Source organism: Citrobacter sp. Ce119 (assembly GCF_030334525.1).
Lineage (GTDB): Bacteria > Pseudomonadota > Gammaproteobacteria > Enterobacterales > Enterobacteriaceae > Citrobacter > Citrobacter europaeus.
Genome location: NZ_JAOWDR010000047.1, coordinates 575437 through 629963, shown reverse-complemented (window position 1 = coordinate 629963; position 54527 = coordinate 575437). Strand labels below are relative to the sequence as shown.

The following is a 54527-nucleotide window of genomic DNA, read 5'->3' as shown; positions in this document are numbered from 1 at the left end:
CCGGTAATGCCGCAGATCTCAGCGCCCGCGTGACCGGCACTGGCGATCTGGCGTTTGACAGCGCCAGAGGGCAGACGGTATCGCTGTCGAATATGGATAACGATTACACTGGTATCACCGATGTACGCAGCGGCAACCTGCTGATGAAAAACGATAATGTTCTGGGACAGACCAGCGAACTGCGTCTGGCCGCTGATACCGGTTTTGACATGAACGGTTATAGCCAGACTGTCGGTAAGCTGACGGCGGCGGCTGACTCACTGCTGAACATCAATGGCGGTAGCCTGACCCTGCAGCAGGGTGGCACAGCCGACGGGATATTGACCGGAAGCGGCGCGTTAAACATCAATGGCGACACGCTGACCATCACCGGTGAAAACAGCACGCTGACGGCAAAAACGACCATTGCAGAAGGCGCGCGCGTGCTGATGAACACGACGCTGGGCCTTGGCACCGGCGATATTGTGGCGGCGGGAACGCTGACGATGAGCAAGGCCGCAGGCGCGCTTTACAACAGCATCAGCGATGCCGGACGGGTTGAACTCAGCGAAAGCGATGTCGCGCTGGTGGGCAACAACAGCGCCTTTACGGGGCAATTTGCTGTGGATGCGGATTCCCGGCTCACCGTGTTTACTGCAGAAAATCTGGGCAGCGCAGAGGTGAGCAACGGCGGTTCACTGGTGCTGAACAGTAATACCGACTGGCAGCTTAATAACGAGGTTTATGGTAGCGGCGATGTGACCAAGCTGGGAGCCGGCTCCATTACCGTCGGCAATAACGCCGCCTGGACGGGCAAAACGGAGATTGAGCAGGGCGGCCTGGTACTGGGGGACGGCACATCTCCGGTCACGCTGGCCAGTAGCGAAGTCAACATTGCGGCTGCGGGGATGCTCTCGGGCACGGGGGGCGTTGCAGGTCATGTGAATAACGCCGGTGTGCTGCAGGTGGGAACCGGGACCGGCGACAACCTCCTGTTCACGGTGGGGGGCGACCTGGTTAACAGCGGTACCCTCGCAACCGGTGTGAATGGTCAGCAGGCCGGTAACCAGCTGGTGGTCAATGGCAATTATACGGGGAATGGTGGGCATCTTTCCCTGAACACCGCGCTGGGGGATGACAATTCCGTTACGGATAAGCTGGTGGTGAAAGGCGATACCAGTGGCACCACCTCCGTCAGCGTCACCAACGCCGGTGGGAAAGGGGCCGCCACGATTGATGGGATCGAAGTTATTCATGTTGATGGCGCATCGGACGGTGAGTTCACCCAGGCTGGCCGTATTGTGGCAGGGGCATATGACTACAGCCTTGGGCGCGGTCAGGATGAGAACAGCGGCAACTGGTATCTGACCAGCGGCAAAACCAATCCGGATCCCGAACCAAATCCGGATCCGGATCCCGATAAAGATCTGCGCCCGGAAGGCGGCAGCTACACGGCTAACCTGGCGGCAGCCAACAACATGTTCGTCACCCGTTTGTACGATCGCCTGGGCGAAACGCAGTATACCGATGCCCTGACCGGCGAGCAGAAAGTCACCAGTATGTGGATGCGCCACGTTGGCGGGCACAACAACTGGCGTGACGGCAGCGGCCAGCTGAAAACCCAGAGCAACCGTTATGTATTGCAGCTGGGAGGCGACATTGCGCAATGGAGCCAGAACGGACTTGACCGCTGGCACCTGGGCGTGATGGCGGGCTACGGGAACGACCACAGTAACACCCGGTCATCACGCACGGGTTATCGTTCCCGGGGTTCAGTCAATGGCTACAGCACCGGCGTGTATGCCACATGGTATGCCAATGACGCGTCGCATAACGGCGCCTGGCTGGACAGCTGGGCTCAGTACAGCTGGTTTGATAACAATGTTAAAGGCGATGACCTGCAGGGCGAGTCATATAAATCGAAAGGGGTGACCGCTTCGCTGGAAATGGGATATGCCCAGAAAATGGGCGAATTTTCCGGCAGTCAGGGCACGCTGAATGAATGGTACATCCAGCCTCAGGCGCAGGCGGTCTGGATGGGCGTGAAGGCGGACGATCATCAGGAAAGCAACGGCACCCGTATCACCAGCAACGGTAGCGGCAATGTACAGACCCGGCTGGGCCTGAAAACCTGGATTAAGAGCCATCATCAGATGGATAACGGTAAAGAGCGTGAATTCCAGCCGTTTGCCGAACTGAACTGGCTGCACAATTCACGTGATTTCAGTACGACCATGGACGGCGTGAATGTTCGTCAGGATGGGGCGAAAAATATCGCCGAGGTAAAAGTGGGTGTGGAAGGACAGGTGAGTCCGCGTCTTAATCTGTGGGGCAACATCGGGGTCCAGGCTGGCGACAAAGGCTATAACGACAGCGCTGCGATGGTCGGTGTGAAATGGAACTTCTAAGCTGATTCTGCCGGGCAAGTTCAGCCAGACTGGCGTATGTCAGTCTGGTTATTTTAAACCCAATAATGAGTGCAATTATTCTTTTGATGAAAGTTTGTACGGGAATACATGCAGAGCGTTGGCTGCGATGGGATAAACGCCAAGGCCTTCAGTTCTGGCTTTGATTTCCTCGAATGAGAGTGAAGGGGAGGGTTCTCGTCCGCCCCACAAATTAATACCTTCAGGAACATCGTCCCGGCTATACTCCTCGGCGATCTCGATAGTGCCGCCGCTATTCAATTCGATGACAACGCTTTTTCCGTCAACAGGAATCAGGTTCCCGTCACTGTCAGTGATAAAGATTTTCATTGGCTCACCTCTTATTCGTATATTTCTATGATAGCAAAATTGGATGAGGTACTACGCCGGTTATGTAATGCTATTTTTAGTGATTTTTTTATATACAAATTATACGGTTACGTTTTTATTGGGGAAGTGTGACTGGGCTTATGGCGGTTTCTGATTCTGTCTACCATGCTCTGTAGAGATAAATTTGAACACGTAAATGTTCATCATCATGAGTTTTTAATTTTCGCCACAGGACACGAGAATGCGCAAAGCATTGTTACCGGTAATTGCTGCGGTGTGCCTTTTATTCATCGGTGTTTTTATTCTCAATATGCAGCTCTGGTATTCCTCCTCGTTGGAAACTCTTGGAGGAGCCAGATATGCCGCGAAAAATATGGATAACATACTCGATGAGGCTTTCCAGGCAACCGGTACAGCCATGCGTATCGCTGAAAAAAAATGCGACCAGGATGCTCAGTACCAACTTGGAACCGAGGCAGCGCTTCGGCCTCATTTGCGAACGCTGATCATTATCCGGCAGGGGAAAGTTTGGTGTACGTCTTTGCCGGGGAACAGGATCTTACTTAAGCGAATTCCTGTAATAACTGATTCAAATTTGCTGCTGACTCCCGCAGGCAATACGGAAAACGAGATACCCGTTCTGCTGTATCAAACTCGTTTTCAAACCAGTCGTATTATTGTCACGATCAGTGGGGTGCATATTCGTGGCGCTCTAAAAGTTCCATTAAAGGGTGCGGCATACTCACTGCTCGTGGGCGATAACGTACTCGGTTTAGTGGGCGATGTGAAAACCGTCACAGCAAGTACTCGTACGTCTGGACAGGTGAATTCCGCAAAGTATCCGTTCAGTATTATTTATAATAAACCACCATTATTTAGTGCAAAAAGGCTGGTTACACAAGGCTCAGGAATTTTGGTTTTTGTCCTGTTAATTTCTGTTGCAGCCGCTTATGCCATTGATAAATATCTGAACAAGAATGATACCCCCGAAGAAACGTTGCGTAGGGCGATAGCAAAAGGAGAGATCGTGCCTTTTTATCAACCTATCGTAAATGGTCGAGAGGGGACGTTACGTGGCGTTGAAGTGCTGGCCCGATGGAAACATCCGAAGGTCGGGTATATCTCTCCCGCTTCCTTTATTCCCATCGCCGAAAAGTCAGGTCTGATCGTGCCGCTAACACAAAGCCTGATGAGGCAGGTCGCTGCGAATATGAACTCTATTTCCAGCAAATTGCCACCCGGCTTCCATGTCGGTATTAACTACAGTGCATCTCATATCATATCCCCTACATTCGTGCATGAGTGCCTGCAATACAGGGACAGTTTTAACCGCGATGATCTCAATCTGGTCATCGAAGTCACTGAGCGCGAACCGCTGGATGTGGACGAGGATCTTGTGCAGAGACTCAATACGCTCCATGAAAATGGCTTTGTGATCGCCTTGGATGATTTTGGTACCGGTTATTCTGGCCTTTCTTATTTGCATGATTTGCATATTGATTACATCAAGATCGATCAGAGCTTTGTGGGAAGGGTAAATGAGCATCCCGATTCAACCCGGATTTTAGATTGTGTACTTGAACTGGCACGTAAACTGTCTTTAAGCATCGTTGCAGAAGGGGTTGAAACAAAGGCGCAGCTTGATTACCTGAATAAAAACAACATCGTTTTCCTGCAAGGATACTATTTCTATAAGCCCGTAACTTTCACTGAGTTCGTCATTATTCTGCTGTCAAAACCTAAAGTGAATGTTTTTGTCGAATAAAACTGGATTAACTCGGTACCAGAAGAATATCTGTTGCCTTATAGATCTTGAGCTCCTGCTGACTGAGATACATGTGATAGCTCGGCCAGCAGGATTTGTAAAAATTAGAACTGATAGTTTAGAGAAACCCAGTAGTTACGACCCGGGTTTACGTATCCGGTTGTAGATTGCGCAGTCTGATAATAATCACCTGCGTAGGTGCTATTACGGCCCACCTGGTACAGTTTGACTTCACTAAAGTCTTTATCCAGCACGTTATTAATCGCTGTATTAAGCGTCAGGTCTTTGGTCAGCTTATAAGACATCCCCATGTCGAGAACGGTCCAGGCTTTTAAATCAGCGCCTTTGTCGTCATATACGGCCTTTTGTACCGCGCTGAGGTTGTCGTAATTTTCGGTAAAGCGTGGAGCTTTACCGCGATAACGTGCGCTCAGCCAGGCGTTCATATCTTCCGTTGCCTGCCAGTTCAGGCGGGCGTTAGCCATATGTTTTGGCGTGTAACTTAATGGCGCGCCTTTATTGTCACCATCTTTTTGCTTGCTCTGGGTGTAGGTATAGTTGAGGGATAAGGTCAGCACATCTGACCACAGCGGGAAGGTGCTGGCAAATTCAACGCCATCGGTCCTTGCCTTGCCGCTGTTGGTATAGCTGTTGGTATTATCATCGATAGAATATGAGACAATTTTGTTTTTATATTCGGTATAGAAGCCAGTAACGTTGGCGTTAAGCCCTGCATCGTTCTCGTAATACAGCCCGGTTTCGTAGCTGAGACTTTCCTCCGGTTTGAGGTCCGGGTTACCGACCGTATTCACCGTTCCTTGCGCAGTTACGCCGCTGATCCCGTTATGCAACTGGCTCAGCGAGGGGGCTTTATAACCTGTCGTTACGCCACCTTTGAGCGTCCATTCGTCGGAAACATCCCAGACCATATACGCTCGTGGGCTGAGATGACCGCCAAAGACATCGTTATGCTCATAGCGTGTTCCTGCGGTTAAGGCCAGCGAATCGAGAATATGCCATTCATCTTCCGCATAGGCTGCCCACGTTTTTTGGTGGAACGTCTCACCGGTATTGGCCAGCACCACACCATCTTTCATTCGTGCATCCCAATATTCCCCACCGAGGGTTAAGAGGTGCGAATCACCCAATGGCGTCAGCAGCACTGAGTCCAGGATGACGTTGGTGTTCTTCAGTTCACGTGCATCACCGGCCCGGCCTGCGTTCTCTGGCGTGAGTGCCGAGGAGACCAGTTGTCGGCCTTTGTTCTCGGTTTCATTCCAGCCGAGGGAGGATTTCCAGGTGCCGAACGTTAAGGCGGTATCGTGACCGAGGGTAACTTTGTTACGCTCGTAGCGCAGCGTTTTGTCGTAACCCCCCGTCAGGTTTCCTAATTGACCGTCGTCGTTGTCATAACGCTGTCTGGCAGAATCGAGATCTAACCACAGCGTATTGTTTTCATTCGTTTTCCAGTCGAGGCGCGTACCGATGTTATAGTTTTCCGATTCGGTCGGATAAGGTACGCGGGTGGAGGCGGTATCGCTCAGGGAGGTGACGCTGGAACCCTGACGCTGGGTTGTGCTCCCCCGAACCTGCATATCCAGTACGCCCGCGATTAACGGGCCGCTTGACCAGAAGTTGGCGACCGTACTGTTACCCCATTTATTACTCTCTTGCAGGTTAACGCCAGTATTGATGGAGGTGCTCCATTTATCGGTGCTTTTTTTGGTGATGATATTCACTACGCCACCGATTGCGTCGGAGCCATAAAGCGTCGACATCGGGCCGCGGATCACTTCAATATGGTCGATTGCCGCCAGCGGAGGCATAAAGCTGGTATTCATGGCAGAGAAGCCGTTTGGCGTCACGTCGCTGCTGCCGTTTTGACGAATACCGTCAATCAGGATCAAGGTATAGCTGGCGGGCATACCGCGGATGCTGACCTCCAGCCCACCGGTTTTACCGGTACTGCTTTCAACATCGACCCCTTCAACAGAACGCAGAGCTTCGCCTAAGTCATTATATTTATTGGTTTGTAACTCTTGCTGCGAAATAACGGAGACGCTGGCAGCGGCGTTGGTGATTTTCTTTTCATAACCGGAAGCGGTTACCACCATGACATCTTCAGCGAAGACCAGAGGACTAGAAAATCCTAAACAGGACAGAACAACAGAAGCAACAGGTTTTAAGCGCATAGTCAAACTTCCTTTGTTAAAATTCAAAGGCAGTAAGATAATTGATGGTAATGATAATACAAATAATTATCATTATGTATTTACATAACTTATCACTTCTGGTCTTTTTCTTGAATAAATATACATAAATTGTCATTAATTTGAGCTAAGGGAATAGCGAAAAAGACCAATAATTAGTATTTGCAATCATTAGGTTGTCATTAATTTGCCATTAATTAAATGGCTAACTTTTGCTCTGTTTCTGTAATTCAGTGCGTACTCATAACGGAGTATCAAAAAAAAGTATGATAATTTTAGAAAATCGTCATACTTTTCTGCGCCGCATCATTTTTTTCGTCATTTCTGTCCGCCATAATCCCTTCCCCAGGAGACCGTTAAACGACAAGACATCGTTGAGCGGCATAAAAATAACGTAAATCTGGATAACATAATGATCAAAGGCAAGCTGGCACTGCTTACGTGCGCATTGACTCTCGCATTAACCTCACCACTTCTCGCCGCGCAAAATGCGAGCGAAGGGCAGACGTTAAAACTGGCAATTGGACCGGAGCCAACGGAAGGGTTTGACCCGATGTTGGGCTGGAGTCATGGCAGCTATTTGCTTTTGCACGCACCATTATTAAAACAAAATGCAGATATGAGCTGGGGAAACCTGCTGACGGAAAAAGTAGAGACCAGCGCAGATGGCAAAACCTGGACATTGACGTTAAAACCCGACCTTAAATTCTCTGATGGATCCCCGCTAACCGCGGAAGATGTGGTGTTCACCTATAACAAAGCCGCAAAAAGCGGCGGCAAAATCGACATGGGGAACTTCAACCATGCCAGCCTGAAAGATAACCGCACGGTAGAAATTACGCTGCGCAGCCCGCAGAGCACCTTTGTAAACGTGCTGGGTTCTTTGGGTATTGTCCCGGAAAAACGGTATGACGAAAAAACCTTCGCCAAAAATCCAATAGGCGCGGGTCCTTATCGGCTGGTGAGTTTTCAGCCGGGGCAGCAGTTGATCGTGGAGGCTAACCCCTGGTATGCCGGTAAGAAAAATGATTTCAGTAAGCTGGTGTTTGTCTTCCTTGATGAAGATAACGCTTATGCCGCAGCGCGCAGTGGCCAACTGGGACTCGTGCGTATTGCGCCGTCGATGGCAGTCGCCCCTCAGCAGCAGAATTTGAAGCTTTGGGTTCGCGACAGCGTGGAAAACCGTGGCATTGTGTTCCCGATGGTTCCTGCGGGTAAAAAAGACGCCAATGGTTACCCAATTGGTAACGATATCACTGCCGATGTCGCTATCAGACGCGCCATCAATTACGCCATTGACCGTAAGCAGCTTGCCGAACAGGTCATGGAAGGCCATGCGATTCCGGCGTATAGCGCGGTTCAGGGCCTGCCATGGCAGGGGCAGTCCGTCGCGTTCAACGATGGCGACAGCGAAAAAGCACGGACAATTCTGGAAGAGGCCGGCTGGAAGGTGGGGAAAGACGGCGTACGAGTGAAAGACGGCAAAGAAGCTCGCCTGACGCTGTGGTACGCCAGCGGTGACAGCACGCGCCGGGATTTAGCCGAAGCCGTACGTGCGATGCTGGAGCCCGTGGGTATTCAGGTCTCGCTGCAATCCGGAAGCTGGGAAACCGTTGAGCGCCATATGCATGCGAATCCGACGCTGTTTGGCTGGGGAAGCCTGGATCCGATGGAGCTTTTCCATCACTACAGTAATCAGGCCGCGGGCGTGGAATACTACAATCCTGGCTATTACAGTAATCCCGTTGTTGAACAGCATCTTAAACAGGCTATTGACGCCCCGGACTGGCAAAAAGCATTGCCTTTCTGGCAACAGGTGGAGTGGGATGGCAAGCAAGGGGCTGGCGTGCAGGGCGATGCCGCCTGGGCCTGGCTGCTGAACATTCAGCACACTTACTTGGCTAATCCGTGTATTGACCTGGGCAAAGGCGCACCGGAAATTCACGGTAGCTGGTCACTGCTCAATAATCTGGACGAATGGACCTGGACCTGCCGTTGATGAAGTCTGTTGTGGGCCATTTTCTACGGCTGATTGTGCTATTAGTGCTGGTTGCGGCTGGCACTTTTGTGCTGCTCAGTTTTTCTCCTGTCGATCCGATTCGCGCCTATATCGGCAACGATCTCCTGCACGTGCCGCCGGAACAATATGCGCGGATCGCTGCTCGCTGGGGATTGGACCAGCCGCTATGGGAGCGTTTTGTTCACTGGTTTATACGCGTATTGCAGGGCGATCTCGGCTATTCAATGTTATTTAATGCGCCGGTTGCCAGCGTGATTAAAGAGCGCTTTGCTACCTCGTTTGCGCTACTTGGCGGCGCGTGGTTACTTTCCGGTGTACTGGGAACGGTGATGGGATTTGTCGCGGGTCGCTACTTGAATCGCTGGCCGGATAAAGCAATTTGTCGCCTCAGCTATTTGCTTTCTTCGCTGCCGACCTTCTGGATTGGCATGCTGTTACTGGCGTTATTTGCTGTGCGCTGGCCGGTATTTCCGGTCTGCTGCGCATGGGAGCCGGGCAACAGCGGCGATATGGCCACGCTGACTGAGCGTCTGCGCCATCTGGTGCTTCCCGTTTGCGCGCTAAGTTTGCTGGGACTGGGACAAATTACGCTTCACACGCGGGAAAGTATCGCCAGCGTGATGAAAAGTGATTTTGTTCGTTTTGCGCGTTCTCAGGGAGATAAAGGCTGGTCGCTGTTGCGTCATCAGGTTCTGCGCCACGCTATCACGCCAGCGCTGTGCCTGCAGTTTGCTTCGCTGGGAGAACTACTGGGCGGCGCGCTGCTGGCGGAAAAAGTGTTTGCTTACCCGGGACTGGGACAGGCCACTATTGATGCCGGGTTACGCGGCGATCTGCCGTTACTCATGGGGATAGTGTTATTCAGTACCGTATTGGTGTTCATTGGCAACTCGCTGTCAACTTGGCTTATCCATGTGTTGAATCGCGCTCTGGAGCGACCTGATGCTCTATAACCCAACGCCGACGCTAATTCGTCTTTTGTTCTCTTTTAGCTGCCTGCTTTTTATTGCGGTGTATGGCGCAGCGACGCTGGATAATCCGTTGAGCGTTAATCTGCTTGCCCGTCATCTGCCACCCGATGCGCTTTACTGGTTTGGCACCGATAACCTGGGTCGCGATTTGTGGACACGATGCTTTCAGGGCGCGTTAACCAGTCTGCAAATTGGTATTGGCGCGGCGTTGTGCAGCGGCTTCATCGCATTAATGATGGCGGCGGTTTCGCGCATACATCCGCGTCTGGATGTGCTTATGCGTCTGATTACCGATGCCATGCTGTCGATGCCGCATCTGCTGTTGCTCATTTTGATCTGCTTTACGCTGGGTGGCGGGAAAAACGGGGTGATCATGGCGGTTGCGCTGACCCACTGGCCGCGACTGGCGCTGATCCTGCGTGCCGAAGCGCAGCGCGTGGCTCATAGTGACTATCTGACGCTGACCTGGCGTCTGGGACACGGACATTTTTACTGCTGGCGGCACCACTATCTACCCGCATTATTACCCCAGTGGTTAACGGGAACATTGCTGATGTTTCCTCACGCGGTGTTGCACAGCGCGGCGTTAAGCTTCCTCGGTTTTGGGCTGGCGCCGCATGAACCGTCACTGGGCCTGCTGCTGGCGGATGCGCTGAGATTTATCAGTCATGGCGACTGGTGGTTGGTGCTGTTTCCAGGACTGATGCTGTTCAGTCTGGTGATGCTATTTGATCAGCTCGCAAGGGCGGTGCATCGTTTATGGTTACGAGGTGACGCATGTTGAGTTTAAGACAGGTTTCGCTGGATGTAGCGCGTTATCGCTGGTACGGCGCGAAACAATGGTCTTCGCTGTTGCAGGATATCTCTTTTGACGTAGCGCCTGGTCAGATGGTGGCGCTAGTTGGGGGAAGTGGGGAAGGGAAGAGTCTGCTGCTGCAATGCCTGCTCGATCTCTTACCGGATAATTTGCGCTTCCAGGGGGCTATCACCCTTGAGGGTAAAACGCTGGACAACGATGATATTCGTAAATGTCGCGGCAATACCTTCACTTATGTCCCGCAAGGCGTTCAGGCGCTTAACCCGCTGCTCTCGATTGAAAAACATCTGCGCAGGGCAAGCCAGCTTTCTGGCCAGCAATGGAATGCCGGAAAAATCGACCGATTGCTCCAGCGTAGCCGACTGGAAAGTCAGGTATTAGATGCTTTCCCGCGCCAGCTTTCAGGGGGCATGGCGAAACGTGTTCTGGCCTGTCACGCATCTCTGAGTCAGGCTCGCTATATTCTGGCGGATGAAATTACCGCCTGGCTTGATGCGCCGCTGGCGAATCAACTGCTTGAACAACTGCGCGAGCTTTGTGAGCACGAGGCAGGCGTTTTGTGGGTAACGCATGACCTCACGCTGGCGGCCCGTCATGCGGATCGTATTGTCGCGCTGCATCAGGGTAGGGTGTCGGATAACGTCAGCCGGGAACAGCTGTTACGCGGAGAGATTAGCGAGCATCTGCAACGACAATGGCGGGCGCTGCCTGAAAGAAATCAACTTTTTGGAGAGCGCGATGCTGTGCTGTCGTGATGTTACGATTTGTCAGGGGGGAAAAGTGTTATGGCAAAATCTGACCTTCTCTCTGCCCCCTGGAGAACGCATTGGGATTTGCGCGCCCAGCGGAACCGGAAAAACGACGCTGGGGCGCGTGCTGGCGGGTTGGCAAAAGCCGACCTCGGGTGACATTGTTGTTGATGAGCAACCGCTGCCAATGCACCAGTATTGCCCGGTGCAACTGGTGCCCCAGCATCCGGAATTAACCTTTAACCCCCGGCGCAGCACCGGCGATGCGGTTCATGATGCCTGGCGACCTGATGCTGAAATGCTTACCCGTCTTCACATCAACTCAGAGTGGTTGGATCGCCGTCCCGGACAGCTTTCCGGCGGTGAACTGGCGCGAATTGCCTTACTTCGCGCGCTGGATCCGCGGACACGTTTTCTTATTGCCGATGAAATTACCGCCCAGCTCGATCCTTCCATCCAACGGGATATCTGGGCGCTGCTGCTTGAAGAATGTCAGCGTCGGCCATTAGGTATGCTAATTATCAGCCATCAGCAGGCGTTGCTTGATCAGATCTGCACGCGAGCGCTACTCTCTTCGGACGATTCATCCTTTCAGGCTAATATCTAACGTGAGCGTAAAATCAATTGGTTTGGCTGCGCTATTGTGCGGTGCAGTTGTTGTTGCCGCGCATGCTTCGATTCAGGTGGGCTTTTCGCCGGAAGGTTCGGCCCGGGTTTTAGTGCTGGATTCGATTAACCATGCGCAGCGCAGCATCGATATGATGGCTTATTCATTTCAGTCGGCAGATATTGTTCAGGCCCTGGTAGATGCCGAAAAGAGGGGCGTTGTTGTTCGGGCGGTTATCGATAAAAAACGAAATCAGGGCAAGGTCAGCCAGAAGGCCATCGCTTTCGCTGCCGCGAATGGGGTCGATGTGCAACTGGATGGCCACTACCACATCCAACATGACAAAGTAATGATAATAGATGGCGACACACTGGAAACCGGCTCGTTCAACTTTGCCAAATCTGCAGAATTTGCCAACTCCGAAAATGTGCTGATCGTTCGTGGCGAACCTGCCGTTATTGCGCAGTATCAGGCCCATTTTGACAGTCGTTGGAAAATCGCACACCGGAGCGTTGAATAGTTTTCACAACGGCGTTGATTTAAATGTAACGTTATATTATAACATTTCACTCGCAAATGATTAGAGGGTGAAATTTTGGCTATTCGTTTTAAAAAAATGACAATCGCTCTGGGGATGCTTTTAGTCAGTGGTTCGGTTTTGGCGCATGGTCATCATTCCCATGGTGCGCCAATGAGTGAGGCAGAACAAAAGGCGTCGGAGGGGGTATTTGATGATAACCAGGTGCAGGACAGGGCGCTGACCGACTGGGATGGCATGTGGCAATCCGTCTATCCGTATCTGGTCAGCGGCGAGCTTGATCCGGTATTCAAAAAGAAAGCGGAGAAAGATAAAAGCAAAACGGCAGAACAAATTAAAGCTTATTATCGTACAGGCTATGCAACCAACGTAGACACCATTGGCATAGAAAATGGCGTGATGGAATTTCACACCGGTAATCAGGTTGCATCGTGCAAATACGACTATGCCGGGTTTAAAATCTTGCACTATAAATCAGGCAAGAAAGGTGTACGGTATTTGTTTGAGTGTAAAGCCGCTGACAGCAAAGCACCTAAATACGTGCAATTCAGCGATCATATTATCGCACCGCGTAAATCCAGCCACTTCCATATCTTTATGGGAAATACCTCGCAGGCAGCCTTGCTTGAAGAGATGGAAAACTGGCCTACCTACTACCCTTATCAGTTAAAGGGTGAAGAGGTTGTGGATGAGATGCTGCACCACTGATCCAAATTAACCTTATCTGTACACACCCGCCACCAGTGGCGGGTTTTTTTAATTAATAACCTTCTCTTTCCATCACCTGTCGCATTCGTTAGCATATTGTATTGCAGCAAGTGCATGTGTTTTTTCAGGAAGAGGTTAACGTGTTCGCAGAGTATGGAGTTCTGAATTACTGGACGTATCTGGTGGGGGCTATTTTTATCGTGCTGGTACCGGGGCCAAATACGATATTTGTGCTGAAGAACAGCGTCGGTCGGGGAGTGAAGGGCGGTTATCTCGCAGCCAGCGGTGTGTTTATCGGTGATGCCGTGTTGATGTTTTTGGCCTATGCCGGCGTTGCCGCATTGATCAAAACAACGCCCGTTTTGTTTAACATCGTTCGTTACCTCGGCGCGTTCTATTTACTGTATCTTGGCGCGAAGATCCTGTATGCAACACTGAAATCGAAAGTAGGCGACGCCGCGCCAGAGGAAGTCCCGTTTGGTGCCATTTTTAAACGCGCACTCATTCTGAGTCTGACCAATCCCAAAGCTATTCTGTTTTATGTTTCGTTCTTCGTGCAGTTTATTGATGTCAATGCGCCGCACTCAGGACTGTCGTTCTTTATTTTGGCTATTACGCTTGAGATAGTGAGCTTTTTCTACCTGAGCTTCCTTATTTTCTCCGGCGCGTTCGTGACGCAGTATATCCGTACGAAGAAAAAATTGGCCAAAGTGGGTAATTCCCTTATCGGTCTGATTTTCGTCGGTTTTGCCGCTCGTCTGGCCACGCTTCAGTCGTGATGCTATCGGCCCGCTGATTGCGGCGGGCCTTCGATATGATGCTTTGCTTTTCATTGATAATCGTATGGTTATAACCAATAAATGGTATTTTAAATGTATATTTTGAGGCGTACCCTGTGTACAGCAGCGGTTCAATAAGACTCGCTGGTTGTCGACTGGAAAAGGGAAGAAAAATGCTTCAAATTCCACAGAATCATATCCATACACGCTCTACTCCATTCTGGAACAAAGAAACGGCGCCTGCCGGAATTTTCGAACGCCACCTTGATAAAGGAACCCGGGCTGGGGTTTATCCTCGACTTTCGGTTATGCAGGGGGCGGTCAAATATCTCGGATACGCAGATGAACACAGTCCGGAGCCAGTAGAGGTGATGGTTATTGAAGCCGGTCAGTTTGGCGTTTTTCCACCGGAAAAATGGCATAACATCGAAGTGATGACCGACGACACTTACTTTAATATCGATTTTTTCGTTGCCCCGGAAGTTCTGATGGAGAGCGCAAATCAACGAAAAGTCGTGCGCACCGGCAAGGAGTAAATCATGGGTAAAGCAACCTATACCGTAACAGTGACCAATAACAGCAACGGTGTTTCTGTTGATTATGAAACAGAGGCACCTATGACATTACTGGTGCCGGATGTGGCAGCAGAAGTGGTCAAAGATCTGGTCAACACCGTGCGTTCGTACGATACCGAGAATGAGCACGAAGTCTGCGGGTGGTAAGCGTTAGCTACTGTTACTGATTGAATACATTAGTTTTTAATCTAAAAACCGCACTGCGTTTCGATGGCGCAGTGCGGTTTTTTTATCCGCGCGAAACACGAATGTGTCCGGAAAAGGATTCCTTAAGAATACCTTAAGAAATTCGCATTGATTGCTAATAGTTGATCATTCACAGGGGTTATGATCGCGAGACAGTAACAATACAGAACATCGCGCTTATGAAACTCAATACCCGACTTACATTATCCACAATCATTCTTGGACTGGTCATTGTCGCGATCCCGTTCGTCGCGAACTGGCATCTACCGCTGCTCAACGGGACTGTCGTCAAATGGATTGAAAATGGCCAGGCGCTTTGGCTGCTGTTTGGCGCGGTATTTACTCTTATCTACATCCGACCTTTATCACGTCCTGTAGGCGAGAAGCAATTTTGGCTTTGGGCGGCAGCGTGGTGGTTGGTCTTGCTGGGCCGAAGCACCAGTTGGGGACGCGATTACTTCCCTGAGCATCCTAAACTTCTGTTCAGAGCTATCTCAGTTGTATTAATTGCCATGCTTATTCTGCCGGTGCTGCTGTCGAAGCACTTACGCCAGGATATTGCCCGCCGTGTGCGTAATGAACCGTTACCGCTCTGGCTGTTGGCGATCACCACCTGTGCATTTTTAATCTCTGATACGGTGGAGCATCATCGTCTGCTGGCCCCCATCTTTCTGCACAATGCACAGTATGGCGATCTGATTGAAGAATTGTATGAGCTACCGTTTATGGCGGGATTGTTCCTGATGAACCTGGGCTTTATGCGACGTGATAAGCAGGAGGAAACTGCTTCCATCCGTTTTAGTGAAGCCCAGCTGGCGAAGTAATGAGATAAGGCCTGAGTCTGGAAAGTTAGACTCAGGCGATGATGGCGCTGACTTACGCAATAGCCTCACACAGGCGTGATTTCATGTCACTATACGTTTGCGCGGCATATTTCTCTGCCCATCCCTGATCGGTAATGTGCTCAATATTCACGGCGCAATATTTGGTTTCCGGCGTTTTCGAAATAGGATCAAGGTTATCCTGGGTTAACTCGTTACACGCGCCAATCCACCATTGATAAGTCATATAGACTGTTCCGGCATTGATGCGCTCGGAGACGTCTGCGCGGCTGATGACCTTACCCCGACGCGAGCTGACCCATACCAGGTCACGATGACGAATACCCAGCTTTTCTGCATCATGGGTATTGATTTGCACATATCCAGGCTCGTCTGCCAGCGCTTGCAACGCTGCACAGTTGCCGGTCATCGAACGGCAGGAGTAGTGCCCGACCTCGCGCACCGTACACAGTACCAGCGGATATTTGTCATCAGGAACTTCTGAGGGCGCTCGCCACTGTGCGGCAAACAGTTTGCCTTTGCCATTGGCGGTATCAAACTGGCTGTGCGCGTAAAGGTATGGTGTTCCAGGACTATCGAGATCCGTGCATGGCCACTGAACATGCCCCATCTCACCCATTTTCTCATAGGTCACGCCGTAGAACAGTGGGCATAGTTCGCGCATCTCATCCCAGATTTGCTGGTTATTTTGATACTGCATTGGATAACCCATTTCGCTGGCCAGCAGGCTGATAATCTCCCAGTCACGCTTTACATCACCGGTGGGGTCAATCGCTTTCTCAAAACGCTGGAAGCCGCGATCGGCACAGGTAAAGACGCCGCCGTGTTCGCCCCATGAGGTGGCAGGCAGTAGAACATCAGCCATTTCCGCCGTTTTAGTCATGAATATATCCTGCACGACGACAAAATCGAGCGCGTTAAATCCTTCGCGGACCAGACCCAAATCGGCCTCGGTTTGCAGCGGATCTTCTCCCATGATGTAGTAGGCTTTGATTTTACCTTCGATAGCCAGATGCGGAACTTCGGTGATACGGGTCCCGACCTTGTCATCCATCTGATTAACATCGATGCCCCAGGCGGTGGCGAATTTCTCCCGAACGGCAAAATCGGTCACGTCCTGATACCCTGGGAACTGGTTAGGCAGTACCCCCATATCGCACGCGCCCTGCACGTTATTTTGCCCGCGCACCGGGCCAACGCCGACGTTAGGACGTCCCAGATTTCCGGTCAGCAACGCCAGACTCGATAAACCGCGAACCACGTCAACGGCCTGACCAAACTGGGTGACGCCCATTCCCCACATTACGGTTGCCGATGGCGCCGCGGCAAATGTACGCATTGCCTGACGAACCTGTTGTGCTGGAACGCCGGTCAAATGTTCAACAGCTTCAGGCGCATAGTCCTTAACGACTTCCCAATATGTTTCCAGGCCTTCCGCATGCTTTTGCACATATTCGCGATCGTAGAGTTGCTCTTCGATCAGAACATGGCCAAAGGCGTTGACCAGCGCCATATTGCAACCGTTTTTTAACTGCAAATGTTGGTCAGCGATACGGGCGGTTTCAATACGACGCGGGTCGCAGACAATGATTTTTGCGCCGTTCTGGCGAGCTTTAATTACCCGGCGAGCCACGATTGGGTGTGAGTCTGCGCAGTTATAACCAAAGATCAGCAGGCATTTTGAGTTTTCAATGTCGCTGATGGAGTTGCTCATTGCGCCATTGCCTAACGTTTCCTGTAACCCGGCAACGGAAGGACCGTGACAGACGCGGGCACAGCAATCGACATTGTTGGTATGTAGCACGCCACGTGCGAATTTTTGCATCACATAGTTGGTTTCATTCCCGGTGCCTCGGGAAGAACCAGTGGTCATGATGGCGCGAGGGCCATAGGTATTTTTGATTTCAGATAAGCGTTTAGCGGTGTAACGAATGGCTTCATCCCAGCTAACGGGAGTGAATTTTCCACCTTTTTCATAACGGATCATCGGGCGAGTCAGACGAGGGGTCAGAAGGCGAGTATCGTTAAGAAAGTCCCAACCATAGTAGCCTTTCAGGCATAACTGATTTTGGTTTGTTACACCCTCTGCGGCTTCAGCGCGGATGATTTTGTTATTTTCAACGACAAGCTTAAGCTTGCACCCGGCCCCACAGTATGGGCAAACACTGGTGATTTTTTTCATCAATAACAGACCTGTTAAATGCTGAAATAGCGCGAATTGTAGACGCAGCCAAGCGATAGGCATCGCGGGCTACGATTTGTCATGGTGACGGGCTGTTAAAGCATAAAGTGTGCCAGAAGTGAAAACCCAGCAATAGCGCGGCTGACAGCCAAAGCGTTAAGTATGATGACTGACGATTCGACATTAATGACGAGATGCGACAAAAATTTAGCACGTTGCTCAGCAGTCATAACATTATGAAACATCGGAAAAAGATGAAAATCAGAAGTGATGATGATCACAAATTTTAATTTTTCAGCGCTATGCTATGCTTTTATACGACGAGTGAATCGTTAATTTAAAAACATAAGTGAGGAAAATTATGGGCATCATTTCATGGGTGGTTTTCGGTCTTATCGCTGGGATTTTGGCAAAATGGATTATGCCGGGTAAAGATGGCGGCGGATTCTTTATGACCATTATCTTAGGGGTGGTTGGTGCGGTAGTGGGTGGCTGGATAAGTACCCTCTTTGGTTTTGGTAAAGTCGATGGCTTCAACTTCGGCAGTTTCGTCGTAGCGGTTATCGGCGCGATTGTGGTGTTGTTTATCTACAGAAAAATCAAAAGCTAAGTAAACATACAGACAACAGAGGCCACTGATAAGTGGCCTTTTTCTTTGATTACCACCAGCCCAGTTCCGTTCCCAGAACGACGATGATAGCCACCCCAATCATAATCAACGTTGTTTTTTTCATCGTTATGCTCCCGGCGCAGCGTAACCGCCAATAAAAAACCAGGATAAGAAAACGACAGCGGAAATGAAAATGATGACGGGGAAAATAATACCGAGTCGCATACGATTATCTGCCAGAGTGATTTAAAGACGAGTCAGCATAGCAGGGCTTAATGTACGACAAAAGGGGTTTTATCCTGACGTTTCTTATCTTTGTACATAGCGCTGTCTGCAAGGTGAAGCGCACAGTTTACATCAGTCTCCAGCGGATCAATTTCCACGATGCCCAGACTGGCGCCAGGATAAAACAGATGAATGTCACCCAGGAGGTAGTCGCCACAAATTTGCTGATGCAGTTGATTCTTTACCTGCAGCAGGCGATCGCGTTGCTCTTTGTCATCTTCCGGTGACAGGCTAACGACTAAAAATTCATCACCGCCCAGTCGACCAAGAATATCATTGTCACCGCATTTACCAAGCAGGCGCTGACCAATCTGGATCAGGAACTGATCGCCAACCTCATGACCAAAGCGGTCATTGATCAATTTGAAATCATCCAAATCAATATAGGCGACGACTACCTTCTGCCTGAGGTGGCGGGCAAGCGAAAAAAGGGTCTCGACATTTTCAAAGATTGCGCGCCGATTTGGTAATCCGGTCAGGGCATCGGTATAGGAGTGGGCAATCAGCGCGGCATTCGCTTCGCGTAACTGAGCCACCAGCGACTCTTTTTGAATCGACTGGGCGATCAGGCCCGCAAACAGATGTAACACCTGCTCGCCACGTTGGCTCAAGGCATGCTGGCGACGGCTGGTGGCGCAGAGCGTTCCGTAAAATGTTCCGTCGGGAAGATGAACCGGAGTGCTCAGGAAGGTGGTTATCTCCAGCGTGCGGGCGGCGGTGCATTCCGGCCAGCGGGCGGGTACGTTATCGCTGTAAAGACAGTTTTCGTCTATGGCGCGTTTGCACAGCGTCTCATCCCACGGTACGGACAGCCCCTCAGGGATCTGCATCTGCTTGCTATTGCGCGCGTACAAAATATGCTGCAGGCGGGCATCTAAATCGACCTTGGTTAAATAGGTGGATTCCATCTCTGTCACCACTTCCAGCATCTCCAGAAGTTGGCGAACCAGACTCTCAACTGACTGCTCCGTAGCTAAGGATTGTGAGACTCTGGCAAGGATCATGTCCGACATGAGGTGTAAATGCTCCTGAGTAATGACTGGGCTGACGTTGCCCGCATGATAGAACATCAAGGTGAAAGATGAAACACGCCATCCAGCACAGAATGTAAACATAAAATGGATAGCTGGCAGGAAAATATGGAGATAGATGTAAAGTCGGGGTAACCTGCCAGGATAAGTTTTTTAACAGGAGTAAATATGAAACTGGCGTCTATTGTTTTGCCCGGCTTGTTGGTGCTGGCGGGATGTACCGCTCAGCCTGAAGCCCCCAAACCACCTAAGATTGGCATGGCGAATCCGGCATCGGTGTATTGCGAACAAAAGGGCGGCTCGCTGATTGCGGTGCAGACCCCACAAGGCGTAAGGTCAGACTGCAAACTACCCGGCGGTGAAGTTATTGATGAATGGGCGCTCTGGCGTAGAGATCATCCGGAAACGGGTAAGTGATACGCGGTCAGCATTGACGTAGCCACTCAGCGAGCACCAGTGCGTGGTTTTGCTGAGTATTTTTCGCCGCATACAGTAGCGTTAAGGTTTGCTGTCGGGCAATCTCTGCGAGACGCTTTCCTTCCTGCTGCTGTTGAGCCAGTTCAGTGCGGTATTGCTCGGAAAAGTGCGAAAAATCAATCAATTCTGCGTGGAACGCCTTACGTAAATCAGATGACGGCGTAAGCGCTTTATTCCATTCATCAAAAACAAGGTCGGTTTTTTTTATCCCACGAGGCCACAACCGGTCGACCAGTACGCGATAGCCATCATCTTTTTCCGCGGGGTCATACACGCGTTTACATTGAATTTTCATCTTTTCATCCGCTCCTTTAAGCCACTGCTTTGATATATTTCATCACCTTTATTACGGTTAAATAAGATCGTAAAACGTGACCATTATAGCATTCTGCCCGCTCTGACACCCAATTTAAGGGATTGTGATATCAACAAAAAATAGGTAGGCTGAGGCTCCTTATAGTGTCCCTCATTGTCTGGACATAAGGAAAGCTTAATGGAAATTTCCCCAATTAAAGATACGCTTCGCATTGCGCTGGTGGGCGATTACAGTCCCGATATTGTAGCGCACCAGGCTATCCCTCTTGCCATCGATGATGCCGCCGCCGTCCTGGAATTGGTGGCTGATTATGACTGGCTAACCACATCTGATATCAGCAGCAGTGAAGATTTGATCGGCTATGATGCCATCTGGGTCGTTCCTGGCAGTCCATATCGCCATGTTGAAGGGGCGTTGATAGCGATACGCCACGCGCGTGAAAACAGCATCCCATTCCTGGGGACTTGTGGCGGTTTTCAACATGCGGTTCTGGAGTATGCCCGCAACGTGCTGGGCTGGAGCGACGCCGCACACGCGGAGACGGACAGCACGGGTCGGATGGTGATTGCGCCGTTGACCTGCTCGCTGGTAGAAAAAACGGATGATATTGAGCTGCGGGCCAATACGCTGATTGCCAAAGCCTACGGACGGGATGTTATCACCGAGGGGTATCACTGCAACTACGGCGTATCGGAGGATTTTGCCGCCGAGCTTGAAAGCGGCGATCTTCGGGTAACCGGTTGGGATGAAGCTGGTGATATCCGCGCCATTGAGCTGGTGACGCATCCATTTTATGTCGGTACGCTCTTTCAGCATGAACGCGGAGCTCTCGCGGGAAAACCCGTGCCGTTAGTTCAGGCGATGCTGCGCGCCGCGCGTGGATGAAAAAACAGGCAGGTTGTTCATGAACCTGCCCGCTGTATTATGCGTTTGCGATTTCCCGATTGCGTCCCGCGCACAGACCAAACACTGCCATCAGCATCGCTAACACGGCGACACCCGCTAATGGAATCAGCCAGCTACCGTTGAGGTCGTGAATTTTACCCATCAGCGGTGGCCCGCAGGCGGCCAGTAAATACCCAACAGATTGTGCCATGCCGGACAGGGCAGCAGCCTGATGTGCTGAGCTTGCGCGCAGGCCAATAAAGGTCAAGCCGAGGATCATCGTCGCGCCTGAGCCAAAGCCAAACAGGATAGTCCATAGCAATGCCTGGTCTGGCATTACCGCGAATCCTGCCGCGCCGAGGGCGCACATTAACGAAACCAGAGCGGCGATGGCGCGCTGATCCTTAAATCTGTTCAGTACGAGAGGGATTAATAACCCTGGCGCGGCGGTCGCCAACTGCAGTAAACCATGTAACGAACCAGCCTGCGCCTCGCTGTAACCGTGGCTGATCAAAATGGCAGGCAGCCAGCCGATGATCACGTAGTAGATAAGTGAATTGATCCCGAGAAACAGCGTCACCTGCCAGGCGAGGCTTGATCGCCAGATGGCGCGGGAATGCAATGCGCGCGAGTTGCTCAGACTGGCATTGGCCTTCTGGCGGCATTGAGGTAACCAGATAATCAGCGCCAGCAGCGGAAAAACCATCAGTACCATCAGCGCACCGCGCCAGCCAAACCCGTTCAACGCCAGCGGAACCACAATAGCTGAACCCAGTGCCGCCGCCGCGCCCATGGTCAATGAGTATGCGCCAGTGAGTTTTGCCACATGCTGAGCAAAATCACGCTTGATCAGCCCAGGTAAAAGCACATTTCCCAGTGCGATTCCGCAACCAATGATGGCGGTGCCACTAAACAGGAACCCAGGTGAGGGTAGCGAACGTATCGCAATACCTGCGCAAATCAGTAGCATAGCGGCAAACAGGCTGCGCTCGATGCCCCAACGGCGCGCAACGGCGGCGGCCAGAGGCGATACCAGTGCAAACGCCAGCAGCGGCAGGGTGGTCAGAAGTCCCGTCTGGGCGGTGCTCAGACCATAATCGGCGCGAATTGCATCCAGCAATGGGGCGGCACCGGTAAAGGTGACGCGCAATGTGGTGGCAATCATCAGGATCCCTGCAATCAGCAAAGCTGCGTTTTTGCCGCGGGAGGAAGGCGTATTTGTCATTTTTTTCTCATATCGTCAGGCGAGGCGATACTTTAGCGTTTTTACTCTATGGATGAATCAAGCTAAAATGACAGTTTATCGCTAAAAACGGACATTTTATGTTAGGACTGAGGCTGGATGGGTATGAGCCCGACCTTCATCACGATGCGGCGGTGGCGTTTTGTATTCAGGCCCGGGAAGATGAACTCTTCAGTCCGCTACATCAGCACCGTAAGGGTCAGTTGATTCTGGCGTTGCATGGCGCGATCACCTGTGAGGTTGAAAATGCCATGTGGATGGTGCCTCCACAATATGCCGTATGGATCCCCGGTGAGATTCCACACAGCAACCACGTTACCGTTGGCGCGCAATTGTGCTTTTTGTTTATTGAGCCGCAGGCCGTCGTGATGCCCGAACGCTGCTGCACGCTGAAAATCGCCCCGTTATGTCGGGAGCTTATTCTGGCGCTGGCGTCCAAAACGGATACTCAACGACTGGAGCCGGCAACCCAGCGACTGACGCAGGTATTATTTGATGAACTTCCGCAGCAACCGCAGGAGCAAATGCAGTTACCGGTTTCCGAACACCCGAAAATCCGCAAAATGGTCGCGACGATGGCGCGGGAACCGGCGCAGTGGCAGACCTTGGGGCAGTGGGCCAGCGTATTTGCGATGAGTGAGCGGAACCTTGCCCGTCTGGTCGTTAAGGAAACGGGGTTGAGTTTTCGCCGTTGGCGTCACCAGCTTCAACTGATTCTGGCGCTGCAGGCGCTGATAGATGGTCATAACGTGCAACAGGTTGCGCAAATGCTCGGTTACGATTCAACCACGGCATTTATCACCATGTTCAAAAAAGGCCTGGGACAGACGCCAGGCCGTTATCTGGCTGGGCTGGCTACTGCTTCCCAACAATCAATGACACCAGACCTGCTGCAATGAGCGGCCCCACCGGCACACCGCGAAATAGCGCCACGCCCAGTACCGTGCCCACCAGTAAACCGGCAACGAGCTGAGGTTGGCTGCCCATAAGCGTGATACCGCGCCCGCCAAGCCAGGAGACAAATACCCCGACGGCAATAGCGACCAGTGATTTCCAGTTAACAAAGGAGTGGATGAGCGTGGAGGGCGGTAGCGTTCCGCTGGCGATCGGCGCCATAACGCCAATGGTCAGAATGATAATCCCGACGGTCAGGCCCTGTTTTTCTATCCATGGGAAGAAAGTATTCAGAGGGGTAACACGGACAATGATCAGCACCAGAATTGAAACAGCGACAGTGGTGTTGTGGCTGACAAAGCCCAGAGCTGCCAGTCCGAGCAGGATCAGCAGAGTGACATCAAACATCGTAGTTTCCTTGCCAAAAGAAAAAATAAGCCTGCTTACTGTACGCGTAAATGCGTGACGGAACAGGCTTTTTTTAATGATTATGATTTTTTTTGGGCTAACGCACGATGCGACGTTTTTTACTGCTAACTCGGGCTGTTATTGCTCGCGGCGGAACGGGATTAATTCCGGTTGCGCGATGCGCAGATAATCTGCGGTATCCATAATCACGGATTTTTCGAGCACCCCGGCATTGAACGCAATTTCATTAAAACGCGCAAATAATAGCGGATCGGCAACCAGCTTGAGATTTGGATGGAAGCTAAACGGTGGGATAGCGCCAAATACGCAGCCTGTCAGCTCATCGACTTCCGCAGGGCTGGCAAGTGATGCTCTTAACCCGCCGATATGACTGGCGAGCAGGCTCAGGTCAGCCTGCTGGTCGGCAGGCAGAATCGCCAGTACATGCTGATTTACACCGTTGCCTTTCACCTTACAGACCAGCGCTTTTGCTCCCTGACCCAGCGCGGTACCACGAATTTCAGAAACCGCTTCACATTTACCTACGGCTTCATGGCTTATCACGCGATACGTTGCGCCTTGTTCTGCCAACAGCGAAATTAAACGCTGATGTGTGGCGTTACCTTTGTTCACTTCCGTCATGACTTACTCCTGGTACAACAATGAAAATCCTGTCAGAAAAAAGATCACGCACCGGTGCGTTTTTTCTGTTTGTTCAGGTAGAGCTGTGCATCGGATGCTTTATAGGCATCATCGATGGTGTCGTTTGGCTGCATATTATAAATCCCTGCGGAAAAGCTGATTGATATATCTTGCGCAATAATTTGTAAGTTATAGCGGATCCTCTCCAGCAGACGAGGCGTTAATTCGCCGGGGTGATCGATGAGGATAATACAAAACTCATCCCCACCGAGGCGGATGGCATAGTCGCTTTTGCGAATCGAGGTTTGAATAGCTTTGGCCAAAATGGTGATAATGCGATCGCCTTCCTTATGACCCAGCGTATCATTAATGACTTTTAGTTTATCGCAATCAATGGCGATAAAGGTCACGAGGGTGCCTGAGTTTACTAACTGCTGTAAACGCTGTTCGAGCGTCGGCGTGAGAATTTTACGGTTATAGAGCCCGGTCATCGCGTCACTGATGTTTTCCCGCGTGACGTTGTGGTACAGCCGAAAGTGTGTTCTGACCATATTCAGCAGCAGGATCGTCGCCAGCAGATAGAAGGCGAATATTTTCCAGGAGGAGACAATAAAGTACATAAAATCAAGCGATAAAGTGATGCGTATCCCGCCGGGTATCTCCTTCTGGTAGTGAACGTAGCGAAACAGGTTGGTCTCGCTTTGGTGAACGAGTATCTCTTTACCAGAGTTGATGTCCGAGAGCGTTACGTTAAGATAGCGCCAGACGAGAGGGCGGTCGCTGGTATAAAAAATATTCTTTAAATTCTCTTTGTTGATATCCACCATCACCACGCCTTTTAACTTACTGGCATAGTAGACCGGTGTTAAAAAGCTCATCACCTTTTTCTCGGTCAGATTATCTTCATAAATGCTGGAGATCACCGTGCGCCCCGTGAAGATACCGTCAATATCATTCTGGTCGATTCCCAGGGTACCTTTTTGCAAAAACGACCAGTTGTGTATCGCAAATTTTCGCGAGTCGATCAGATCATAGAAATAGACATAATTATTCTTGAGATCGACGTAATATCGAAATTTATACTCCAGCGTACCTAATCCCTGACCGTAATCTTTTTGCTCACGATTAACGTTTACCGCCTGGTCAAAAGAAGGCAGTAGAAATATATCTTCAAGTTTCTCGCTACATTTTGTGGAGGTAGTTTGCAACGTACCGTGTAATGGCTGGTAGCTATGCTTCGTGAGGTTGAGCCCATGAGTGCCGTTAACGCTGTCGAAAGCGTTGCAAAGTGCTTTTTGTTGCTCGACAGAAGCAGGTTCCTGGGGGGATGAAAAAGTGCGCATCAGATGGGCTGCAATGCTTTGATTAGTATACTTATCATAGAGAAACGACGAGTCTGCTTTCTCATTGATATAGCGCATATACGCATTCATTGCTTTATCGCTGGCAATGAGCTCATAAACCAAAAAAGAAGACGTCAAAACAATTACGCTGACGGAGATAAAGAGCCTGAGCGCTTTATGATGCAATTTCATAATGATTTACAGCCCTGTAAGTCTGATACTTCAGTCTATCACACGGCATACATCCGCTCTAACGCTACTGGAAAGGACATTTTGTAATAAAAATCATTCGCGTGCTTCACCTTTAACTCTTAATGTTGTATTTATAATGCAACTTATAGAAAAGGAGACAGACAGATGAGCGCGACTGAAAAAGCGGGGCATACTTTCTTAGCCAGCCTGGGCAAAACACGTCTGCGTCCGGGAGGCGTTGAAGCAACAGAGTGGTTGTTCAGCCAGTCACAGTTAACGTCCAACAGCCAGGTACTTGAAGTGGCATGCAACATGGCCACGACGGCGATAGAGTTAGTTCAACGCTATGGTTGTACGGTATACGCCATTGATATGGATAAAACCGCACTGGAAAACGCCAGAAACAACGTGGCGGCAAAAGGTCTGGAAAATCACATTCACGTCATGGCTGCTAACGCCAACATCCTTCCTTTTGCGGATAACAGTTTCGACGTTGTGATTAACGAAGCCATGCTGACAATGTATGCCGATAAAGCGAAGGCGAAGTTAGTTGCCGAGTATTTTCGCGTATTGAAGCCCGGCGGTCGTCTGCTCACTCACGACATTATGTTTACCGCACAAAAACTGGGCGCGGGCGAGCAGGGCCAGCTTGTAGAGGTGGTGAAGTCGAATGTCAGCCCGATGACCAGACAAGCCTGGCGCGAGTTATTTCTCAACTGTGGGTTTGAACAGGTCCTGCAGCAGAATGGCGATATGTCGCTGATGTCGCCGCGAGGATTAATTCGTGATGAAGGGCTGACAGGAGCGATTAAAATTGTGTTTAACGGATTACGCACGAGTGACAATCGTCGCCGGTTCCTGAAAATGTTTCGCTTCTTCCGTTCGCAACGTCACCAGCTCAACTACATTGCCTGCTGCTCCGTAAAGGGAAAATGAAAAGGATAACCGGATGAATATTGATAAAATGAAAAATCAGCATGTTGAAATCCTGGAAAAAATATCATTTCTGCGTAAGTTGAGCCATGCAGGGGTATCATCCAATGCTCAGGAAATTGCTACTGCGATCGTTAGCATGAGTGCAATTATTAAAACGCATTTGTCTGCTGAAGATCAGTTCCTTTATCCGCATATTGAACATGATGGAAGCAGCACGCTCAGACAGGTTAGCTCAAAATTTCAACGCGAAATGACGGATATCGTCAGTGAATATGAAGTTTTTTCCCGGCGCTGGAATATTGCCAGTAAATTAGTAGGTAATGATGCGGCATTCAGATGTGATGCAAACAATGTTCTACGCAAAGTGTATGAGCGTATGCAAAAAGAAAATAAAGACTTCTATCCGCTGGTGGAAAGGATGTAGGGTGTTTTAAAACTCAATGATAAAAGGATTGTGAAGTGTCAGAAAAACACTGGTCGAGAATGGAGTATCTTCATCAGACGGTGACCAACCCTAATATTATTATTAAGGGTACACATAGTTATTACAGTGATTGCTGGGATCAAGGATTCGAACGTTCGGTTGTGAGGTATTTACTCGGCGATGAGATCAGCAAAGACTGGGAACCGCTTGGACATTTGGATAAGTTGATTATCGGGAATTTCGTCTGCATAGGCGCGGAAAGCGTTATTCTGATGGGTGGAAATAGTACGCATCGGCTTGACTGGATCAGCCTTTATCCTTTTATGGCGTCAATCAAAGATGCTTACGAGTTTCGTGGCGACACGGTGTTGCATGATGGTTGTTGGTTAGGTATGCGGGCCATGATCATGCCAGGCGTTACTATTGGGGAAGGCGCTGTTGTTGCAGCAGGTGCGGTGGTGACTAAAGATGTGCCACCGTATGCTGTAGTCGGAGGTAATCCGGCTAAAATAATAAAATATCGCCTGCCGATGGGTGAAATTGAACGATTACTGGCCCTTAATTTGTACCAGCTACCAGAGGAGTCACTCGTGAAAATGCAACTTCTGTTGTCTTCTGGCGATATTTCCGCGCTCGAAGTGGAAGTGGCTTGCCTGAGACAAAATGCGCTATGACATAAAGTCTGGTCAAGATACGTGGTCATAAAAATCAGCCAGAGGAGGCAATCTCTGGCTGATTTGTTTATGTGGTCAGCTATTACTGGTCGTACTTTGCTTATGAAACAGTTCGCGGAATACCGGATAAATATCATCCTGGTCGCGGATATGTTGCATCGCAAAATTTTCAAACGTTGACTGTAGATGTTCGTATTCACGCCACAAGGTCTGGTGCGCGCGGCGGGTGATTTCGATATAGCTATAATATCGCACCACCGGTAGCAGTTTTTTCGCCAGAATCTCGTGACACAACGGTGAATCATCCGCCCAGTTATCACCGTCCGAGGCCTGCGCGGCATATATATTCCACTGGGCCGGGTCATAACGGTCTTTTACCACTTCATCCATTAACTTCAACGCGCTGGAGACAATGGTGCCACCGGTTTCCTGAGAGTAGAAGAACTCGTGCTCATCCACCTCTTTCGCCTGGGTATGGTGGCGAATATAAACCACTTCCACGTTTTTGTAGGTCCTGCTCAGGAACAAATACAGCAGGATGTAAAAACGCTTGGCCATGTCTTTGGTCGACTGATCCATTGAGCCAGAAACGTCCATCAGACAAAACATCACTGCCTGGCTGGAAGGATCGGGCCGTTTTTCATAATTCTTGTAGCGTAAATCAAAGGTGTCGATAAACGGCACGCGTTCGATTTTTGCCCGTAATTCGGCAATTTCTTTGCGTAACCGTTCTTCTTCCAGCAACTGCGCTGGTTCACTTTTCGCGATGGTTTCCAAATCTGCTTCGAGCGCATGCAGTTCGCGACGCTTACCCGCCGTCATCGCCGTGCGGCGCGCCAGTGAGTTTTGCAGGGAGCGCACCACGCTGATGTTGGCAGGCACACCGTTTGAGGTAAACCCTGCCCGGTGCGTTTTGTACTCCGTTAACTGACGCTGCTGATTCTGCTTCAGGTTAGGAAGTGCTAAATCTTCGAACAACAGATCGAGATACTCATCTTTAGAGATCTGGAAGACGAATTCATCCTGACCTTCGCCATCCTGGCTGGCCTGGCCTTGCCCGCTTCCTGAACCGCCGTCGCCACCCTGTGGGCGCTCAATACGGTCATTCTGCACAAAATGGTCGTTACCCGGATGCACACGATGGCGCAGGCCGCCACGCCCCTGGTGGAACATCGGTTCGCTAATATCATCGGTCGGAATAGAGACAGATTCGCCGCTATCCACATCAGTCACCGAACGCTTGTTAATGGCCTCGGAGATCGACTGTTTAATTTGCGATTTATAACGGCGTAAGAAGCGCTGACGGTTTACCGTGCTCTTGTTTTTGCCGTTAAGACGTCGGTCTATGAACCAGGTCATATGCCCCCCGTACTGCCAACTGTTCGCCATGTCTGTAAGTGCCGGATGGCGCTGGCGCTATCCGGCCTACGGAACATTGTTTTGCAAGCCCGGTAAGCGCATGCGCCGCCGGGCATTTATGCTATTAGGACGATTTACGTACGCGCAAATACCATTCGCACAGTAAACGCACCTGTTTACGCGTGTAGCCTTTTTCCATCATACGATCGACAAAATCGTCGTGCTTTTTCTGCTCGTCAGTCGAGGTTTTGGCGTTGAACGAAATGACCGGCAGCAGCTCTTCGGTATTGGAGAACATTTTCTTCTCAATAACCGTGCGCAATTTTTCGTAACTGGTCCAGTTTGGGTTACGACCGCTGTTATTCGCTCTGGCACGCAGAACAAAGTTAACGATCTCGTTACGGAAATCTTTCGGGTTACTGATACCCGCCGGCTTCTCAATTTTCTCCAGTTCTGAGTTCAGCGACTCACGGTCAAACAGCTGACCGGTATCCGGGTCGCGATACTCCTGATCCTGAATCCAGAAATCCGCATAAGTGACATAGCGGTCGAAAATATTTTGTCCATATTCGGAATAGGATTCGAGATAGGCTGTCTGGATCTCTTTGCCAATGAATTCAGCATATTTCGGGATCAGATAACCTTTCAGGAACTCAAGATATCGTTCAGCCAGCTCCTGTGGGAACTGTTCGCGCTCGATTTGCTGTTCCAGGACGTAGAACAGATGCACCGGGTTCGCCGCAACTTCTGCATGATCAAAGTTAAAGACGCGAGAAAGGATCTTAAACGCAAAACGCGTGGAGAGACCGTTCATTCCCTCATCTACCCCAGCGTAATCCCGATACTCCTGGTAGGACTTCGCTTTTGGATCGGTATCTTTCAGGCTTTCACCATCGTAAACGCGCATCTTCGAGTAAATGCTCGAGTTCTCAGGTTCTTTCAGACGAGAAAGAATGGTGAAGCGAGAGAGCGTTTCCAGCGTACCCGGCGCGCAAGGCGCATGGGTCAGCTCACTATGATTGAGCAGTTTTTCGTAAATCTTGATCTCTTCGGAGATCCGCAGGCAATAAGGCACTTTGACGATGTAAACACGGTCAAGGAACGCCTCATTGTTTTTGTTATTACGGAACGTCACCCATTCGGATTCGTTCGAGTGGGCAAGAATAATCCCGTTAAACGGCAGGGCGGAGATACCTTCTGTCCCGTTGTAGTTTCCTTCCTGGGTTGCGGTCAGCAGAGGATGCAGCACTTTAATCGGTGCTTTAAACATCTCAACGAACTCCATAATCCCCTGGTTTGAGCGGCACAGTGCACCCGAATAACCATAGGCATCAGGATCGTTCTGGGCGTGGTGTTCGAGTTTACGAATATCCACTTTCCCCACCAGCGCAGAGATATCCTGGTTGTTTTCATCACCAGGCTCCGTTTTGGCGATTGCGATCTGCTCCAGAATAGACGGCCAGACTTTGACGACGCGGAATTTTGTAATGTCCCCGCCAAAATCATGCAGACGTTTCGCAGCCCACGGCGACATGATCGTACCGAGATAGCGACGCGGGATCCCATACTCTTTTTCCAGAATCTGCGCGTCTTCCTGTGGATTAAACAGGCATAACGGATGATCGTTTACCGGACTACGTTCGCCATTGGCGCTCAGGACATAAATCGGTACTCGCTGCATCAGCGACTTCAGCCGCTCAGCAAGAGATGATTTCCCCCCTCCCACAGGCCCCAGCAGATACAGGATCTGCTTCTTCTCTTCCAGACCTTGAGCCGCATGCTTCAAATAAGAAACAATCTGCTCAATGGCGTCTTCCATGCCGTAAAACTCTTCAAAGGCGGGATATCGTGCAATCACCCGATTCGAAAAGAGTCGAGAAAGTCGAGGTTCGTGGGCAGTGTCGACCATGACAGGCTCACCAATAGCCATTAATAGCCGCTCTGCCGCGTTGGCATAAGCACTGCGATCTTGCCGACAAGTGGTAAGAAACTCCTGCAGCGTGAACTCTTCGTCCTTGGCAGCTTCATAACGCTGGCGATAGTGATCGAATATATTCATGGTATGCCGTCCTTTCGTTTTTTAGCACATGTTAAGAGCCGTTCATATGAATAGTAGAGGCCCCTGAAGAGGTAAACTGAACGACGTCGCCGCTGAAGAAATAAGCAACTCTCATGCCATTGTGGTGGTCAGGAGATCAACGCATTCGGTGATACACCTTCTAAAATTAAGCGTAGATGGCATTTGCAAAACTTGCCTGTGTGCGCAAATGAATTTCAATGGCATATCAATAACTCATCAGCAAAAAAAGCACATCTTATGTAAAGAAATGAGGCAGGATTCATACAGTGTTAACCCTTCTGCAAGCAAATTGTCATCACTCGCTGAGAAATTAGGGGGTTACATTCCGGGGCGAATACGTAAAATAGTTGGGCTGAAGCGTATTGGCGGTTAAACTTTGACCGCTACACATTTGAATAAGGAATTATGGACTGTGACCAAACTCAAACTTCTGGCATTGGGCATCCTTGCAGCAACCGCAGTTAGCACCGCACAGGCGGAAAGTCAGTGGACTGTTGGTGCAGGTGCCGGCGTGATTAACAGCCCGTACAAACAGTATGACCGTGATGTTTATCCCGTTCCGGTTGTCACCTATGAAGGCGATAACGTCTGGTTCCACGGTCTGGGTGGCGGCTACTATCTGTGGAATGATACGGCAGATAAGCTCTCCATCATGGCGTACTATGATCCGACGCACTTCAAGCCGGGTGATAGCGATAGCCATGCTTTGCGCCAACTCGACAAGCGTAAAAGCAGCTTGATGGCTGGCCTCTCGTATGTACATAACACCCAGTATGGTTTCCTGCGTACTGCACTGGCGGGTGATACTCTGGATAACAGCAATGGTTTTATCTGGGATCTGGCCTGGCTCTACCGTTACACCAACGGTGCGCTGACTCTGACGCCGGGTATCGGTGTGCAGTACAGCAGCGAAAACTACAACGACTATTATTATGGCGTGTCTAATAACGAGTCTCGCCGCAGTGGTCTGAAAAGCTACAACGCTGACGATGGTTGGGATCCGTTCCTGGAGTTAACCGCGAGCTATAACTTCCTTGGCAACTGGAACGTATACGGCACTGGCCGTTATGTGCGTTTGAGTGATGAAGTGAAGGACAGCCCAATGGTTGACAAGTCCTGGTCTGGCATCTTCTCAGTGGGTGTGACCTACAAGTTCTGATACCACTGCGTGTCAAACACTAGCCCGCAGAGATGCGGGCTTTTTTGTGCGTAACAGAGATAAATGTTGATCTAAAACATGAGATTTGATTTTTTGTGCCATTATGACATTACACCTGGTCGCAACGAATATTTAACGTAGTTTCTCTGTCGCAATTACCAAAATTAAACCTCTTGCATGATTAACCTTAAATATCTTCGTTTGGTAAGGGAGGCGTATCTGCACAATTTTACGAATCATTGTCCTGTGTAAGTGATTTTGGTTTGTGCAATATCTTGATAGGATTCTCTTTTATAATCGTAGCATGCATTTATTATTTCTTATCGTGCGCTATAAAACAGTTGATAACTATTTTATTCTTTTTGATTAACATTGAAAGTTAACTTTCATTTGAAAAAAAAGAAAAGCATTCAATTCATTTTTACTTTACATCTTTTGGGTATTTATCTGAAAAAATTAAAATTGACATTAAATTATCTATTGCAGATATTAATCCAACTTAAAGTTAAGACAGTAACTCTGCGTGGCTGAGGTATTACATGCCATGTGGCTTTCTTGAGAATCAACCGGGTATAAATAATGAAAAAGTTAATCTTGATAGCGATGATGAGCTGCGTTCTGGCGGGATGTTCCACTGAGGCTTCACGCATGAATGCTTGCGAAAGCAAGGGCGTGAGCCGCGATGCCTGCTATATCGCAGAGCAAAACCGTCAGGCGACAATCAATGCCGCAGCTGAAAAACAGGCTATGGAAAACGCGCAAAACGTATATAGCTCAAATGATACTAATACCAGTCATCACCACAAACACGACAAATATTAAGATTTAACTTATGAAAAAATTAATAATTATCGCTGTGCTGGCAGCGACATCTGCAGCGGTGCCCGCCTATGCCATCAGTGAAGCATATCGACAGCAGCTGCAGCATGAACATAAAACGATGGTCAGCGATGCGAATGCTCCGGTACACGTCACTAAAATCACACCAGTGCATGTGAATAAACTGGGCGTAGACTTTAAACGCGGCGCTGATGGTATTGCTTATATTAATGGCAAAGCTGCGGCAAATGATGAGAACAGTGCAGAAGCTCAGACTTATAGCGCGGGCCTGATTTCCGTCATCGTTTATAAAAATGGAAAGATCAATGCGATGAAAGAGGGTAAATATTTAGGCCGCTTGAAATAACCACCGCGCAGTTAAGATTTTTTGCTATTTAGCCCGGGAGCATTATTTCTTCCCGGGTTTTTTATGCCATTGCCATAGCGGTCAATTCCAATCACGGATGGTGCAATTTGTGCACCTTAACAGGACACATGCCGGTTGTTTTGCTTTACTGTGATGCATTAACACAGGAGGGTGCGATGACAGCGAAACAGGTGATGTTTACAAAGCAGGAATCGCTTCCTGCTATTGGGCAGGGAACATGGTACATGGGCGAGGACCGAAGCCGACGTCGGGATGAGGTTTCAGCCCTGCGAGCGGGTCTTGATCTCGGGCTGCGGCTGATTGATACCGCCGAAATGTATGCTGATGGCGCAGCGGAAGAGGTTGTGGGTGAAGCAATAGCGGGGCGGCGTGATAACGCCTTTTTAGTCTCGAAAGTTTATCCCTGGAATGCCGGTGGACAGAAGGCCATTACCGCCTGTGAAGCGAGCTTGCGTCGACTGAAAACTGATTATCTGGATCTCTATTTGCTGCACTGGTCGGGAAATTTTTCATTTGCTGAGACCATCGACGCTATGGAAGCGCTTATCGCGCAGGGGAAAATCCGTCGCTGGGGCGTCTCAAATCTCGATTATGATGATATGCAGGCGTTATGGCAGGTACCAGGTGGACGGGAATGCGCAACTAACCAGGTGCTTTATCATTTAGCATCGCGCGGTATTGAATATGATTTGCTGCCGTGGTGCCAGCAGCAGCAGATGCCAGTTATGGCTTACAGCCCACTGGCTCAGGCAGGTCGACTGCGCGGTGACTTGCTTTCTAACTCTGTGGTTAACGACATTGCGCGCACGCACAATGTTAGCGCTGCTCAGGTTTTGCTGGCGTGGGTGATTCGTCTTCCGGGCGTAATGGCGATTCCGAAAGCGGCAAGCGTAGCGCATGTGGAACAGAATGCCGCTGCCCTGGAGATAGCGCTCTCTGTTGATGAGCTGAAGCAGTTAGATAAGGCATATCCGGCACCAAAAGGCAAAACGGCGCTGGATATGGCCTGATTTGTCGAATAGCCTACGGCTGCGAGCGGTTTGTTGGCCGGATAAGGCGTGAGCCGCATCCGGCATGGTGCGCAGAGCTGTGTTAGCGTTTAGCTACCCGGATAGTTTGCGCCAGGCGAGACGGTTTTTCTTCAGTGGTTTTCTGCGGAGCTGTCGCATAAGCCGTCTCTACGCAAACAAACGTTTTGTAGCCGTCATCAGGCATGTCGTCCATGCTGACGGACAGTGCCGGGCCCGGGTTCCAGCCCACGACGTTCAGATGATGGTGGTGGACGACGTCGATATTGCGATTCAACGCAGCATCATGAATCACGCTGCACGCTTCCGGGTTCAGATAAACACGATCGGTCCTGTCCGGGAAGGTCTGGATACCATCAGCCAGCACATCTTCTTTAGCATCATTCACTTTATCGATCAGTCGATCGCCAAGACCACTGACTTTCACTGCCGCAATGTCACCCACGTTGAAATAGGTATGCAGCGCAGAGGTGGTTTCAAACTCACCGTGAGCTTCCAGTTCCATCTCACAGGTAGCGCCCACTTTGAAACGGGCCAACAGGCAGAATTCATGCGGCCATAGCTGACGCGTTTCAGCGTTGCTTTGCAGTTCAAACGTCAGCACCACGCTATTGTCGTCTTCGTTGTGTGCTTTTAGCGTCCATGGCAGGTTACGGGCAAAGCCATGAGAAGGCAGACCCTGCTGAGCCGCCGGACCAAACCACGGCCAGCATATTGGTACGCCGCCACGCAGCGCTACGCCGGTTTTAAACGGAGTGTTGTTACTTAACCACAGAACGTCCTCTTCGCCGTTTGGTTTCCAGGAAAGAAGGTGTGCGCCCTGCAGTGCGAAAGAAGCTTTAACCTGTGGGTGATCGACAACAAGAACCTCAAGCTCATCAAGCTGACGGCGGGAGAGGACAGGGGTAATTTGTTCAATGACCGGGAGAGCGAAAATTTTGTTAATCATGATGCAATCCTTTTTAACCCTAAATAATTCGAGTTGCAGGACGGCGGCAAGTGAACGAACCCCCGATGAGCTTACTGTAGTAAGTGATTCGGGTGAGAGAGCGTAGCCAACACACCTGCAATTTGAAGTATGACGGGTATCTTCGGGCAAAAAAAAGAGCGACCTGAGTCGCTCTTACAGATTACTGTTTCATCTCAACTTATTTGGAGATGTGAGCAATCAGGTCCAGAACTTTGTTGGAGTAACCAGTTTCGTTGTCGTACCAGGATACCAGTTTCACGAAGTTGTCGTTCAGTGCGATACCAGCTTTAGCATCGAACACGGAAGTGCAAACTTCACCGTTGAAATCGGTAGATACTACGTCGTCTTCGGTGTAACCCAGAACGCCTTTCATCGGGCCTTCGGAAGCAGCTTTGATTGCTTTCTTAATTTCTTCGTAAGAAGCAGCTTTTTCCAGACGAACGGTCAGGTCAACAACAGATACGTTCGGGGTAGGAACGCGGAACGCCATACCAGTCAGTTTGCCATTCAGTTCTGGCAGTACTTTACCTACAGCTTTAGCAGCACCGGTAGAGGACGGGATGATGTTCTGGGATGCGCCGCGGCCGCCGCGCCAGTCTTTGTGAGACGGGCCATCAACGGTTTTCTGAGTAGCGGTGGTTGCGTGAACAGTAGTCATCAGACCTTCGATGATGCCGAAGTTGTCGTTGATAACTTTAGCCAGCGGAGCCAGGCAGTTAGTGGTGCAGGAAGCGTTAGAAACGATGTCCTGACCTTCGTATTTGTCAAAGTTAGCGCCTTTAACAAACATCGGAGTGTTATCTTTGGACGGACCAGTCAGAACCACTTTTTTCGCGCCAGCAGTGATGTGCTTACGAGCGGTTTCGTCTGTCAGGAACAGGCCAGTAGCTTCAGCTACTACGTCAACACCAACTTCGTCCCATTTCAGGTTAGCCGGATCACGTTCAGCGGTAACACGGATTTTTTTACCGTTTACGATCAGATGACCGTCTTTCACTTCAACGGTACCGTTGAAACGGCCGTGAGTGGAGTCATATTTCAGCATGTAAGCCATGTAGTCAGCGTCTAACAGGTCGTTGATTGCAACGATCTCGATGTCAGAGCGTTCTTGAGCAGCACGGAAAACAATGCGACCGATACGGCCAAAACCGTTGATACCTACTTTGATAGTCATATATTCCACCAGCTATTTGTTAGTGAATAAAAGGTTGCCTGTAAAATTACAAAAACCTTACGCAGCGTCAAGCGGAATCGTGTCAATCATTGCGACAAATCAAACTGCTGCCTAAGCTTTGCGCAACTGACTCGCCTCACTCTTCCTTTGGGCTTGAAACCACATGGGGTCGGCGGCCCGAATTTTAAAGGGCAATCAAGATAAAAATGTGATTCTGATCACGAATTGCAGGCTGCCATTTCGCAAGTATCAAGTTTAGAACAAAAGTTCGTACTCCGGTGTTAATGTTTTGTTAGAATCTGTCTCGCGATGTGAGTTTAGATAAAGCGAGATGTGAGCAAATGGCTAATCAACCTTCTCCAGAAGAACTGAAAAATAATTTAACCGAAATGCAGTTCTACGTGACGCAGAATCACGGGACAGAACCGCCATTTACCGGGCGTTTGCTGCATAACAAACGTGACGGCATCTACCACTGTCTGATCTGCGACAAACCGCTATTTCGTTCCGAGACAAAATATGACTCAGGCTGCGGCTGGCCCAGCTTTTACGAGCCTGTCAGTGAAGAGGCTATCCGTTACATAAAAGATACGTCACACGGTATGCAGCGCATTGAAATCCGCTGCGGTAACTGCGATGCGCACCTGGGACACGTCTTCCCGGATGGCCCGAAACCTACCGGTGAACGTTACTGCGTTAACTCAGCGTCTTTGAACTTCACCGATGGTGAAAACGGTGAGCAAACCAAGGGCTGAAGAAACGATTCAGCAAATTATTCTGCGGAGAGTGGATTTAACATGAATCTTGATGAGATGATCAACAGCATGACGCCGGAAGTTTATCAGCGCTTATCTACTGCCGTTGAACTCGGAAAATGGCCGGATGGCGTGGCGCTAACGGCAGAACAAAAAGAGAACTGCTTGCAATTGGTCATGTTATGGCAGGCGCGAAACAATATTGACGCGCAGCATATGACAATTGATACCAACGGTGAGATGGTGATGAAGAGTAAGCAGCAGCTGAAAGTGGAATTTGGTATTTCACCCGAACCGATAGCGACGTTTAAATCTTGATTACCCAGGCCCGGCATATATAGGTGTCGGGCCCGCAGCTGAAGTTATTTCTTGTTCATCATCGCCTTCAGATCGGCGAACGGGTTATATTTCGCTTCGCCGACGTCTTTCTGCGCATCTTCGCCCGCCACTACGGTAGAACCATACTGATCCACTTCTGTGTATTTCGAGTGCTCATGATCGTGGCAGTACAGGCACAACATTTCCCAGTTGCTACCATCTTCCGGATTATTGGAGTGATCGTGATCGATATGGTGTACCGTCAACTCGCGCAAATTTGAATACGCGAATTCACGGGAACAACGTCCGCAGACCCAGGGAAAGAGTTTAAGCGCCTTTTCCCGGTAACCGACTTCCAGACGGGCGTAATTTTTAGGGATAAAAGCCATAAAGCTCATGCCTCCAGTAGAAAATGAAGAGCTGCGCCAAAAGCGGGCGCAGCAGAATGCGCTAATCATAACCTATTGTGTCAGGCGTTGGGATCAGTGTTTGATGCCTAACGAATCGGCTAACTGCTTCGCCAACTGATTTTGGTCATCCGCACCGTATTCCCAGAACATGGCGCCACCCAGCCCCTTACTCTTGATGTAGTCAGCCTTAATCGCTACCGAGCGCGGATTTTCATAGGAGAGAGCAAAGAGTGCTTTTCCATCCGCAGACTTTACCGATAACCACGGCACTTTCGCTTCATCATCCCAATGTTGGCTAAAGCGCTTTTGCGGATCGTTGATCAACTTCGCCACGATATCGTTGTACTTCACATAGGTATCTTTGCTCAGATCGACGCCCAGTGATTTGAACAACTCAATTTGCGCGGGTTCGAAATAGGGCTGGGTAACGGGGTTTTTCTGCGCGTCGGGTTTGCTCCAGTCAATGCCTGGCTCAACGGCGCGTTTTGGTACTCGTCCATAAAAACCAATGCCAAGGTTCATCTGACTCGCTTTTAGACCAGCGGCAAGATAGTTGTTAACGACAAAGTCGGCGCTGTACTTATCCGCCGTGGCGACCGTCGGCCAATGCGTCGAATCGTACAGGTTCGAGTTGAAATACTGGGTGCCGTAAGCCATGTCATAAGTCATCAGGTTGATGTAGTCGAGCGATGGCGCAATGGCTTTCACATCCACCCAGCTTTTCGGACTTTCCGCATTCGCGCCCACGGCGATGGTCAGTAGTTTTTTATGCCCTAATGCGGCACGCAGCTCAGTTAACAGTGCGGTAAAGTTAGCGCGGTCGCCCGGCTGACTTTCGACCAGTCCCCAGGCGCCATTGACCGGATATTCCCAGTCGAGATCGATGCCATCAAGACCATATTTCGCAATTATCTCCTGCGCAGACTGAATAAATACCGCACGTGTTTCTTTCGTTGCCGCCGCGCCAGAGAATCCACGTGCGCCCCAACCACCGACGGAAAGCAGAACTTTCAGGTTCGGGTTTTGTTTACGCAGTTGTGGAATTTTCAGCAAATCATCCTGCACTTTCTGTGAAAGCCAAATCTGATGCAACTTGCTGGCGTCTTTTAAGGCGTCATTGGTCTCGTCTTTTTCATTGTTGTAGACAAGGCCAAATGAATAGTTGAGGTGGGTTATCTGACGAACATCCAGTTTATTGATGTCGCCACCGGGGCCGGCAGTGACGTCGCCGCCACCATTAAAGTAGCCAACTGACATCAGTGAACTGGCGGAAACAACGCTGGCGCAGAGCAGGGATAATGCTGCCAACAAAGGCAATAGTTTCATCGGTGTTCCTCTTTGACATTTAAACAAGCAAACACGCCACGGAAATGGCGTGGCGAAAAAAACAGCACTCGTAGGTTAACAGTTTCATAACAGAAAAAATGCGAAGAGGTTCACGCCATTTTTAGCGAAGCGGCTGCCGTGTTCCATTGAGTTTCAGTTCATCTTTGCACTGATTTGTGATCTGAGTTGTGAAATGCAGATCTGTATCTGTGTTTTAAAGATTTAATGTTGACCTCAAAAATTATATGGATAAGTATGATGACCACTGATGCAAAACGAACACAAAGGAAAATTCAATGAAAGCACTGGCAAGATTTGGCAAGGCCTTTGGTGGCTACAAGATGATTGATGTTCCGGAGCCAGTATGCGGTCCGGATGACGTTGTGATTGAAATCAAGGCGGCTGCTATCTGTGGCGCGGACATGAAACACTACAATGTCGACAGTGGATCCGACCTTTTTAATTCGATTCGTGGTCATGAATTCGCTGGGCAAATTGTACAGGTTGGCGACAAGGTTAAGGACTGGAAGGTAGGGCAGCGAGTGGTGTCAGATAACAGCGGGCACGTTTGCGGCGTATGTCCTGCATGCGAACAAGGCGATTTTCTTTGTTGTACAGAAAAGGTGAATTTAGGTCTGGATAACAATACCTGGGGCGGTGGGTTCTCGAAATATTGTCTGGTCCCTGGGGAAATCCTCAAGATTCACCGTCACGCGCTGTGGGAAATCCCTGCTGGGGTCGATTATGAAGAAGCGGCTGTGCTGGATCCTATCTGCAATGCCTACAAATCTATCGCTCAGCAATCCAAATTTCTTCCGGGCCAGGACGTTGTGGTTTTCGGTACCGGCCCGTTAGGACTCTTTTCCGTACAAATGGCGCGCATTATGGGGGCTGTTAATATCGTGATGGTCGGTCTGGAAGACGATGTCGCGGTGCGTTTCCCCATTGCCAAAGAAATGGGGGCGACAGCGGTCGTCAACGGTTCGACCGAAGATGTGGTTGCACGTTGTCAGGAAATCTGCGGGAAAGACAATCTGGGACTGGTTATCGAATGTTCCGGTGCCAACATTGCCCTTAAACAATCAATTGAAATGCTGCGTCCCAACGGTGAAGTCGTCCGCGTGGGCATGGGCTTCAAGCCTCTCGAATTTTCCATTAACGACATCACTGCGTGGAATAAAAGCATCATTGGCCATATGGCTTACGATTCCACCTCCTGGCGCAATGCCATCCGTCTGCTGGCCAGCGGCGCGATCAAAGTCAAACCGATGATCACTCACCGTATTGGTCTGTCGCAATGGCGCGAAGGTTTTGACGCCATGGTCGATAAAACCGCGATTAAGGTCATCATGACCTATGACTTTGATGAATAACCCATTTATTAAAGGAAGGTTCCCGGATGGAACAGATAGCAAAACCGCACTGCGGCGCGAGGTTAGACAGGCTGCCTGACTGCCGCTGGCACATGTCGATGTTTGCAATGGTTGCCTTCGGATTACTGGTTTGTTGGAGTAATGCCGTTGGCGGATTAATTCTCGCGCAGTTAAAAGAACTCGGCTGGACCGATAATTCCACCACCGCCACGTTTTCTGCCATTACGACGGCAGGAATGTTTCTCGGCGCGCTCGGGGGGGGAATTATCGGTGACAAAACCGGGCGTAAAAACGCATTTATCTTGTATGAAGCGATTCATATTATTTCTATGATAGTTGGTGCGTTTTCACCCAACATGACCTTCCTGATCGCCTGTCGTTTTGTAATGGGAGTTGGATTAGGTGCATTGCTGGTGACCTTATTTGCCGGGTTTACCGAATATATGCCAGGCCGAAATCGTGGTACCTGGTCCAGTCGGGTATCGTTTATCGGTAACTGGTCTTATCCACTTTGTTCGCTGATTGCTATGGGGCTGACACCACTTATCAGCGCGGAATGGAACTGGCGTGTCCAGTTGTTGATTCCAGCTGTGCTGTCGCTTATAGCAACTGTTATTGCATGGCGCAGTTTCCCGGAGTCGCCTCGCTGGCTGGAATCTCGCGGACGCTACCAGGAAGCCGAACAGGTAATGCGGATAATTGAGGAGGGCGTTATTCGCCAGACCGGCAAGCCGCTGCCACCAGTCGTAATAGATGATGATGGCAAACAACCGCGTTCTGTTCCGTATTCCGCCTTATTAACAGGGGTGTTACTTAAACGGGTTATTTTGGGTTCCTTTGTTCTGATTGCCATGAACGTCGTGCAGTACACCTTAATTAACTGGCTACCGACAATATTTATGACTCAAGGTATTAATCTGAAAGACTCCATTGTTTTAAATACCATGAGTATGTTTGGCGCGCCGTTTGGGATTTTTATCGCCATGTTGGTAATGGATAAAATTCCGAGAAAAAGCATGGGGGTTGGCTTATTAGTGTTAATCGCTGTGTTGGGTTATATCTATTCACTGCAAACCAGCATGCTGTTAATAACATTAATTGGTTTCTTCCTGATTACATTTGTTTATATGTACGTCTGTTATGCCTCAGCGGTTTATGTTCCGGAAATATGGCCGACCGAGGCGAAACTTCGCGGGTCTGGGCTTGCCAACGCGGTAGGGCGTATCAGCGGTATCGCGGCACCTTATGCTGTCGCGGTATTGCTTAGCAGCTACGGTGTGACGGGAGTATTTGTACTACTTGGCGCTGTCTCAATTATTGTCGCGGTTGCTATTGCCACTATCGGAATCGAAACAAAAGGCGTCTCTGTCGAAAGTCTCGGTATTGATGCAATTACCAGCAAATAATATTGATGGGAAATAAGATGAAAAATTCAAAAGCAATCTTAAAAACACCGGGAACGATGAAAATTATCGACGCCGAAATTCCGGTGCCAAAAGAGCATGAAGTGCTGATTAAAGTGGAATACGTTGGAATTTGTGGATCAGATGTTCATGGTTTTGAATCGGGTCCTTTTATTCCGCCGAAAGATCCCAATCAGGAAATTGGTCTGGGGCATGAATGCGCTGGTACGGTGGTGGCGGTAGGAAACCGAGTGACAAAATTTAAATCCGGAGACCGGGTGAACATTGAGCCGGGCGTGCCGTGTGGTCACTGTCGCTACTGTCTTGAAGGGAAATACAACATCTGTCCGGACGTCGATTTCATGGCCACTCAGCCCAATTATCGCGGCGCGCTAACCCACTATCTGTGTCATCCGGAGAGCTTCACTTACAAGCTGCCCGATAACATGGACACGCTGGAAGGCGCGCTGGTGGAGCCTGCGGCGGTCGGTATGCATGCTGCAATGCTGGCGGACGTTAAGCCGGGCAAGAAAATCATCATTCTGGGGGCTGGCTGTATTGGTTTAATGACCCTGCAAGCTTGTAAATGTTTGGGCGCAACCGACATTGCGGTGGTTGATGTGCTGGAAAAACGCCTGGTGATGGCCGAGCAACTTGGGGCGTCGACCGTTATCAACGGTGCAAAAGAGGACACCATCGCCTGTTGCCAACAATTCTCTGGCGACATGGGGGCGGACATTGTTTTCGAAACCGCCGGCTCAGCCATCACCGTTAAACAGACTCCCTATCTGGTGATGCGCGGCGGGAAAATTATGATCGTGGGTACAGTACCTGGTGATTCAGCGATTAATTTCCTCAAAATTAACCGTGAAGTGTCGATTCAGACGGTTTTTCGTTATGCCAACCGCTACCCGGTAACGATTGAAGCCATCTCCTCTGGTCGTTTCGATGTGAAGTCGATGGTGACGCATATTTACGATTATGCAGATGTTCAGCGCGCGTTTGATGAATCCGTTAATAACAAGCGTGAAATTATCAAAGGCGTTATTAAAGTAAATCATTAATTTATTCAAAAGGGAGAAATAACCATGTTGGCAGATATTAAATATTGGGAAAATGATGCCCAAAATAAACATTATGCAATTGCCCACTTTAACGTGTGGAATGCAGAAATGCTAATGGGTGTGATGGATGCGGCGGAAGAATCTAAATCGCCGGTGATTATTTCCTTCGGCACTGGTTTTGTAGGTAATACCTCATTTGAAGATTTCTCGCACATGATGGTTTCAATGGCGAAAAAAGCCTCGGTTCCGGTTATTACGCACTGGGATCACGGACGCAGCATGGAAATTATCCATAACGCCTGGACCCATGGTATGAATTCGCTAATGCGTGATGCCTCTGCCTTTGATTTTGAAGAGAATATTCGTCTGACGAAAGAGGCTGTGGATTTTTTCCATCCGCTGGGTGTGCCGGTCGAAGCTGAACTGGGCCATGTGGGGAATGAAACGGTTTATGAAGAGGCGTTGGCGGGCTATCACTATACCGACCCAAGCCAGGCGGCGGAATTTGTCGAGCGTACCGGCTGTGATTCTCTGGCGGTGGCGATTGGCAACCAGCACGGGGTTTATACCTCTGAACCGAAACTTAATTTCGAGGTTGTTGAGCGCGTACGCCGGGCGGTTTCTGTTCCGCTGGTGCTACACGGTGCGTCAGGTATCAGCGATGCGGATATCAAAAAAGCCATTTCATTAGGCATCTCTAAAATCAACATTCATACTGAACTATGCCAGGCCGCCATGGCGGCTGTACAAGCGAATCAGAATCAGCCGTTTCTCCACGTTGAACGTGAAGTTCGTAAAGCAGTAAAAGAGCGAGCATTAGAAAAAATTAAATTGTTTGGCTCTGACGGTAAAGCGGAATGACAATATGGATAATATCGAGGTTATTTGTATAGGGGCGGCAATTGTTGATATTCCTTTGCAGCCAGTGAGCAAAAATATCTTTGATGTAGACTCTTATCCTTTAGAAAGAATAGCCATGACCACGGGCGGCGACGCTATTAATGAGGCGACCATTATTTCTCGCCTTGGCCATCGTACAGCGTTAATTAGTCGGGTGGGGGATGATGCGGCAGGTCATTTTATTATCGAACATTGTCGTCGGGAGAGTATCGATATTCAGAGTCTGAAACAGGATGCCGATGTTGATACCTCTATCAATGTGGGCTTAGTCACTGCTGATGGTGAGCGTACTTTTGTGACTAACCGCAACGGCAGCCTGTGGCAGTTGAATATAAACGATGTAGATTTTGACCGTTTCTCTCAGGCAAAACTGCTGTCGCTGGCAAGTATTTTTAATAGCCCATTATTGGATGGCGATGCGCTGACGGCAATTTTCACTCAGGCGAAAGCGCATCAGTTAATTATTTGTGCCGATATGATCAAGCCGCGGCTTAATGAAACACTGGAAGATATTCGCCAGGCGTTAAGCTACGTCGATTATCTGTTTCCCAATTTCGAGGAGGCAAAACTGCTCACCGGGAAAGAGACGCTGGATGATATTGCCGACAGTTTCCTGGACTGTGGCGTGAAAACAGTGGTGATTAAGACCGGCAAAAGAGGCTGCTTTATCAAACGTGCCGATCTGAAAATGGAGGTCCCGGCAGTTTCGGGAATTACCGCTATCGACACCATCGGTGCGGGAGATAATTTTGCCTCGGGATTTATCTCTGCACTGCTTGAAGGCAAGCCGCTGCGCGAGTGCGCGCTGTTTGCTAACGCAACGGCAGCGATATCGGTACTGAGCGTGGGCGCCACGACGGGCGTGAAGAACAGAAAGTTGGTTGAACAACTTCTTGACGAATACGAAGGGTAATAGCGGCAGATGAAAATGATTCCTTTAGGCAGTACGGATATTATGCTTTCCCGCATGGGATTAGGCACATGGGCTATTGGCGGCGGCCCCGCATGGAATGGCGATCTCGATCTGCAGATTTGTATCGATACCATTGTTGAGGCGCATCGCTGCGGTATCAATTTGATAGATACCGCGCCAGGCTACAACTTTGGCAACAGTGAAGTGATTGTCGGGCAGGCGCTGAAAAAGCTGCCGCGCAGTGAGGTAGTGGTTGAAACCAAATGCGGCATCGTCTGGGAGCGAACAGGTAGCCTGTTTAACAAAGTGGGCGATCGCCAGCTGTATAAAAACCTCACGCCTGAATCTATTCGCGAAGAGGTTGATGCCAGCCTGCAAAGATTGGGTATCGACAGCATTGATATCTATATGACCCATTGGCAGTCGGTCGAACCCTGTTTTACGCCGATAGCGGAAACTGTTGATACGCTGAACGCCCTGAAGAAAGAAGGCAAAATTCGATCTATAGGTGCCGCAAACGTGGATGCCGGGCATATCAAAGAGTATCTCAAACATGGTGAGCTGGATATCATCCAGGCCAAATACAGCATTCTTGATCGCGCACTGGAAACTGAACTGCTGCCGTTATGCCAGCAGAATGGCATTGTTGTGCAGGTTTATTCACCGCTCGAGCAGGGACTCCTGACCGGGACTATTGATCGGGATTATGTCCCTGGCGGTGCGCGGGCCAACAAAGTCTGGTTCCAACGGGACAATATGCTGAGGGTGATTGACATGCTTGAGCAATGGCGGCCGCTGTGCGAGAAATACCATTGTACAATCCCCGCGCTGGCTCTGGCGTGGATATTAAAGCAAAGTGATTTAATCACCTTACTGAGCGGCGCAACTGCGCCTGAGCAGGTTCGTGAGAATGTTGAGGCGTTAACTATTCCTCTGTCAGATGATGATTCATTATTGATGAGACAAATGGCAGAAGCGTTGGATAGCAAATAAGCCTGATGGGACTGACCTCTGTTTCTGTGTAAAATAGCATTAAAATCTGTGATTCAGACATGTTCTTTTGAAAATAAACATAGCCTGTGAGATACTAGGGTCTTATTATTACTTTGCAGGAAACAGAGGTGTCATCGTGGCGGCAAAAGACAGGATTCAGGCCATTAAGCAAATGGTGGCTAACGATAAGAAAGTGGCGGTATCGAATTTAAGTTCAATCTTTCAGGTAACTGAGGAAACGATTCGCCGCGATCTTGAAAAACTGGAAGATGAAGGTTTTTTGACTCGAACATATGGCGGTGCAGTGCTCAATACCACCGCGTTGTCCGATAATATTCATTTTTATAAGCGAGCAAAATCTTTCTTTGAAGAGAAGCAGATCATTGCCCGTAATGCATTGCCGTTTATTAAAAATAAGACCACGATGGCTGCCGACTCCAGCAGTACTGCGATGGAATTATTAAAGCTGTTGAAGGAAAGAAACGATTTGACACTGCTTACCAACTCGGCTGAAGCTTTTCATGAATTGGCGCAGTCAGAAATTAACGTGGTTTCTACCGGCGGTGAATTGAACAAGAATACACTGTCGCTGCAGGGAAGGATCACCAAGGAGATTATCAGCCGCTATCATGTTGATATTATGGTGATGAGCTGCAAAGGGCTGGATATGCAGAGCGGGGCGCTTGATTCTAACGAAGCGGAAGCGGAAATCAAAAAAACCATGATCCGTCAGGCGACTGAAGTGGCGCTGTTGGTTGATCACTCAAAATTTGATCGCAAAGCTTTCGTCCAGCTCGTTGACTTTAGCCATATTAATTATCTTATAACCAATAAGGCACCGGGTGCAGAGTGGATTGCATTTTGCCAAGAGAATAATATTCAACTCGTTTATTAATTGTAGCGTGAGTTGCGTCGATATTATTTTAGTTTGCACCTGGAAAATGCCATAAGAATCTAATGATGATGGATGGCGCGGCAAAATTGTTTCTGCCGCGATCGCCATACTTTCTATTTAGCTGAGTTTGAGGCATCCAGATGGAAAAATGTGACCCTATCGGCGCAAGATTAGATCGCTTACCTTTATCTCGATTTCATTTTCGTATTTTCGGCATTATTAGTTTTAGTTTATTAATAACCGGTTTTCTCAGCTACTCCGGGAATGTGGTATTGGCAAAATTAGTCAGTACCGGCTGGTCAAATAATTATCTCAATGCCGCGTTTACCTCAGCGTTGATGTTCGGCTACTTTATCGGTTCACTCGGCGGTGGCTTTATTGGTGATTACTTCGGACGACGCAAAGCGTTCCGTATCAATTTGCTAATCGTCGGGGCCTCAGCCTGTGCGGCAACGTTTGTGCCCAACATGTATTGGCTTATCTTTTTCCGCTGTCTGATGGGGGTTGGAATGGGGGCGCTAATTATGGTGGGCTATGCCTCATTTACGGAATTTATTCCGCCTGAGGTGCGCGGAAAATGGTCTGCCCGCCTGTCGTTTGTCGGCAACTGGGCGCCAATGCTATCGGCGGCAATTGGCGTCGTGATTATTGCCTTTATAAGCTGGCGGGTGATGTTTTTGCTTGGTGGTATGGCAATGCTGTTGGCCTGGTATCTGTCGGGAAAATACTATATTGAATCCCCGCGTTGGCTGGCTGGTAAAGGTCAAAGAAGTGAAGCTGAAAAACATCTTTTACAGGTGGAATCGCAAATTGAGAAAGAAAAAAACATCACTTTATCCTCCTGCCAGAATGGTTGCCTGACGGCGGACTTAAGCACGGAAAGTGGGTCATTTTGGCTCCTGTTCAAGGGGCCGATGTTGCGCTGTACGTTGGTGGCGATCACTGTGCTTATCGCGATGAATATTTCGCTCTATACCATTACGGTATGGATCCCGACGATATTTGTTAATTCAGGAATCGATGTAACGAAATCCATCTTTATGACCGCGATTATTATGATTGGCGCGCCAGTTGGAATATTTATTGCTGCGCTAATTATCGATCGTTTTCCACGGCGGTTATTTGGTTCATCCTTGTTGATTATTATCGCGCTGCTCGGGTATTTCTATTCGATTCAAACCGAAGAGTGGGCCATTCTGAGCTATGGGCTGGTGATGATCTTTTTTCTGTATATGTATGTTTGCTTTGCTTCTGCGGTGTATGTCCCTGAACTGTGGCCCACGCATCTTAGATTGCGGGGGTCGGGTTTTGTGAATGCAGTCGGAAGGATTGTCGCGGTGTTTACGCCTTATGGCGTTGCTATTTTGTTGACCCGTTACGGGTCGATTACGGTCTTTATCGTGCTAGGCGTAATGTTGGTGCTATGCGCGCTGATTCTTTTTTGTTTTGGCATCGAAACACGCAAAGTATCGCTGGAAGAGATTTCAGCGCTGGCCTGAGAAAATGCGCCGACAGGAGTGACCCTGTCGGCATCGCTTACGGCTGGGTTTCCAGCCAGTCATCAAGCGTATACAGCGTTGCGCCCGCCGCCGCCATTTCCATAAAAGCCTCTGCACTGTCCTGGGGGTGAATATTGACGCCACGACAGCCGTCGGTAATCACGCTGACGGTGTAACCAAGATCGAGCGCATCCAGTACGGTGAACTTAACGCAATAGTCGGTAGCCAGCCCCATGATAATAAGCTCGGCAATGCGGTGTTCGAGCAGCCAAGCGTTCAGCGCGGTTGCCTGACGACGGCCGTTATCAAAAAAAGCACTGTAACTGTCGACCAGTAGATTCTCTCCCTTGGTGAAGGTTTGAGAAATCGCACGTTGGTTCAACAGCGGATGCAAAGCTGCCCCTTCGCTGTTTTGCACGCAATGATCGGGCCAGAACGTCTGCGCCAGGCCATCGAGTTGCCCCTGACTGTAGGGTTCGACCTGATGCTGACTGGCAAAGCTACCGTGATTCGCCGGGTGCCAGTCCAGACTGGCAACGACGGTGTCGCCGCGTACGGCGCACCAGTCAATCAGACGGTTGGCAATATCGATTGTGCTGTCGCCTTGCGGAACGGCGAGAGCGCCGCCGGCACAAAAGTCATTTTGTAAATCGACCAACAGTAAGGCTCGGGCCATGGGCATAGACTCCTTATTCGTCCGGGGTAAGCTCGCCGCGCAGATTTTGCGTCATTGCTTCACGAATGGTCTGCGTGTCCAGTCCTTGGCTCAGTAGATAGTGCAATTTGGTGAGCGTAGCCTCGACGGTCATATCCGCGCCGCCAATCACGCCAGCATGCGCCAGGGCATTCCCCGTCGCATAGCCACCCATATTTACCTTGCCGGACATACACTGGGTCAGATTCACCACCACAATGCCACGCGAACTCGCATCTTCAAGCTCTTTCAGAAATTCTTTGTTTTGTGGGGCATTGCCCACGCCGTAGGAGCGCAATATTAACGCTTTTACCGGTTGGCGCAGGAAGTTGCGCACCACATCAGCAGAGATGCCGGGATAAATGGTGACCACGCCAATTGGTTGTGGAGTAATAGGATGAACAATCAGTTCGCCTGTGCCGTGTGGGGCTGGTGGTGTACCCAGTCGACGGATATGGATCCCGGCTTCCAGCAGCGGTGCAAGGTTAGGGGAGGCAAAGGCGTCAAAACCATCGGCGTGCGCTTTAGTGGTACGGTTGCCGCGAAACAGTCGGTTGTTGAAAAACAGGGTCACTTCATTGATCGGGTAATTTGCCGCCACGTACAGCGCATTCAGCAGATTGATTTGCCCGTCTGAACGTAGCTCTGCCAGCGGGATTTGTGACCCTGTCACAATTACCGGTTTACCCAAATTCTCCAGCATGAAAGAGAGCGCTGAAGCCGTAAACGCCATGGTGTCAGTACCGTGCAGGATGACAAAACCGTCGTAATCGTCGTAGTGCGCTTTAATGTCTTCCGCAATATGCTGCCAGTCTTCAGGCGTCATGTCGGAGGAATCCATCAGCGGGACATATTCGTGGATGGTGAAGTCTGGCATCTCTGGGCGGTGGAATTCAGGCATCAACGCCAGCTGACGCTGGAGATGACCGGAAACAGGAATATAACCCTGTTCGGAGCGCTGCATACCAATGGTACCGCCGGTATAGGCAACGTAAATCGATTTCTTTTGCATGACTTATCTTCTGTCTCAAAGAAAACCCCTCTTCATCCTGAAGAGGGGTCAATAGTTAGCGAACGTTGGCGCAGGTCAGGCAAAACGCATATCGGTTTTGCGGATCGTTAAACGCGGCCAGCTTATCGCTTTCCGCTTTTACCGCGCTCGCCGCAGAAGCAAGCGGTGGCGGGAGCATGGCCTGAATGGCTTCGGGCAGCATGGCGCGAACGGAGCCTGACATGCTGTCCATCACCATATCGACGAATGTTGGTTCGTCCTGATAATACTCAATATGCCACTGTTTCAGTTTGGCAAGCTCAGCCGCTTTCGCGACGGCGTCGTCAAAATCACCGAGGCTATCTACCAGTCCGTTGGCTTTCGCATCCTGACCGGTCCAGACGTGGCCCTGCGCGATTTTGTCAATCTGCTCAGGCGTTGTCTTACGCGCATCCGCAACCAGCGTGATAAAGCGCTTATAGCCGTTCTCAATGCTCAGTTGCATCATTTGCTGGACTTCAGACGGTAACGCTTTGGTGATGGAGATATCCGCCAGCGGGGATGTCGCCACGCCGTCGGTATGTACGCCAATAGAATCCAGACTGTTTTCGACGGTGTTGATCACACCAAAGATCCCGATTGACCCGGTCAAGGTGCTGGGGTTTGCCACAATGTAGCTGGCTGGCGTGGAGATCCAGTATCCACCAGAAGCCGCCATGCCGCCCATGGAAACGACAACCGGTTTACCCGCCGCTTTTGCCGCAGCCAGTTCAGCACGAATGACTTCAGAGGCGCTGACGCTGCCGCCAGGGCTGTTCACACGCAGCACAATCGCTTTAACTTTCGGGTCGAGACGCGCTTCGCGGATCTGTGCGGCAGTGGTGTCGCCACCCACATTTCCCGGGGTTTCTTCACCGTCCATAATCGCGCCATTCGCGAAGATAACGCCAATGCTGTCTCCGGTATCCGCTGGCGTTTTCATCGAATAATCGTAATAGCTGACGGCGCGATAGTTTTTATCCGCTTTGCTCCAGCCAAACTGTTTGGTCAGCATTTTTTCGACTTCAGCGCTGGAAGCGAGCGCATCCACCAGTTTGTTGTCGAGCGCGTATTTCGCGGTATCACCATCGACTTTCGTTAATCCGTCCAGCATCGCCTGCGCGCCAGGGAACACCTGCTGAGCAGGGATCTGGCGGTTGGCGGCGACCGTGTCGAGATAGTTCTGCCACAGCTCGCCGATCCAGCGGCTGTCCGCTTCACGCGCGGCAGGAGACATATCATCGCGGATAAACGGCTCTACGGCAGACTTATAGGTTCCGACACGGAACACGTGCGTGGAGACTTTCAGTTTGTCGAGCAGAGACTTGTAGTACAGACCGTTGGTGGCAAAGCCGTGCAGATCAACGGAACCCTGAGGAGAGAGGTAAATTTTGTTGGCAAAACTGGCGAGGTAATACTGTCCCTGGCTGAAGTTATCGCCCACGGCAAAGACCGGTTTCCCGCTGTCACGGAATTCCCGCAGCGCTTTGCCGATATACTGCATGGAGGGCTGGTCAGCCCCGGCAAAATTTTTCAGATCCATCACGATGCCGGTGATGTTGCGATCATCTTTTGCCTGACGAATGGTATTCACGATATCGAACAGGGAGTTTTCCTGCAGACGATCGGAACTGGCACCAAACAGCTGACGGCCAATCACGCTTAAACGACTGGTGCTTGAGGGTTTATCAACAATCACCCCCGAAATATCCAGCAGCAGCGCGCCTCGCTCAGCGTGTTCGCTGGTATTGCTGCTGCTGACCTGCATCCAGATGCCCACGCCAACCAGCACCAAAAAGATGAAGAACAGGTTAAGCACAAATTCACGGACGAAATTGAGTAATCGCCATGTCCATTTAAAAAATCCGGCAATAAATCGCCACAGGGTTCGCATGTATTCTCCCTACCGATTAACAACACGCCATCCCGAAATCCCGGAGAAAGGCGATAAGATGAGGCTATCGTAATGACCCGACAGGCACTTGTCAGCAGGAATCACCGCCTGTGCTGTAACAAAATCCGCTCACGTGTTAATTTTGTGAACAAATCTCATTGTTGGAGTTAAGCAAATGGATGCACTCGAATTACTTATGACCCGTCGTAGCGCCTCTCGTCTCGTCGATCCGGCCCCGGCTGGAGAGCAACTGCAAAATATTCTACGGGCGGGAATGCGCGCGCCGGACCACAAAACGCTGCAACCGTGGCAGTTCTTTGTTATTGAGGGCGAGGGACGTGAACGCTTTAGTGATGTGCTGGAAAAAGGCGCGATTGCCGCAGGCAGCGATGAGAAAGCCCAGGAAAAAGCGCGCAGCGCACCGTTTCGCGCGCCGCTGATTATTACCGTGGTGGCGAAATGTGAAGAAAACGACAAGGTTCCGTTATGGGAACAGGAAATGTCTGCCGGTTGTGCGGTGATGGCCATGCAGATGGCTGCAATTGCGCAGGGCTTTGGTGGTATCTGGCGCAGCGGCGCATTAACCGAAAGTGCGGTCGTTCGTGACGCGTTTGACTGTCGCCCGCAGGATAAAATCGTTGGTTTTCTCTATCTGGGCACACCCCAGCTCAAAGCGTCCACGACGGTTAACCTTGCCGATCCGAGCGCATTCGTCCGTTATTTCTGATATCAACGGCAAAACTGTCTGGATAATGAGCAAAGACACCCGAATTCAGACAGTCACTCTTACCACATCATGGAATGAGCGCTACCATATCCGGATTGCAATGACAGGAGATGTCCATGAGCGAGCAAGCTATTCGTTTAACGCAATACAGCCACGGAGCCGGTTGCGGTTGTAAAATTTCCCCAAAAGTGCTGGAAACCATTCTGCACAGCGAGCAGGCGAAGTTTGTTGATCCGAACTTACTGGTGGGTAATGAAACCCGAGACGACGCGGCCGTATACGATCTGGGGAACGGCACCAGCGTTATCAGCACCACCGATTTCTTTATGCCGATTGTCGATAATCCGTTTGATTTTGGCCGCATCGCTGCGACTAACGCCATCAGCGATATTTTCGCAATGGGCGGCAAACCGATTATGGCAATTGCTATTCTGGGCTGGCCGCTGGATAAGCTGGCCCCGGAAATCGCTCGCGAAGTTACCGAAGGCGGACGCTTTGCCTGCCGTCAGGCGGGTATTGCGCTGGCGGGCGGCCACTCTATCGATGCCCCAGAACCTATCTTTGGCCTTGCGGTAACCGGCATTGTGCCGACCGAACGCGTGAAGAAAAACAGCACCGCCGAGGCCGGATGTAAGTTGTTCCTGACCAAGCCGCTGGGTATTGGCGTCCTGACTACCGCAGAGAAAAAATCGCTGCTGAAAGACGAACACAAAGGACTGGCGACGGAAGTGATGTGCCGGATGAACATTGCAGGGGCGGCATTCGCCGATATCGACGGCGTGAAAGCCATGACCGACGTTACCGGTTTTGGTCTGCTGGGACATCTGAGCGAGATGTGTCAGGGCGCGGGCGTTCAGGCGCAGATCGTCTACCAGGATATTCCTAAGCTTCCTGGCGTTGAAGAATACATCGCGCAGGGCGCGGTGCCGGGCGGAACCCAGCGTAACTTTGCCAGCTACGGACACCTGATGGGTGAAATGCCGCAGCCGGTACGCGATCTGCTCTGCGATCCGCAAACTTCTGGTGGTCTGCTGCTGGCGGTAACGCCGGAAGCTGAAGCCGAAGTGAAAGCGGCGGCAGCGCAGTTTGGCATCGACCTCACCGCGATTGGTGAGTTAGTGGAAGCTCGTGGCGGTCGCGCCATGGTTGAGATCCGTTAACTCGATGCGGTTGTTTATTGCCGAAAAACCGAGTCTGGCGCGCGCTATCGCCGATGTGCTGCCGAAGCCGCATCGCAAAGGTGACGGTTTTATTGAATGCGGAAACGGACAAGTGGTGACCTGGTGCATTGGTCACCTGCTTGAGCAGGCGC

Annotated in this window: 56 protein-coding genes and 1 pseudogene (1 of these 57 running past the window's edge); 37 read left to right on the top strand and 20 right to left on the bottom strand. The window is 50.1% G+C overall.

The window, feature by feature from the left end; translation table 11 throughout:
* Positions 1-2387: autotransporter outer membrane beta-barrel domain-containing protein (locus OGV80_RS11760; protein WP_286514947.1), on the top strand; the 2387-nt coding region annotated here is incomplete at its 5' end.
* A gap of 75 nt (positions 2388-2462) precedes the next feature.
* Here OGV80_RS11760 and OGV80_RS11755 read toward each other — a convergent pair.
* Positions 2463-2735 carry a hypothetical protein gene (locus OGV80_RS11755; RefSeq protein WP_043016674.1) on the bottom strand — a complete coding sequence of 91 codons (273 nt, stop codon included), beginning with the start codon at positions 2733-2735 and terminating at the stop codon, positions 2463-2465.
* 241 nt (positions 2736-2976) lie between these two features.
* Here OGV80_RS11755 and pdeG point away from each other — a divergent pair, with 241 nt between their 5' ends.
* Positions 2977-4500, top strand: coding sequence for a cyclic di-3',5'-guanosine monophosphate phosphodiesterase PdeG (pdeG, locus tag OGV80_RS11750; protein ID WP_087053161.1), 1524 nt, complete (start codon positions 2977-2979; stop codon positions 4498-4500).
* Positions 4501-4604: 104 nt separating this feature from the next.
* On the opposite strand, the gene OGV80_RS11745 is transcribed toward pdeG, so the two are convergent.
* The gene (locus OGV80_RS11745; protein WP_047411831.1) at positions 4605-6692 is read right to left on the bottom strand and encodes a TonB-dependent receptor; all 2088 of its coding nucleotides are present in this window, start codon (positions 6690-6692) and stop codon (positions 4605-4607) included.
* 430 nt (positions 6693-7122) lie between these two features.
* Here OGV80_RS11745 and OGV80_RS11740 point away from each other — a divergent pair, with 430 nt between their 5' ends.
* The 11 genes from OGV80_RS11740 to OGV80_RS11690 all read left to right on the top strand — a co-directional run bounded on the left by OGV80_RS11740 (position 7123) and on the right by OGV80_RS11690 (position 15484).
* Complete coding sequence (locus tag OGV80_RS11740) at positions 7123-8709, top strand: ABC transporter substrate-binding protein (protein ID WP_047411829.1); 1587 nt, start codon at positions 7123-7125, stop codon at positions 8707-8709.
* Positions 8709-9683, top strand: coding sequence for an ABC transporter permease (locus OGV80_RS11735; protein WP_087053412.1), 975 nt, complete (start codon positions 8709-8711; stop codon positions 9681-9683). The genes OGV80_RS11740 and OGV80_RS11735 overlap by 1 nt, the downstream gene beginning before the upstream one ends.
* A complete protein-coding gene (locus OGV80_RS11730) occupies positions 9673-10485 on the top strand; it encodes an ABC transporter permease (RefSeq protein WP_043016670.1) in 813 nt (270 codons plus the stop codon). The genes OGV80_RS11735 and OGV80_RS11730 overlap by 11 nt, the downstream gene beginning before the upstream one ends.
* Positions 10479-11273: an ATP-binding cassette domain-containing protein gene (locus tag OGV80_RS11725; RefSeq protein ID WP_087053162.1), complete on the top strand. Its 795-nt coding sequence runs from the start codon at positions 10479-10481 to the stop codon at positions 11271-11273. The genes OGV80_RS11730 and OGV80_RS11725 overlap by 7 nt, the downstream gene beginning before the upstream one ends.
* Positions 11257-11874, top strand: coding sequence for an ATP-binding cassette domain-containing protein (locus OGV80_RS11720; RefSeq protein WP_043016668.1), 618 nt, complete (start codon positions 11257-11259; stop codon positions 11872-11874). The genes OGV80_RS11725 and OGV80_RS11720 overlap by 17 nt, the downstream gene beginning before the upstream one ends.
* Position 11875: 1 nt before the next feature.
* Entirely contained in the window at positions 11876-12394 is a 519-nt protein-coding gene (locus tag OGV80_RS11715; RefSeq protein WP_075146029.1) for a phospholipase D family nuclease, read from the top strand.
* Positions 12395-12490: 96 nt separating this feature from the next.
* A complete protein-coding gene (zinT, locus tag OGV80_RS11710) occupies positions 12491-13120 on the top strand; it encodes a metal-binding protein ZinT (protein WP_167373450.1) in 630 nt (209 codons plus the stop codon).
* 140 nt (positions 13121-13260) lie between these two features.
* On the top strand, positions 13261-13899 hold the full coding sequence (gene leuE, locus OGV80_RS11705) for a leucine efflux protein LeuE (protein ID WP_087053413.1): 639 nt from the start codon (positions 13261-13263) through the stop codon (positions 13897-13899).
* Positions 13900-14072: 173 nt separating this feature from the next.
* Complete coding sequence (gene yeaR, locus OGV80_RS11700) at positions 14073-14435, top strand: DUF1971 domain-containing protein YeaR (RefSeq protein WP_003030735.1); 363 nt, start codon at positions 14073-14075, stop codon at positions 14433-14435.
* Positions 14436-14438: 3 nt separating this feature from the next.
* Entirely contained in the window at positions 14439-14621 is a 183-nt protein-coding gene (locus OGV80_RS11695) for a DUF1869 domain-containing protein (protein ID WP_003832433.1), read from the top strand.
* 218 nt (positions 14622-14839) lie between these two features.
* On the top strand, positions 14840-15484 hold the full coding sequence (locus tag OGV80_RS11690; RefSeq protein ID WP_286514944.1) for a hypothetical protein: 645 nt from the start codon (positions 14840-14842) through the stop codon (positions 15482-15484).
* A 52-nt stretch (positions 15485-15536) separates the two neighbouring features.
* On the opposite strand, the gene fdhF is transcribed toward OGV80_RS11690, so the two are convergent.
* Complete coding sequence (gene fdhF, locus OGV80_RS11685; RefSeq protein WP_286514942.1) at positions 15537-17684, bottom strand: formate dehydrogenase subunit alpha; 2148 nt, start codon at positions 17682-17684, stop codon at positions 15537-15539.
* A 361-nt stretch (positions 17685-18045) separates the two neighbouring features.
* Here fdhF and OGV80_RS11680 point away from each other — a divergent pair, with 361 nt between their 5' ends.
* Positions 18046-18294 (top strand): GlsB/YeaQ/YmgE family stress response membrane protein, encoded by a 249-nt coding sequence (locus tag OGV80_RS11680; protein WP_043016663.1) that lies wholly within the window; start codon positions 18046-18048, stop codon positions 18292-18294.
* 49 nt (positions 18295-18343) lie between these two features.
* Here the strand turns inward: OGV80_RS11680 and yoaJ are convergent, their stop codons facing one another.
* The 3 genes from yoaJ to OGV80_RS11665 are packed head-to-tail and all read right to left on the bottom strand — an operon-like array spanning position 18344 to position 19592.
* On the bottom strand, positions 18344-18418 hold the full coding sequence (gene yoaJ / locus OGV80_RS11675; protein ID WP_099530266.1) for a protein YoaJ: 75 nt from the start codon (positions 18416-18418) through the stop codon (positions 18344-18346).
* Between the two features lie 2 nt (positions 18419-18420).
* Positions 18421-18519: a YoaK family small membrane protein gene (locus OGV80_RS11670; RefSeq protein WP_032941789.1), complete on the bottom strand. Its 99-nt coding sequence runs from the start codon at positions 18517-18519 to the stop codon at positions 18421-18423.
* Positions 18520-18566: 47 nt separating this feature from the next.
* Positions 18567-19592, bottom strand: a complete 1026-nt coding sequence (locus OGV80_RS11665; RefSeq protein ID WP_043016662.1) for a sensor domain-containing diguanylate cyclase — start codon at positions 19590-19592, stop codon at positions 18567-18569.
* A gap of 186 nt (positions 19593-19778) precedes the next feature.
* On the opposite strand from OGV80_RS11665, the gene OGV80_RS11660 reads away from it, so the two are divergent.
* Positions 19779-20027, top strand: coding sequence for a putative hemolysin (locus tag OGV80_RS11660; RefSeq protein ID WP_047411803.1), 249 nt, complete (start codon positions 19779-19781; stop codon positions 20025-20027).
* Between the two features lie 7 nt (positions 20028-20034).
* On the opposite strand, the gene OGV80_RS11655 is transcribed toward OGV80_RS11660, so the two are convergent.
* Positions 20035-20382: a DUF488 domain-containing protein gene (locus OGV80_RS11655; protein ID WP_043016660.1), complete on the bottom strand. Its 348-nt coding sequence runs from the start codon at positions 20380-20382 to the stop codon at positions 20035-20037.
* A gap of 198 nt (positions 20383-20580) precedes the next feature.
* On the opposite strand from OGV80_RS11655, the gene OGV80_RS11650 reads away from it, so the two are divergent.
* Positions 20581-21288: a CTP synthase C-terminal region-related (seleno)protein gene (locus tag OGV80_RS11650; RefSeq protein WP_087050668.1), complete on the top strand. Its 708-nt coding sequence runs from the start codon at positions 20581-20583 to the stop codon at positions 21286-21288.
* Between the two features lie 37 nt (positions 21289-21325).
* On the opposite strand, the gene OGV80_RS11645 is transcribed toward OGV80_RS11650, so the two are convergent.
* The gene (locus tag OGV80_RS11645; protein ID WP_087053164.1) at positions 21326-22513 is read right to left on the bottom strand and encodes a CynX/NimT family MFS transporter; all 1188 of its coding nucleotides are present in this window, start codon (positions 22511-22513) and stop codon (positions 21326-21328) included.
* Positions 22514-22611: 98 nt separating this feature from the next.
* On the opposite strand from OGV80_RS11645, the pseudogene OGV80_RS11640 reads away from it, so the two are divergent.
* Positions 22612-23410: pseudogene (locus OGV80_RS11640) on the top strand (AraC family transcriptional regulator).
* On the opposite strand, the gene OGV80_RS11635 reads toward OGV80_RS11640, so the two are convergent.
* The 3 genes from OGV80_RS11635 to dgcJ form a co-directional block, all read right to left on the bottom strand.
* Positions 23387-23833, bottom strand: coding sequence for a DUF441 domain-containing protein (locus OGV80_RS11635; protein WP_043016656.1), 447 nt, complete (start codon positions 23831-23833; stop codon positions 23387-23389). The pseudogene OGV80_RS11640 and the gene OGV80_RS11635 sit on opposite strands and share 24 nt — an antisense overlap.
* 138 nt (positions 23834-23971) lie before the next feature.
* Positions 23972-24475: a YbaK/prolyl-tRNA synthetase associated domain-containing protein gene (locus OGV80_RS11630; RefSeq protein WP_080625063.1), complete on the bottom strand. Its 504-nt coding sequence runs from the start codon at positions 24473-24475 to the stop codon at positions 23972-23974.
* 44 nt (positions 24476-24519) lie between these two features.
* On the bottom strand, positions 24520-26010 hold the full coding sequence (dgcJ, locus tag OGV80_RS11625; RefSeq protein ID WP_043016654.1) for a diguanylate cyclase DgcJ: 1491 nt from the start codon (positions 26008-26010) through the stop codon (positions 24520-24522).
* A gap of 165 nt (positions 26011-26175) precedes the next feature.
* Here dgcJ and OGV80_RS11620 point away from each other — a divergent pair, with 165 nt between their 5' ends.
* Genes OGV80_RS11620 through OGV80_RS11610 form a run of 3 tightly spaced genes read left to right on the top strand, consistent with a single transcriptional unit; the run spans position 26176 to position 28044 of the window.
* Positions 26176-26946 carry a class I SAM-dependent methyltransferase gene (locus OGV80_RS11620; RefSeq protein WP_043016653.1) on the top strand — a complete coding sequence of 257 codons (771 nt, stop codon included), beginning with the start codon at positions 26176-26178 and terminating at the stop codon, positions 26944-26946.
* Positions 26947-26959: 13 nt separating this feature from the next.
* Positions 26960-27370, top strand: coding sequence for a hemerythrin domain-containing protein (locus tag OGV80_RS11615; RefSeq protein WP_043016652.1), 411 nt, complete (start codon positions 26960-26962; stop codon positions 27368-27370).
* Positions 27371-27405: 35 nt separating this feature from the next.
* Positions 27406-28044, top strand: coding sequence for a CatB-related O-acetyltransferase (locus OGV80_RS11610; RefSeq protein ID WP_179947231.1), 639 nt, complete (start codon positions 27406-27408; stop codon positions 28042-28044).
* A 75-nt stretch (positions 28045-28119) separates the two neighbouring features.
* On the opposite strand, the gene OGV80_RS11605 is transcribed toward OGV80_RS11610, so the two are convergent.
* Positions 28120-29403 (bottom strand): YeaH/YhbH family protein, encoded by a 1284-nt coding sequence (locus OGV80_RS11605; RefSeq protein WP_087053166.1) that lies wholly within the window; start codon positions 29401-29403, stop codon positions 28120-28122.
* Between the two features lie 124 nt (positions 29404-29527).
* Positions 29528-31462, bottom strand: coding sequence for a protein kinase YeaG (gene yeaG, locus OGV80_RS11600; protein ID WP_043016649.1), 1935 nt, complete (start codon positions 31460-31462; stop codon positions 29528-29530).
* Positions 31463-31895: 433 nt separating this feature from the next.
* Between yeaG and OGV80_RS11595 the strand changes: the two genes are divergently transcribed.
* From OGV80_RS11595 to OGV80_RS11580, 4 genes are all read left to right on the top strand, one after another.
* On the top strand, positions 31896-32642 hold the full coding sequence (locus OGV80_RS11595; RefSeq protein WP_043016648.1) for a MipA/OmpV family protein: 747 nt from the start codon (positions 31896-31898) through the stop codon (positions 32640-32642).
* 579 nt (positions 32643-33221) lie between these two features.
* A complete protein-coding gene (locus OGV80_RS11590; protein WP_043016647.1) occupies positions 33222-33464 on the top strand; it encodes a hypothetical protein in 243 nt (80 codons plus the stop codon).
* A gap of 10 nt (positions 33465-33474) precedes the next feature.
* Positions 33475-33828, top strand: coding sequence for a hypothetical protein (locus OGV80_RS11585; RefSeq protein WP_080625067.1), 354 nt, complete (start codon positions 33475-33477; stop codon positions 33826-33828).
* A 176-nt stretch (positions 33829-34004) separates the two neighbouring features.
* Complete coding sequence (locus OGV80_RS11580; protein ID WP_043016645.1) at positions 34005-34859, top strand: aldo/keto reductase; 855 nt, start codon at positions 34005-34007, stop codon at positions 34857-34859.
* 82 nt (positions 34860-34941) lie between these two features.
* On the opposite strand, the gene OGV80_RS11575 is transcribed toward OGV80_RS11580, so the two are convergent.
* Both OGV80_RS11575 and gapA read right to left on the bottom strand, forming a co-directional pair.
* Positions 34942-35826: a D-hexose-6-phosphate mutarotase gene (locus OGV80_RS11575; protein ID WP_286514933.1), complete on the bottom strand. Its 885-nt coding sequence runs from the start codon at positions 35824-35826 to the stop codon at positions 34942-34944.
* 199 nt (positions 35827-36025) lie between these two features.
* Positions 36026-37021 carry a glyceraldehyde-3-phosphate dehydrogenase gene (gene gapA / locus OGV80_RS11570; RefSeq protein WP_003030697.1) on the bottom strand — a complete coding sequence of 332 codons (996 nt, stop codon included), beginning with the start codon at positions 37019-37021 and terminating at the stop codon, positions 36026-36028.
* 341 nt (positions 37022-37362) lie between these two features.
* Between gapA and msrB the strand changes: the two genes are divergently transcribed.
* Together msrB and OGV80_RS11560 are read left to right on the top strand one after the other, a co-directional pair.
* The gene (gene msrB / locus OGV80_RS11565) at positions 37363-37776 is read left to right on the top strand and encodes a peptide-methionine (R)-S-oxide reductase MsrB (protein WP_043016643.1); all 414 of its coding nucleotides are present in this window, start codon (positions 37363-37365) and stop codon (positions 37774-37776) included.
* A gap of 42 nt (positions 37777-37818) precedes the next feature.
* On the top strand, positions 37819-38094 hold the full coding sequence (locus OGV80_RS11560; RefSeq protein WP_043016642.1) for a YeaC family protein: 276 nt from the start codon (positions 37819-37821) through the stop codon (positions 38092-38094).
* A gap of 44 nt (positions 38095-38138) precedes the next feature.
* On the opposite strand, the gene yajD is transcribed toward OGV80_RS11560, so the two are convergent.
* The gene (yajD, locus tag OGV80_RS11555) at positions 38139-38483 is read right to left on the bottom strand and encodes an HNH nuclease YajD (RefSeq protein ID WP_043017929.1); all 345 of its coding nucleotides are present in this window, start codon (positions 38481-38483) and stop codon (positions 38139-38141) included.
* A gap of 93 nt (positions 38484-38576) precedes the next feature.
* Positions 38577-39830, bottom strand: a complete 1254-nt coding sequence (chiD, locus tag OGV80_RS11550; RefSeq protein ID WP_087053168.1) for a chitinase ChiD — start codon at positions 39828-39830, stop codon at positions 38577-38579.
* A 296-nt stretch (positions 39831-40126) separates the two neighbouring features.
* Between chiD and OGV80_RS11545 the strand changes: the two genes are divergently transcribed.
* The 8 genes from OGV80_RS11545 (at position 40127) to OGV80_RS11510 (ending at position 48870) form a co-directional block, all read left to right on the top strand.
* Positions 40127-41203, top strand: a complete 1077-nt coding sequence (locus OGV80_RS11545) for a zinc-binding dehydrogenase (RefSeq protein ID WP_043016640.1) — start codon at positions 40127-40129, stop codon at positions 41201-41203.
* 26 nt (positions 41204-41229) lie between these two features.
* Positions 41230-42609: an MFS transporter gene (locus OGV80_RS11540; protein WP_087053169.1), complete on the top strand. Its 1380-nt coding sequence runs from the start codon at positions 41230-41232 to the stop codon at positions 42607-42609.
* 17 nt (positions 42610-42626) lie between these two features.
* Positions 42627-43670 carry an NAD(P)-dependent alcohol dehydrogenase gene (locus tag OGV80_RS11535; RefSeq protein ID WP_087053170.1) on the top strand — a complete coding sequence of 348 codons (1044 nt, stop codon included), beginning with the start codon at positions 42627-42629 and terminating at the stop codon, positions 43668-43670.
* A gap of 24 nt (positions 43671-43694) precedes the next feature.
* Entirely contained in the window at positions 43695-44531 is an 837-nt protein-coding gene (locus OGV80_RS11530) for a ketose-bisphosphate aldolase (protein WP_043016637.1), read from the top strand.
* A 4-nt stretch (positions 44532-44535) separates the two neighbouring features.
* Positions 44536-45483 carry a sugar kinase gene (locus OGV80_RS11525; RefSeq protein WP_043016636.1) on the top strand — a complete coding sequence of 316 codons (948 nt, stop codon included), beginning with the start codon at positions 44536-44538 and terminating at the stop codon, positions 45481-45483.
* A gap of 9 nt (positions 45484-45492) precedes the next feature.
* Complete coding sequence (gene ydjG, locus OGV80_RS11520; protein ID WP_075146043.1) at positions 45493-46476, top strand: NADH-dependent methylglyoxal reductase; 984 nt, start codon at positions 45493-45495, stop codon at positions 46474-46476.
* A 136-nt stretch (positions 46477-46612) separates the two neighbouring features.
* The gene (locus OGV80_RS11515) at positions 46613-47371 is read left to right on the top strand and encodes a DeoR/GlpR family DNA-binding transcription regulator (RefSeq protein ID WP_043016634.1); all 759 of its coding nucleotides are present in this window, start codon (positions 46613-46615) and stop codon (positions 47369-47371) included.
* Positions 47372-47511: 140 nt separating this feature from the next.
* Positions 47512-48870, top strand: coding sequence for an MFS transporter (locus OGV80_RS11510; protein ID WP_075146044.1), 1359 nt, complete (start codon positions 47512-47514; stop codon positions 48868-48870).
* A 37-nt stretch (positions 48871-48907) separates the two neighbouring features.
* Here OGV80_RS11510 and pncA read toward each other — a convergent pair whose 3' ends face one another.
* From pncA to sppA, 3 genes are read right to left on the bottom strand one after another with little or no spacing between them, the layout of a single operon-like run.
* Positions 48908-49546 (bottom strand): bifunctional nicotinamidase/pyrazinamidase, encoded by a 639-nt coding sequence (gene pncA, locus OGV80_RS11505; RefSeq protein WP_100194473.1) that lies wholly within the window; start codon positions 49544-49546, stop codon positions 48908-48910.
* Between the two features lie 13 nt (positions 49547-49559).
* Entirely contained in the window at positions 49560-50576 is a 1017-nt protein-coding gene (gene ansA, locus OGV80_RS11500; RefSeq protein WP_043016631.1) for an asparaginase, read from the bottom strand.
* 55 nt (positions 50577-50631) lie between these two features.
* Entirely contained in the window at positions 50632-52488 is a 1857-nt protein-coding gene (sppA, locus tag OGV80_RS11495) for a signal peptide peptidase SppA (protein WP_286514930.1), read from the bottom strand.
* 175 nt (positions 52489-52663) lie between these two features.
* Between sppA and OGV80_RS11490 the strand changes: the two genes are divergently transcribed.
* From OGV80_RS11490 to topB, 3 genes are all read left to right on the top strand, one after another.
* Positions 52664-53215, top strand: coding sequence for an NAD(P)H nitroreductase (locus OGV80_RS11490; protein WP_047411778.1), 552 nt, complete (start codon positions 52664-52666; stop codon positions 53213-53215).
* A gap of 116 nt (positions 53216-53331) precedes the next feature.
* Positions 53332-54375, top strand: coding sequence for a selenide, water dikinase SelD (gene selD / locus OGV80_RS11485; RefSeq protein WP_286514929.1), 1044 nt, complete (start codon positions 53332-53334; stop codon positions 54373-54375).
* Positions 54376-54379: 4 nt separating this feature from the next.
* A protein-coding gene (gene topB, locus OGV80_RS11480) for a DNA topoisomerase III (RefSeq protein WP_043016627.1) crosses the window boundary here: on the top strand, positions 54380-54527 show its 5' end (the start). Its footprint extends 1799 nt past the window's final position; 148 of the gene's 1947 nt are visible here — the first part of the coding sequence; it begins with the start codon at positions 54380-54382; its stop codon lies off the right edge, out of view.

Excerpts from the sequence above, each read along its gene's own strand:
- OGV80_RS11755 (WP_043016674.1), bottom strand. The coding sequence starts at position 2,735 with ATGAAAATCTTTATCACTGACAGTGACGGGAACCTGATTCCTGTTGAC.
- pdeG (WP_087053161.1), top strand. The coding sequence starts at position 2,977 with ATGCGCAAAGCATTGTTACCGGTAATTGCTGCGGTGTGCCTTTTATTC.
- OGV80_RS11745 (WP_047411831.1), bottom strand. The coding sequence starts at position 6,692 with ATGCGCTTAAAACCTGTTGCTTCTGTTGTTCTGTCCTGTTTAGGATTT.
- OGV80_RS11740 (WP_047411829.1), top strand. The coding sequence starts at position 7,123 with ATGATCAAAGGCAAGCTGGCACTGCTTACGTGCGCATTGACTCTCGCA.
- OGV80_RS11735 (WP_087053412.1), top strand. The coding sequence starts at position 8,709 with ATGAAGTCTGTTGTGGGCCATTTTCTACGGCTGATTGTGCTATTAGTG.
- OGV80_RS11730 (WP_043016670.1), top strand. The coding sequence starts at position 9,673 with ATGCTCTATAACCCAACGCCGACGCTAATTCGTCTTTTGTTCTCTTTT.
- OGV80_RS11725 (WP_087053162.1), top strand. The coding sequence starts at position 10,479 with ATGTTGAGTTTAAGACAGGTTTCGCTGGATGTAGCGCGTTATCGCTGG.
- OGV80_RS11720 (WP_043016668.1), top strand. The coding sequence starts at position 11,257 with ATGCTGTGCTGTCGTGATGTTACGATTTGTCAGGGGGGAAAAGTGTTA.
- zinT (WP_167373450.1), top strand. The coding sequence starts at position 12,491 with ATGACAATCGCTCTGGGGATGCTTTTAGTCAGTGGTTCGGTTTTGGCG.
- yeaR (WP_003030735.1), top strand. The coding sequence starts at position 14,073 with ATGCTTCAAATTCCACAGAATCATATCCATACACGCTCTACTCCATTC.
- OGV80_RS11695 (WP_003832433.1), top strand. The coding sequence starts at position 14,439 with ATGGGTAAAGCAACCTATACCGTAACAGTGACCAATAACAGCAACGGT.
- OGV80_RS11690 (WP_286514944.1), top strand. The coding sequence starts at position 14,840 with ATGAAACTCAATACCCGACTTACATTATCCACAATCATTCTTGGACTG.
- fdhF (WP_286514942.1), bottom strand. The coding sequence starts at position 17,684 with ATGAAAAAAATCACCAGTGTTTGCCCATACTGTGGGGCCGGGTGCAAG.
- OGV80_RS11680 (WP_043016663.1), top strand. The coding sequence starts at position 18,046 with ATGGGCATCATTTCATGGGTGGTTTTCGGTCTTATCGCTGGGATTTTG.
- OGV80_RS11670 (WP_032941789.1), bottom strand. The coding sequence starts at position 18,519 with ATGCGACTCGGTATTATTTTCCCCGTCATCATTTTCATTTCCGCTGTC.
- OGV80_RS11665 (WP_043016662.1), bottom strand. The coding sequence starts at position 19,592 with ATGTCGGACATGATCCTTGCCAGAGTCTCACAATCCTTAGCTACGGAG.
- OGV80_RS11660 (WP_047411803.1), top strand. The coding sequence starts at position 19,779 with ATGAAACTGGCGTCTATTGTTTTGCCCGGCTTGTTGGTGCTGGCGGGA.
- OGV80_RS11655 (WP_043016660.1), bottom strand. The coding sequence starts at position 20,382 with ATGAAAATTCAATGTAAACGCGTGTATGACCCCGCGGAAAAAGATGAT.
- OGV80_RS11650 (WP_087050668.1), top strand. The coding sequence starts at position 20,581 with ATGGAAATTTCCCCAATTAAAGATACGCTTCGCATTGCGCTGGTGGGC.
- OGV80_RS11645 (WP_087053164.1), bottom strand. The coding sequence starts at position 22,513 with ATGACAAATACGCCTTCCTCCCGCGGCAAAAACGCAGCTTTGCTGATT.
- OGV80_RS11635 (WP_043016656.1), bottom strand. The coding sequence starts at position 23,833 with ATGTTTGATGTCACTCTGCTGATCCTGCTCGGACTGGCAGCTCTGGGC.
- OGV80_RS11630 (WP_080625063.1), bottom strand. The coding sequence starts at position 24,475 with ATGACGGAAGTGAACAAAGGTAACGCCACACATCAGCGTTTAATTTCG.
- dgcJ (WP_043016654.1), bottom strand. The coding sequence starts at position 26,010 with ATGAAATTGCATCATAAAGCGCTCAGGCTCTTTATCTCCGTCAGCGTA.
- OGV80_RS11620 (WP_043016653.1), top strand. The coding sequence starts at position 26,176 with ATGAGCGCGACTGAAAAAGCGGGGCATACTTTCTTAGCCAGCCTGGGC.
- OGV80_RS11615 (WP_043016652.1), top strand. The coding sequence starts at position 26,960 with ATGAATATTGATAAAATGAAAAATCAGCATGTTGAAATCCTGGAAAAA.
- OGV80_RS11605 (WP_087053166.1), bottom strand. The coding sequence starts at position 29,403 with ATGACCTGGTTCATAGACCGACGTCTTAACGGCAAAAACAAGAGCACG.
- yeaG (WP_043016649.1), bottom strand. The coding sequence starts at position 31,462 with ATGAATATATTCGATCACTATCGCCAGCGTTATGAAGCTGCCAAGGAC.
- OGV80_RS11590 (WP_043016647.1), top strand. The coding sequence starts at position 33,222 with ATGAAAAAGTTAATCTTGATAGCGATGATGAGCTGCGTTCTGGCGGGA.
- OGV80_RS11585 (WP_080625067.1), top strand. The coding sequence starts at position 33,475 with ATGAAAAAATTAATAATTATCGCTGTGCTGGCAGCGACATCTGCAGCG.
- OGV80_RS11580 (WP_043016645.1), top strand. The coding sequence starts at position 34,005 with ATGACAGCGAAACAGGTGATGTTTACAAAGCAGGAATCGCTTCCTGCT.
- OGV80_RS11575 (WP_286514933.1), bottom strand. The coding sequence starts at position 35,826 with ATGATTAACAAAATTTTCGCTCTCCCGGTCATTGAACAAATTACCCCT.
- gapA (WP_003030697.1), bottom strand. The coding sequence starts at position 37,021 with ATGACTATCAAAGTAGGTATCAACGGTTTTGGCCGTATCGGTCGCATT.
- msrB (WP_043016643.1), top strand. The coding sequence starts at position 37,363 with ATGGCTAATCAACCTTCTCCAGAAGAACTGAAAAATAATTTAACCGAA.
- OGV80_RS11560 (WP_043016642.1), top strand. The coding sequence starts at position 37,819 with ATGAATCTTGATGAGATGATCAACAGCATGACGCCGGAAGTTTATCAG.
- yajD (WP_043017929.1), bottom strand. The coding sequence starts at position 38,483 with ATGGCTTTTATCCCTAAAAATTACGCCCGTCTGGAAGTCGGTTACCGG.
- chiD (WP_087053168.1), bottom strand. The coding sequence starts at position 39,830 with ATGAAACTATTGCCTTTGTTGGCAGCATTATCCCTGCTCTGCGCCAGC.
- OGV80_RS11545 (WP_043016640.1), top strand. The coding sequence starts at position 40,127 with ATGAAAGCACTGGCAAGATTTGGCAAGGCCTTTGGTGGCTACAAGATG.
- OGV80_RS11540 (WP_087053169.1), top strand. The coding sequence starts at position 41,230 with ATGGAACAGATAGCAAAACCGCACTGCGGCGCGAGGTTAGACAGGCTG.
- OGV80_RS11535 (WP_087053170.1), top strand. The coding sequence starts at position 42,627 with ATGAAAAATTCAAAAGCAATCTTAAAAACACCGGGAACGATGAAAATT.
- OGV80_RS11530 (WP_043016637.1), top strand. The coding sequence starts at position 43,695 with ATGTTGGCAGATATTAAATATTGGGAAAATGATGCCCAAAATAAACAT.
- OGV80_RS11525 (WP_043016636.1), top strand. The coding sequence starts at position 44,536 with ATGGATAATATCGAGGTTATTTGTATAGGGGCGGCAATTGTTGATATT.
- ydjG (WP_075146043.1), top strand. The coding sequence starts at position 45,493 with ATGAAAATGATTCCTTTAGGCAGTACGGATATTATGCTTTCCCGCATG.
- OGV80_RS11510 (WP_075146044.1), top strand. The coding sequence starts at position 47,512 with ATGGAAAAATGTGACCCTATCGGCGCAAGATTAGATCGCTTACCTTTA.
- pncA (WP_100194473.1), bottom strand. The coding sequence starts at position 49,546 with ATGGCCCGAGCCTTACTGTTGGTCGATTTACAAAATGACTTTTGTGCC.
- ansA (WP_043016631.1), bottom strand. The coding sequence starts at position 50,576 with ATGCAAAAGAAATCGATTTACGTTGCCTATACCGGCGGTACCATTGGT.
- sppA (WP_286514930.1), bottom strand. The coding sequence starts at position 52,488 with ATGCGAACCCTGTGGCGATTTATTGCCGGATTTTTTAAATGGACATGG.
- OGV80_RS11490 (WP_047411778.1), top strand. The coding sequence starts at position 52,664 with ATGGATGCACTCGAATTACTTATGACCCGTCGTAGCGCCTCTCGTCTC.
- selD (WP_286514929.1), top strand. The coding sequence starts at position 53,332 with ATGAGCGAGCAAGCTATTCGTTTAACGCAATACAGCCACGGAGCCGGT.